This window comes from Actinomadura chokoriensis (assembly GCF_041463665.1).
GTDB classification, from domain to species: Bacteria; Actinomycetota; Actinomycetes; order Streptosporangiales; family Streptosporangiaceae; genus Spirillospora; species Spirillospora chokoriensis_A.
The window spans coordinates 114,383-172,053 of record NZ_JAXCEJ010000010.1 but is presented as its reverse complement, the minus strand read 5'-3'; the positions used below and the strand labels follow the sequence as shown (position 1 = coordinate 172,053).

Here is a 57,671-nt window from a genome sequence, read left to right as displayed (position 1 = left end):
GCGGCTCCGTGTGGCTCACCACCGAGGAGGCGGAGACGCCCCCGTCGGTCAAGGAGAAGATGCTCGCCGCGACGTCCCGCGACACCGTCCGCTCGCGCTCCCGCACGGGCAAGCCCGCCCGCCAGCTCCGCTCCGCCTGGACCGACGAGTGGGAGGGCCCCGCGAGCCCCGGCCCGCTCGGCATGCCGCTCCAGATGATCGTCGCCGAGGGCGCGATGCGGCAGATCACCAAGGTCGCCGAGTCCGGCAACCCCGGCGCCCGCGCCCTCGCCAACTACTTCGTCGGCCAGTGCGTCGGCCTCATGAACACCGTGAAACCGGCCCGCCAGGTCGTCTACGACATGGTCGAGGACTTCGCCAACGCCGTGGACCGCCTCAACACCATCACCGGTCAGGACTGAACGACCGAAACCGGACGTGACGCCATGGGGTGAATCGGTCAGCGACCCATGGCGTCACACCGGTCACGCCCTTACGCTTCCCACAAGATCTCCCGCGCGGGAAGGCCAGCCGTGGGAAACCCCCGACCCACCGAGTCCGGGCGCGGACTCCTCGCGCTGTTCGACTGGATGTCCGGGCGCCTGCCGTGGCGGCTGGACTCCCGCCCGTACCCGGTCATCGTCCTGGAACCGGCGGACGACCCGGACGCGCCCGGCCGCCACCTCGACGAACTGAAGCGGCTCGCCGCCGAGACGGGCCTGCCCGCGATCGCCCCCGACCTCGCCGGCGACGGCGCGGAGACCGCCGCGATCGAGCTGGTCGACACGATCTCCCAGCCGCTGACCTGGACGCACACCCGGTCGCCGTTCGGCCGGCTGCGCTTCCCCCGCTCCGACCTCGTCCGGACGATCCAGGCCGCCGCCGCCGAACCCGGCCCGGACGGCTCCCCCGCGCCGCCTCCGTACCGCCGCTCCCCCGTCGCCGCCGTCGACCGCTGGAACGAGCGCGCCCGGCTGTTCCGCTGGCAGGGCGGGCCGCTGCGCGCCCCCGGCTGGTGGACCACCGTCGGCGGGTCCCTCGTCGCCATGATCGCCGTGCTGGCCGGCGGCATCGCCGAGCAGACGCCCAGCCTCATCCTGCTCACCGCCGCGGGGTGCCTCGCCGCGGTCCTCCTGCTCGTCGCGGCGCTGTCGACCCGGCGGATCTGGCTGCCCGTCCTGTCCCGCCTCGGCTTCGGCGGCCGGTACCGCTGGTTCGCCCGGACGTCGTTCTTCGCCGTCCTCGGCGACGGCGACGAAGGCGGCGACGACCTCGGCTTCGAGGGCCGGCTGCACCGGGTGTACGAGCGGCTCACCAAGCCCGACGCGGCCCGGTTCCTGCTCCAGATCAAGACGTTCGCGCTGCTGGAGGACCTGCGCGACCAGCACCGGCGGCTCGCGCCGGACCTGCGCGGATTCAAGCGGCCGGCCCCGCCCGTGGTGTTCCTGGCCGGCCTCGGACGCCGCAACGGCGGCCTCGCGATGCTGTCGGCGATCAGCGACATCCGCGCCCGGCGCAGCGAGTTCCACCCGCTGATCGTCATCGCCTCCGTCGGCACCGCCACCCGCGACGAGTTCGGCGGCCCCGCGCCGGGCGGCGACCCGCGCGATCTGTACGAGCAGTGGCGGTCGTCGCTCGGCACCGCGCAGGGGCCGAGCGAATCGGTCCCGCTGCCCTACCTGCTGCGCATCCCCGTGACCGGGGAGCCCGCCAGCGAACGGCCCGACGACTTCGCGGTCCGGCGCCGTCCCCGCTGGACGTGGCTGTGGTCGTGGCGGAGCCTGGTCGCCGCCGCCCTGGTGTCCGCGCTCGCCCTGGCCTACGTGCAGACCGACCTGCGCTCCACGTACTGCAGCGTCGGGTTCCCCTTCGGCTGGAACGGCGACACCCGCCTGCAGGACAACGGCGACGGCAGCCGCGAATGCGTCGGCGTCTCCACGCACGGCGTCCGGTTCGAGCGCGGCCACGACAGCATCGGCCTGGACGGCGAGCGGCGCGCGCCGTCGCCCCGCAACACCGGTTCCCGCCTCACCCTCGCCGACCTCCAGCGCCGCATCGAGGACGAGAACCAGACCGTCCTCGCCTCGCGCAAGCCCTACGTCACCGTCGTCTACGCGGGCGTGTTCACCGCCAGCCCCGGGCAGAGCGACCTGACCGTCAGCAGCATCCGCGAACTCGCCGGGGCGTACCTCGCCCAGATGCGCAACAACCGCTCCGGCCAGCCCGGCGAGGTCGGCAACCCCCTCAAGCTGCGCCTGCTTCCCGCCAACACCGGGCAGAACATGCTGTTCTCCGCCGAGACCGCCGACCGCATCCTCGACATCGCCCGCAGCGACCCGACCCTCGTCGGGGTCGTCGGCTTCGGCCGCAACACCGAGAACTCCCAGGCGGCCATCGGGCGGCTGATCTCCGCCGGGCTGCCGGTCGTCAACACCGTCAACTCCTCCGACCGGCTCCCCGCGCTGCCGCACTACTACGGGCTCGCCTCCACCGACTACGACGAGGCCGCCGCGACCCGCGCCGCCGTCGCCGCCGAGCTGAACGGCCGGCCGATCTCCCGCGCGATGATCGTGCACCGCCGCCCCGGCCCGTCCAAGGACGCCTACAGCCGCGAGATCGCCGACGACGTCGCCCGCGCGCTCGCGCCCCGCGCCGTCGACCGCGTCGACTACGTCGGCACCGACGACGTCGCCGGCAGGGTGAAGACGGCCTGCGAATCCGCCCCGGCCCCGTTCGTGTACTTCGCCGGCCGCGCCGAGGACCTTCCGGGCCTGATGAACGGGCTCGTCCAGGGCGGCTGCACGCGGCGCCATCTCGTCCTCCTGACCGGCGACGACGTGACCAAGACCCGCTTCGGCACGAGCCCGCACGAGGTGCCGATCCCGGCGAACACCGTCATATACCACACGGCCTTCGTCCACCTGCCGTTCCTGATCGCCGGCGACGCCGACCAGACCAACGGCTTCTTCCTCCTCGCCCGCAACCTCCTCGGCATCGGCGCGCCCCGCGTCCGCCCCGACGAGCCGCTCCTCGTGGACGGGCAGATGGCCCTCACCTACGACGCCACCGTCGCGCTCGGCCAGGCCGCGCAGAACGCCTTCGCGGGCCTCGGCCTCACCTCCCCCGGGTCGGCCGTCGTCGCGGGCAGCCGCTCGGTGACGTCCGGCGCCGTCCTGCTGGAGTTGCGCCACCTGCACGTCCGCAACGCCGCGACGGGCGACATCGACTTCCGCGGCGACCAGCACAAGCTGAACGGCCCGGGCGACCGCAACCTGACCCTGATCAAGGTCACGCTGGAGCACGGCGAACCGATCTCCACGCCGATCTGCGGCCGCCTCAACGGCGGCGTCCCGGCCCCCAAACTGGACCCCTGCCCCCGCTGAGGTCACCGCAGCGGCGGCGGGCCGGGGAACCGCATCCACACGGCGCTCCGATCCCCGTCCGCCCTGACGCCCCACTCCAGGCTCAGCGCGTCGATGATCCGAAGCCCCCGCCCGCCCTCGGCCAGCGGATCGTCCCGCATCACCGGCCGCTCCCCGTACGCCCCGTCATCGACGACTTCCGCGACGATGTCCTGCCCCGCCAGGGAGAACATCACCGTTACCCGCCCGCCCCGGCCCGACGCGGTGTGCTCGACCCCGTTCGTGAACGCCTCGTCGACGCACACCTGGACGTCGTCGAGCGACGGGTGTCCCTCTCCGAGAACGTCGCGGGCGAACACCCGCGCATGCCTCGCCGACCGCTCCACGCCCGGCAGCGTGAGCGCCGCTATGATCTCGCTGATCGCCATAGGGTCCTCCCTTTCAGGCCCCAGACTCCAAGCGCTGCGCACCGGCCTCAACACAGTCCGCATCCCCCGAAACGACCCCTCACTAAATTTTCAGCGCCCATCGGTTCTCCGACGCGTGACTCCGGAACGTGACAGGCTGGTCACATGTCGGAAGCGACCCTCTCCACCACGCGTCGCCGCAAGATCGGTCGAGTGCTCCGCCAGCTCAGGGAGGAGTCCGGCTACACCCTCAAGACCGCAGGCAGCCGCCTGGAACGGTCACCGTCGTCCCTCAGCCAGATCGAGAACGGCGTCCAGTGGCTGCGCCTCCGCGACCTCGGTTTCATTCTCGACCGCTACAACGTCCCCACCGACCTCCGCGCCGCGCTCATGACGCTGGCCGAACAGGACCGCCAACCCGGCTGGTGGGACGCCTACAAGGACCTCGTCACGCCCGAGGCCCTCGACCGCGCCTCCCTCGAACACGACGCCTCGCGCATCATCTCCACGGAGACCACGTTCATCCCCGGCCTCCTCCAAACCGAAAGCTACGCCCGCGCCGTCAATTTCACGAGAGTCCCGGTCAGACCAGACGATGTCATCGATCGCTACGTAGCCTTTCGTCTTGCTCGTCAGAAGATCCTACGTCGCGACCGCCCGACATCACTCGAAGTCGTCCTCGATGAGGCCGTTCTCCGGCGCATACGTGGTGGTCGCCAAGTCATGCGTAGCCAACTCCGAAGGCTCCTCAACGAGTCTGAACAGGAACACGTCCTCTTGCAGGTTCTACCGCTTTCCGTGGACCCCGGTCCCGCATATGTCGGCCAGTTCCAACTTACGGAGCTCGGAAACCCTACAATCCTGAGTACGGTGCTGACTGACCATTTCACTGGTCAGTGGATCCTGGAGGACGACAAGGACATCTACCAGTACCACGAGAAGTTCACGGACTTGCGCACTTCGGCGCTTCCAGAATCTCCTTCCCGTGAACTGATCAACAGAATAATCTCAGAGACATGAGAGCTTCCGACTTTCCAGGCGCCGCCTGGCGCAAGAGTAGCCACAGCGGCTCACAAGCCGATGACTGCATTGAACTGGCGAGCACTGACCGGGCAGTGGCCGTGCGGGACTCGAAGGACCCGGACGGCCCCGTCCTCACTATTGCGCCCGACACCTGGAACGCGTTTGTCCGTACCCTCAAGGCGTGGGACGCCTGACACTGGCGGGGCGTCGGTGTAGCACAGCAGGATACAAGTGTGACGGCCCAGGTGGCGGCGGTCAGCGGAAGGGTCCCGCCTTCGTCCGGCTGGATTGCAGGGTGACGACGCGCCCGGGCCGGACTTTTCATCACACTGAGTTCTTCAATAAACACCGCTAGTAACCTAAGTTGCCTGATCTCGGCGCGGATGATTTAATAAATGTACGTTCATTTATTAATGGAGGTGCGATGGCGGGACGGCCGCGAGGGGTCGACGACGCGGTGATCCTGCGGGCGGCGGTCGAGGTGATCGGACGGGTCGGTCCGGCCGGGCTCACGCTCGCCGCCGTGGCCGGGGAGGTCGGGCTGGCGCCGGCCACGCTCGTCCAGCGGTTCGGGTCCAAGCGCGGGCTGCTGGTGGCGCTGGCCGCACGGTCCGTCCAGGATCCGGAGGCCCTGCACGAGAGGGCGAGGACGGGGCACGCGTCGGCGCTGGGCGCGCTCACGGCTTTCGCCGTCGGATCGATGTCCGATATGTCCACACCCGAGCGGTACGCCAACCACCTGGCGTTCCTGTGCCTGGACCTCACCGATCCGGAGCTTCACGAGCACGCCCTGGCCGTCCACCGGGCGACCGGGCGGGTGATCGAGACGCTGCTCGCCGAGGCCGTGTCGGCGAGCGAACTCCGGCCCGGCACCGACACCGGCGCACTGGCCCGGACGGTGGTGGCGATCATCGCGGGAGCCGGCCTGGCCTGGGCCCTCGACCGTGAGGGGACGCTGCCGGAACGGCTCCGGCGGGAGATCGACGCCGTCCTCGCACCGCACATCTCTGAGGGGGAACCGTGGGGAAACTGACCGATCAGGTCGCTCTGGTCGCCGGCGGCACGCGCGGCGGCGGGCGGGGCATCGCCGTCCAGCTCGGCGCCGCCGGGGCGACCGTCTACGTGACCGGGCGCAGCAGCGGCTCCAGGCGCTCCGACCTCGGCCGGCGGGAGACGATCGAGGAGACCGCCGAACAGGTCACGGCGGCCGGCGGCACCGGGATCGCGGTCCGCGTCGACCACGGCCGCCCGGACGAGGTGCGCGCGCTCGCCGACCGGATCGCCGCCGAGCAGGACGGCCGGCTGGACATCCTGGTCAACTCCGTGTGGGGCGGTGACCCGCTCACCGACTGGGAGCACCCGCTGTGGGAGCAGGACCTCGACACCGGCCTGCGGCTGCTGCGGCAGGCGGTGGAGACGCACGTGATCACCAGCAGGTTCGCGCTGCCGCTGCTGGTCGCGCGGAGGCGCGGCCTGGTGGTGGAGGTGACCGACGGCAACACCGCCCGGTATCGCGGCTCGTTCTTCTACGACCTGGCGAAGTCGGCGGTCATCCGGCTTGCGGTCGCGCAGGCCGCCGAGCTGAAGCCGTACGGGGTCGCGGCGGTCGCCGTCACGCCCGGCTTCCTGCGGTCCGAGGCCGTCCTCGACCATTTCGGCGTCACCGAGGACAACTGGCGGGACGGCGTCGCGCAGGACCCGCACTTCGCGCACTCGGAGTCCCCCGCCTATCTCGGCCGGGCGGTCGCGGCCCTCGCCGCCGACCCCGACATCATGGACCGGACGGGGCGGGCGCTGGCGACGTGGGGCCTGTACCGGGAGTACGGGTTCACCGACGCCGACGGCACCCGGCCGGACTTCGCCGCCCACTGGGCCGACGCGCTGGTCGACGAGTACGGGCCGCTCGGCGATCCGCTGTAGCGGCGCGATCCGCTATGGCGGCGCGTCGACGACCAGGCGGTCGCGCTCGACGGTGACGTCCGCCCCGAAGGGGCGGCAGGCCGCGACGAACCGCTCGATGATCCAGGCGCGGTCGGAGCCCTCGGCGCGCCGGGTGCGGGCGAAGTCGAGCCGGAGGGGGACCGCCTCGATCCGGGACGGGCCGCCGCCGTCCACGGTGACCAGGAACAGCAGGCCCAGGTCGTTGCGGAGCATCTCGTCCACGATGTAGTCGTCGATGAAGTCGCCCATGTCGAACATGACCGGCCAGTCCACGCCGTGGAACACGTGCGCGGAACTGCCCGCGACGAGCGACGCGCCGGCGTCCACGAGGGTCCTGGCCGCCCGCCGGACGTAGTGCGGCGGCTCCCGGGTCATGTTCGGGCCCCAGTGCGGCATGACGACGACGACGCTGGCCTCATCCCGCAGTTCGCGGATCTGCCGCACCAGGTCGTCCGGGACGCGCTCGTGCAGGTCGGCGTGGGCGACGCCGGGACGGCCGGGCCCGGCGGCGAAGTCGGACGGATGGTCGGTGACGCCCACCACCGCGACCCGGGTGTCCCCCGCCTCCAGGACGGCGGGTTCGCGCGCTTCCGTGAGCTCCGCCCCGGCGCCGACCGTGCGGATCCCCGCCCCCCGGAGGATGTCGAGGGTGTCCGCCAGCGCGTCCGGGCCGTAGTCGAGGGCGTGGTTGTTGGCGAGCGTGACGCAGTCGACGCCGAGATCGGCGAGTGCCTCGACAGCGGCCGGAGGCGCCCGGAAATGGAAGGGCTTGCCCAGCGGGTCCCAGGGCCGTCCGCGATCGGAGACGCAGCACTCCAGGTTCAGCAGCGCCAGATCGGCCTCCGCGAAGACGTCGGGCACGCCGCCGGAGAACAGGCCGTGCGGACCGGACGCGGCGATCTCCGCCGCCACGCCCCGGCCGAGCATGGTGTCCCCGGCGAGCGCCACCCTGATGGCCATTCCCTATCCGTACCCACAGGTCAGGCGACAAGCCGGTAGATCCGCCAGAAACCGGTATCGGTCACATCGAGGGACTCGACGCCCGCGTACCCGGCCGAGGACGCGAACGAGGCGAGCGTGTCCGGGCGCATGACGGTCCCGACGCCGGCCGAGTGCGGGTGGCTGAGCGAATCGGGCAGGCAGACGAGCAGGCTGAAGCCGTAAAGCAGCCGCTGGACCTCATCGCCCGGCGCGGTCAGCACGGGGTCGGCCGCCTCGTCGACGACGAGCGTGACGGCGCCGGGCTTCGCGACGCGCCGCATCGCCGACAGCACTTCGACGGGACGCGGCATGTCGTGCAGGCACTCGATCAGCATGAGCACGTCGTACGGGCCGCCGGCGAGGTCCGCCGCCGCGTCCGCGTGATGGAATCGCACCCGTTCGGCGACCCCGGCCTCGGCGGCGTTCTCGCGCGCGGCCTCCAGCGCGACCGGGTCGAGGTCGAAACCGTCCACCTCGATCTCCGGATACGCCGTGGCCAGGCCGATGCCGGACCAGCCCTGCCCGCAGCCGACGTCGGCCACGCGAGCGCCCTCCACCAGGCGTTCGTGGAGGTCCGGGATCTGCGGGACCCAGTCGCGGGCGAGGGCGTGCAACAGCATCGGGCGGTTGAGGTCGCCCTGGGCCTCCGACATCTCCGCGCCGTACGCGTGCCAGGGGACCCCCTGACCGGTCCGGTAGGCATCCGCGAGGGCGGGCAACTGGAGTACGGCCGAGACGATCTGGCGGATCAGCGGTTCCGTCCACGCCTGGCTGTCGCGGTCCAGCAGCGCTTCGGCGTGCCCGGCCGGAAGCTCGTACCGCTCCCCCTCCCCCCGGATGACGATCCCGGCGACGGCCTGCTGTTCCAGCCATTCGCGCGCGTACCTCGGCTGCGACCGCGTCCGCTCGGCGAGTTCCCGGGCGGTCGCCGGTCCGTCCTCGTGGAGCGAGGCGTACCAGCCGAGCCGCCGGCCGAGCCAGACGGACGCGGCCTCCATCGTCGCCACGGCCTGGTCGAACAACCGCTCCGACAGCACGCTCGCACCATGTTCGCTCATGAGCGGTTCCTCTCCTCCAGGACGCGGGGATAAGCTTCCGTCCCTGGTAGAGCTGGGTACCTGAATGAGCGGGGTACCTGGGAAGAGCGGGGCACCTAGGAGAGCGGGCGGCCGGGGCCCTTCTCGATCTGGGCGATGAACAGCTGGGCCAGGGCGTGCTGCCCGGCGATCGTCGGGTGGTAGCTGCGCGGCTCGGCCTGGAGCGCCGGCAGGTTCAGCGCCAGGCCGTTCATGTACGCGTTCCGGCTGCCCACCTCGTGCCCGGCGAACGCGCCGTAGGCGTCGACGAACTCGACGCTGCCGCGGCCGCGCGTCCCGGCCTTCCGGGCGTCCGCCTCCGCGACGGTCTGCCGGATCAGCCGCCCGAGGTCGTAGGCGCGGGCGTTCAGCCAGCGCTGGTCCGACACGGTGATGTTGTCCCCGTCGACGCCGCTGATCTCGGAGAACGCCTTCGGGTAACCCATCACGATCACCCGCGCGTAGGGCGCCCGCGCGGTGATGTCGGCGAGCAGGGCCGGGAGGCTCTGCCGCAGCTCGGCCATCTTCCCGGCGATCTCCTCGCCCTGCTCGGCGCAGCCCCTGCTCCACGGCAGCCTGACGACGCACCCGGCCAGCACCTTGGAGAACCCGACGTCGTTGCCGCCGATGCTGATCGTGACCAGGCTGGTGTCGCGCCCGATGCGTCCGATCTGCGGGGGTTCGCCGCCTCGTCCGTCCAGGACGTCGTCGGTCGTGGCGCCGGAGCAGGCCCAGAACGAGGTGCCCTTCGCGAAGCGGAACGCCTGGGCGACCTCGTGGTAGTACGCCTTGGACGTCCGGTGGCAGCGGGCGAGCGGGTTGTGATCGGCCGGGGTCGCCTCCGCGCCCACACCCGCCGAGTAGGAGTCCCCCAGCGCGACGTAGGACCCCCGCGTGGCCACGTCGAGCGGCGTCGGTGCCTTCTCCGCCGCGACCGGATCGGCGCGCTGCTCCGGGGCGGGCGTCCGGCATCCGCCGCCGAAGACCTCGCAGCGCGCCGCCGGCAGCGCCACCAGCGGGACGACGGCCAGCAGGAGCAGCGCCACCAGGAGGACGAGCGCGGCCCGTCGCTCGCCGAGACGGTCCCGCACCCATGACACCGGGCTGATCATCGTCCTCCTTAGCGTCCATGGGCCAGACGTCCGCGGACCGTCCCGGGTTCCCGCCTTTACATTGTAGATCTTCTGGTGGAACGCGGGCGGGAGACCGTGCGTCCAAGAGACCAACGATAAGTCAGCTGGGAGGGACGCATGCTCGCGGCACTGACCGGCCTCGGCCTCTCCGCGGCCGCCGGTCTCAACGCCTACATCCCGGTGCTGCTCGTCGGCCTGATCGCCCGGTACAGCGACCTGGTCCGGCTGCCCGCCGAGTTCGGCTGGCTCACCGACGGGCGGGTCCTCGCCGGGCTTGCCGTCCTGCTCGCCGCGGAGGTCGTCCTCGACAAGGTGCCCGTCGTGGACAGCGTCAACGACGCCGTGCAGACGTTCGTCCGCCCGGCCGCCGGAGGCGCCGTCTTCGCCGCCACCGACGCGGCCGGGAAGCTCGACTCCTCCACGTTCATGCACGACCACCCGTGGATCGGCTGGAGCCTCGGCATCGTGGTGGCGCTGATCGTCCACGCGACGAAGGCGTCCGTCCGGCCGGTGGCGAACGCCGGGACGATGGGTGCCGGGGCGCCGGTCCTGAGCACGGTCGAGGACGTCGCGTCCCTGGTCATGAGCGTGCTGGCGATCCTCGCCCCGATCGTCGGGCTCTTCGCCGTCCTGCTGCTCGGCTACGCGGGTCTCCGCCTCCACCGCCGCCGGCGACGGCGGCGGGCCGCTACCCGGTCGGCGCCCACATGACGAGGCGCGGCCCGAGCCCGTGCAGCCCGGCCTCGATCTCGGCGTCCCAGTAGGACCTGATCCCGCTCCCCCACCGCTCCTCGGGCAGTTCCGCGAACCCGTGCCGGGCGTACCAGGGGCCGTTCCACGGGACGTCCCGGAACGTCAGAAGGCTCACGCCGGGCGACCCGGCCGCCGCCGCCCGCGCCACGACCTCCGCCAGCAGCGCGCCGCCGATCCCCCGTCCCACCAGGTCGCCGCGCACCGAGATCTGCTCCAGATGCGTCGCCCCGTCGACCTCCCGGGCCGCCGCGAACCCCACCGCCGGATCACCGGCCACGACGATCTCCGCGCCCTTGCCGATCACCTGCTCGACCACGGTCGGACCGGGCGGGAACACGATCCCGATCTCCTTGAACATCTCCTCGCACGAGTTCTCGATCGCCGCCAGTCCCGCCAGATCCCCGGCCCGCGCAACCCGAACCTCATACTCCATCCCGCGATCGTAGGCCGCGCCCTCGCGCTCGCGCCTCCCCATAACGTCCGGGCGGCGGGCTAGTGTGCCGCCCATGACCGCCTCTGACGACCTGCTGCGCCGGATCGAGAACGAGCCCGAACTCGCCGGCCTGCTGACCTGGCCGGGCGACTTCGACATCGGGCGGCGCGACCCGGTGGAGGAGCTGCGGCTGCCGTCCGGCATGGCGCTGGCGCCCATCGCCGGGGACGGCGCCGGCGGGACGTACTTCCTCTGCGGCGACCCCGGCGGGACCCGCCCGGTCCTGTTCGCCGACTCGGAGGGGCAGGCCGTGCTGATGGCCGCCGACTTGGTCGAGGCCGTCACGCTCATCGCGTCCTGCCCGTTCTGGCGGGCCCTCGGGCTGGGCCATCCGCCGGACGAGCCGGCTGCGGAGATCGTCGACGACGACCCCGAGTACCCCGCCCGGCGGGACCGGCTTCTCGGCCTGCTCGGCCTCACCCCGTTCGGGACGGAGGAGGCCCTCCGAAGGCTGAAGGCGAGCGCCGCGCGGACCGTCCCCGACTTCGTGCCCCTCGCCCGGCACGAGGAGGGCGGGACGTCCTACGAGATCGCCTACGAGGTCATGCTGTGATCGGGCGTCAGGCGTAGAAGCGCATGTGCCAGTCCATGGGCGGCTCGCCGTAGGCGTCGGCGGGCGGCTCCGGGCCGAACTCGACGGCGGAGCCGTACGCCAGTTCCGCGATGACGGCCCCGGCCTCCACCCCGGCGCGCCAGTGCTCGGGAACGGCCCGTGAGCCGTACCGGGCGCCGAGGATGTTCCCGCAGACGGCGCCGGTGGAGTCGCTGTCGCCGGAGTGGTTGACGGCGAGCAGCAGCCCGCGCGGGACGATCTCCAGCGGATACCCGCCCGCGGCCTCGGCGGCGAGCGCGGCGTAGACGGCGATGGCGAGGGCCTCCGGGGCGGTGAAGCCGCGCCCGAGGCTCTCCAGCGCCTCCGGGGACGGCGACCGCCCCGCAGCCAGGTCCATCGCGCGTTCGAGCGCGGCCGTCGTCTCGTCGTGTCCAGGGTGCTTGCCCAGCTCCGCCAGGGCGTCCCGCAGTGCGTCGGGAAGGGCCGCGCCGTGGACGAGGGCGGAGACGACGACGGCGAGCGTTCCGGCGGGAAGGTGGCCGGACGGGTGGCCGTGGGTGAGCGCCGCCGTGCCCTGGCCGCGCGTGAAGACCGCCTCGCGGTCGGGGCGTCCGAACCCGGCCGGCGCCGCGCGGACCGTCCCGGCGCAGCCCTTGGAGTCGTTGACCGGCTCGTCCACCCTGCCGAGCGGCCATCCGGGTCTGCCGCGCGCGGCGGCCTCGCGGAGCGCGGCGAGCGTGGTGCGGCCGGCGCCGCGGCGGGCCGTCACCGCCGGGTCCCGCAGCGCCGGGCCGCCAACGGGCGTGCCCTGCGCGGGGATCGGCTCGCCCTGGGCGCGCAGCCACCCGAGCTAGTTGGACTGCACCAGGCCGAAGTACGCGCCGCCGATCCCCCGGGCGCGGGCCCGGATGGACGCCTGGACGCCCGCCTGCGCGGTGAGCAGGCCGAGCTGCGTGGCCTCGCCGATCTCACCGCGCCCCGCGTACCCGGTGACGCCCGCGGGCCCGTGCGCCGCGCGGATCTCGCGCAGCGGCATGCCCTCGACGGGCCGCCCGAGCGCGTCGCCGACGGCCCCGCCGAACAGGCATCCGAGCATCCGCTCGTCCATCATGTCCGCCATGCCGGTCACGCTATCGGCACGGCTCGCTCACGCCGCCGCGGCGATCCCCGCGTCCGCCGGGCCGGTGTTACGCGGCTCTCGACCGCCGCGGATTCAGTAGGCGGTGGCGTCGTGGAGGGTCGCTGCCAGGGAGCGCAGTTCACGGTCCTCGGTGAAGCTCCGCCAGCCGCCGGAGTACTGGTGCCGCCGGTCGGCATCCATGATCTTCCGCAGCTCCCGCCGGCGTCCGTGCGGAGCGGCGCCCAACTCCACGAGAAGGCGGACGGCCCCCCAGCTCGCGGGGTGGTAGTCGCCCTCGGCGAGACGGTCGAGTTCGCGCTTCAGCGTCAGGGACGCGGCGTCCGGCCTGCCGGTCATCCTGCCCAGCGCGTACGCGGCACTGAAGCGGACACGTTCGAGCTTGGAGTTGATGAAATCCCGCACCCATGGCTCATGGTCCGCGGCGTGGGGCCCCAGATCCGCGATGTACGGCAGGAGGTCGTCCGGCAGGCTGCGCGCTCCGACCTGGGCGCGCACCGCGTCGGCGAGGCGAGCCGGATCGCCCGTGATCTTCAAGTGCGCCCGCGCGAAGGCCAGCCGCCGGAGGTAGTCGGACCGGTCGCCCCCGTACGCGCCCCGCCGCAGCGCCTCCTCGATGATCGGTCCGGCGTCCGCGGCGGCCGGTCCCATCGCCGCGAGCGCCTCCACGGCCGGCACCCCCAGCCGGCCGCCGAGCAGGCCGATCAGCTCCGGGACGGCCGGGACGCCCGCCTCGCCCCACGCTCCGACCAGCCGGACCAGCCCCTTCTCCGCACGGGAGGGCCGCTCCCGCACGTGGGCGGCCGGCGGAGTCTCGGGGACGTCGCCGAGACGGTCGCGGATCACCGGCAGCAGCGCCGCGGCATGGTCGCCGAGCGGGGCCAGGACGTCCGCGACGCCCGGCAGCGCGGTCGAGTACCCGCGCGTGGAGGCGCCCAGGTCGCCGGGGCCGTAGACAAGCCCCTGGTCACCGAGCCGGGCGATCAGATGGGGCAGGCAGCGCGGGTCGCCGCGCCACGCCAGGCCCCATGCGGCGACGTCGGCCATCCGATCTCCGGTCCAGGAGCTCAAGCGCCGGTCGTCGTCCAGCCCGGCGACGAGCGCCTCGGTGTGATCACCGGCGTCCGGGCCCATGGCCGCGATCACGTGCATGGCGTGCAGGCGGTCCTTCACCGCCTCGTCCGACGCGTGCTCGGCCATGACGGGCAGCAGTTCGGCGCCCGCGGACCGCCAGCCCGCGGCGAGGTTCGCCGCGGTCCTGATCGCGGCGCCGCGCCGGTCGGCGTCCCGGTGACGTGCGAGCGCCGCGCTGAGGGCGGTGCGCGCGGCGACATCGTCGCCGAGCCGCTCGTCGACCCAGCCGAGGAGCCGCGACGCGGTCCCGGCAGGCGCCTCCCGATGCTCCGGCCTCGGGAGGTCGCGGACATGACGCCACGCCTCGACATCGGTTCCGCTCATCGCCCGCGTCACCACGTCGACGTCGGCGCGCTGCGCGTCGACCAGCCCGGCCAGGACGACCGACGCCGCCATCGCGACCTGCGGGCTCCCCTCGATGCAACGGTCCCGAAGCCAGGTCAGCGCCTCGGGCAGGACGGCGGCCGAGCAGCGCCCGGCGAGTCCGCCCACGGCCAGCACGGACTGGATCCGTACCGCCTCGTCGTCGTCCCCGCCCGCGCACAGCGCGTCCACCACGGGTTCCGCATCGGCGACCGCCGACGCCAGCACGCCCACCAGCGCCCGCCTTACCGCGACGTCCGGATCGGAGAGCATCGCCAGGAGCCGCGGCACGATGCCCCGGAACGCGGGCATCCACTCAGGGGAGCGGCAGTCGCCGGGGCACTCGTTCGCCTCGGTGCTCAGCCGCCCCAGCAGGCGCAGCGCGTCGACCCGGACGGCCCCATCGCCGGATTCGGCGAGTCCGGCCAGGAACGGCAGGGCCGGTATCGACTCCTCGTACAGCGACCCGGGCGAGAAGAACATGTCATCCCCGTCCCGCGGGTTCTCGGCCCGGTCCGCCTGCTCCGCCAACTGCCGCACCAGGCCGCGCAGGGGCTCATCCGCGGCGGAGGCGCGCTCCAGCCCGGCCCAGTCGATCCCGTCGGGGTCCCGCAACCTCATGCGCCTGCTCTCGTCCGCCATGCCGGGCACGGTCGCCTTGATGCTGACATGCCTCCCGCCGTTCCGTCGCGGGATTTCCGCCGTGAAAGGGGGCCCGGGAACCGGCGGACGTGCCGGCCGGGTGGAACGCGCAGGTCGGGCCGTCAAGGGCGCACCGCCGGCCGCGTCGGCGTCCGCGGACGCGTGGACGCCGCACCGGGGCACCGGGGCACCGGGGCACCGGGGCGCCGGGGCGCCGGGCCGTGCCTAGCTGACGCCGGCCTCCTTCATGTCGCGGAGTTCGCGCTTGAGTTCCTTGATCTCGTCGCGGAGGCGGGCGGCGAGTTCGAACTGCAGGTCGGTGGCGGCCTGGTGCATCTGGTCGGTCATCTGCTCGATCAGCGCCTCCAGTTCCTCGCGGGGGCGCTCGCCGACCAGGTCGGCGGCGTGGCGTCCGACCTCCTTGGTGCGGGACGCAAGGCCGGGGACGGGCGCCTTGCCGCGGCTCTGCTGGCGTCCGGCGCCGCCGATGAGGGTCTCGGTGTCGGCGTCCTCGCGGGCGAGGGAGTCGAGGATGTCGGCGATGCGCTTGCGGAGGGCCTGCGGCTCGATGCCGCGCTCGGCGTTGTAGGCCTGCTGCTTGGCGCGGCGCCGGTTGGTCTCGTCGATCGCCCGTTCCATCGACGGGGTGACGGTGTCGGCGTACATGTGGACCTGGCCGGACACGTTGCGGGCCGCGCGGCCGATCGTCTGGATGAGGGACGTCTCCGAGCGCAGGAAGCCCTCCTTGTCGGCGTCCAGGATCGCCACCAGGGACACCTCGGGCAGGTCGAGGCCCTCACGGAGCAGGTTGATGCCGACCAGGACGTCGAACTCGCCGGCGCGCAGCTCGCGGAGCAGCTCGATGCGCCGCAGCGTGTCGACCTCGCTGTGCAGGTAGCGGACCTGGATGCCGAGTTCGAGGAGGTAGTCGGTGAGATCCTCCGACATCTTCTTGGTGAGGGTGGTGACGAGGACGCGCTCGTCCCGCTCGGTGCGCTCGCGGATCTCGTGGATGAGGTCGTCGATCTGCCCCTTGGTCGGCTTCACGACGATCTCGGGGTCGATGAGGCCCGTCGGGCGGATGACCTGCTCGACGACGTCGCCCTTGACGCGGTTCATCTCGTAGGTGCCGGGCGTCGCCGAGAGGTAGACGGTCTGGCCGATGCGGTCGAGGAACTCCTCCCACTTCAGCGGCCGGTTGTCCATGGCGGACGGCAGCCGGAACCCGTGCTCGACCAGCATCCGCTTGCGGGACGCGTCGCCCTCGTACATGGCGCCGATCTGCGGCACGGTCTGGTGCGACTCGTCGATGACGAGGAGGAAGTCCTCCGGGAAGTAGTCGAGGAGGGTGTTCGGGGCGGTGCCGGGGCCGCGGCCGTCGATGTGGCGGGAGTAGTTCTCGATGCCGGAGCAGGTGCCGACCTGGCGCATCATCTCGATGTCGTAGGTGGTGCGCATGCGCAGGCGCTGCGCCTCCAGCATCTTGCCCTGCCGCTCCATCGCGGCGAGGGTCTCCTCCAGCTCGCTCTCGATGCCGCGGATGGCCCGTTCCATGCGCTCGGGGCCGGCGACGTAGTGCGAGGCGGGGAAGACGTACAGCTCGTCGTCCTCGGTGATGAGCTCGCCGGTGAGCGGGTGCAGGGTGGCGAGCTTCTCGATCTCGTCGCCGAACATCTCGATGCGGACGGCGAGCTCCTCGTACTGCGGGATGATCTCGATCGTGTCGCCGCGGACCCGGAACGTGCCGCGGGTGAACGCGAGGTCGTTGCGCGTGTACTGCATGCCGACGAGCTGCCGGAGCAGGTCGTCGCGGTCGATCTCCTGGCCGACGTGCAGCCGGACCATCCGGTCGACGTACTCCTGCGGGGTGCCGAGGCCGTAGATGCAGGACACCGACGCGACGACGACGGTGTCGCGGCGGGTGAGCAGCGAGTTGGTCGCCGAGTGCCGGAGCCGGTCGACCTCGTCGTTGATCGAGGAGTCCTTCTCGATGTAGGTGTCGGTCTGCGGGATGTACGCCTCGGGCTGGTAGTAGTCGTAGTACGAGACGAAGTACTCGACGGCGTTGTGCGGCATCATCTCGCGCAGCTCGTTGGCGAACTGGGCGGCGAGCGTCTTGTTCGGCTGCATGACGAGGACGGGCCGCTGCAGCTTCTCCACCAGCCACGCGATGGTGGCGGTCTTGCCGGTGCCGGTGGCGCCGAGCAGCACCGCGTCCTTGTCGCCGCCCTCGATGCGGGCGGTCAGCTCGGCGATCGCCTGCGGCTGGTCGCCCGACGGCGTCATCTCGGTGACGACCTCGAACGGCGCCACGCGGCGCCGCAGATCGGTGACTGGGCGCATCGGCACTCCCCTGCTCCGGCGTTCTCCCTGCTCCCCACAACTGTATGCACGGGGTCCGACATTCCGCGTCCGCGCCGGTCAGGACGCGGGCAGCGGCAGCCGGGCCTGGACGGCGTAGCCGCCCTCGCGCGGCCCGGCCTCGAAGCTGCCGCCGAGGGCGGTGACCCGCTCGCGCAGGCCGAGCAGGCCGTTCCCGCCGCTCGGCAGCCGGTGCTCGGGCCGGGCGGTCGGCGGGGCGTTGACGATCTCCACCTCGATCGCCTCGGGCAGCAGGCCGAGGGCGACGCGGGTGTCGGCGGCCCCGGCGTGCTTGTGGACGTTGGTGAGCGCCTCCTGGACGAGGCGGTAGACCGTCCGTCCCACGGCGATGGGCATCGGGCGCTCGTCGCCGCGGACCGACAGGTCGACGCGGAGGCCGGCCGCCCCGGACTGGCCGACGAGTTCGCGGACGTGGGCGAGCGTCACGCCCTCCTGGGGAAGGGCCTCCTCGCCCTGGCGCAGGACCCCGATGACGTGGCGCAGCTCCTCCAGCGCCTGGCGTCCCATGTCCCCGATGACCGTCGCGGTCTCGGCGGCGCGGTCGGGATCGCGGGCGGCGATCGCCTTGAGGGCGCCCGCGTGCACGACCATGACGCTGATCCGGTTGGCGACCACATCGTGCATCTCCCGCGCGATGCGGGTGCGTTCCTCGCCCCGCGCGCGCTCTGCGAGGAGGTGCTGTTCACGTTCAAGCCTCGCGGCCCGCTCCTGAAGCGATGCGAGGAGCTGCTTGCGCGCCCCCATGTAAAGGCCGAGCAGGACGGGGACGGCTATGAACGCGACGCCGAAGATGGCCTGCGCGGCGAAATTCTCGGTCGCCGTCGGGCCCGGGAAGGCCAGCCCCGCGATGTAGACGAGGACGGCGATCGTCAGCACCGTCCGGCGGGACGAGGCGTACGCGGCGAGCGAGTAGAGGACGACCAGCGCGGCGAAGACGCCCGCTCCTGTGATCGTCCCGAACACCAGCGCGAACATGGCGAGACCGACGGGATGGACGCGCCGCACGACCAGCGCCAGGCCGAGTACCACGCTGCACGCCGACACGACCGACGGCGGCAGCCAGAACCGCTGGTCGGCGAACCACAGGAACGTGCCGTCGGCGGCGGCCAGGGACACGGCGAGGAACACGTCGAGCGCACGCGAGCGCCGGCTCGGCCAAGCCCCCGTCCACGCCCTCGCCCACCGGCCCCGCACGCGCATGCGCCGAGTCTATGGCGAGCGGGAGGACACCCGGTCGCGCAAGGGACCGAAGCCCTTACCTGCGGGGCTTTTCCGCAGCCCAGGCACTCCGGTTACGATGACGGCGCCGACCGTGCCGTTCGATGGGGAGGACCCCGCACTCCCTTGGACGTCTCCGGCTCCGACTAGGGACGGGGTGCCAGCAGAACATGACCCGCTTCACCAACTGGCTCGGGAAGAACGCCGACGCGGTGATCGCGCTGGTGCTGGCGATCGTCGTCGCGGTGCTGGGGCTCGGGGTGAACCTGCCGAACGAGGACGAGATCACCAACAGCGGGATCCTCGCGGTGATCGGCCTGCTGGCGACGTCGGTGCTGCGGGACCGGGGGCGGCGCATCCCGGTCGAGGCGGAGGTCCGCGACACGCTACGGTCGTCGTCGGCCACGCTGAGCGAGCTGAGCGCCAAGCTGACCCGCATCGAGGGGTTCGAGCACGTCCTGTCCGACACCCAGCGCGCGCTGGACGAGACCACGGTCGTCCGGGTCATCGGCGGGGCGCAGGTCGCCCACGTCCTGGAGGAGGCCCGCCGTGACACCGACCGGTGGTTCTTCAAGGGCGGGACGGGCACCTACATCCGCGCGCGGACGCTGCCCGAGTGCGTGGCGGCGGCGCGCCGGGAGCGGCGCACGCTGCTGTTCCGGCTGGAGATCCTCGACCCCACGAACGTGGAGGTGTGCGAGGCGTACGCGCGCCACCGCCGTTCGGTGTCGGACGGCCCGGACGCGACGGGCGAGCCGTGGACGCTGGAGCGCACCCGCAAGGAGGCGTACGCGACGATCCTCGCGGCGTGCTGGCACAAGCAGCGGTTCGCGATGCTCGACATCGACATCGGCCTGGCGCGGACCATGACGACGCTGCGCTACGACCTCTCCGCGTCCCGCCTGGTGGTGACCCGCGACGATCCGCGCGGCGAAGCGCTGGTCATCGACAACTCGAAGTTCTACTACAGCTGGGTGAGCGCGGAGCTGCAGACCAGCCTCGACCAGGCGCGCCGCGTGCCGGTCGAGCAGGCGAGGCTGGCGCCGCTGGACGAGGAGCCCACGGTCGAGGAGGTCCGCAAGCTCTTCGAGGTGATCGGCATCGACCTCGCGCACGGCTACACCGACCGCGACGTCATCGAGATCATCCGTAAGGCGCTGCGGGCCAAGGACCCGTACGAGTGACGGCCGATGACGCGAGACATGGGGCCGCCACAGTGAAGTACGACGAGATCCGTGAGGAGATCCGCGCCGGGACCGCGGCGCGGACGCTGCCGGCGTGGGCGAGGGGCGTCCTCGGCGGGATCCTGGACGGCCTCGCGGCGGGCGCGCCGCCCGTCCCGGCGGTGCGCCACCCGCTGGGCTTCCTGTGCCTTCCGGTGGAGCGCAGCGGTGACCTCGGCGTGTGCCTGCACATCTGGACGCCGGAGGTACGGCCGGCCCCCTCCACCACGTCGCCGGTGCACTGCCACAGCTGGGAACTGCTCAGCTTCGTCCTGTACGGGACGGTGCGGAACGTGCGGATGGACGTCGACGAGGCCGCGGGAAAGGCGCCGCAGCAGGTTTTCGAGGTCGTCAGCCACGGCGACGTGGACGAGCTCAGGGCGACGGGGCGGGCCGTCCACTGCTCCCCTGGCCGTTCCACCGCGCACCGGACCGGCGAGTCGTACACTCTTCCCGCGGGTGTGTTCCACAGCACACTCATAGAGGACGGCAAAGACGCGGCCACGGTCGCCTTGGGGCGCCAGACGCCGGGCGGCGGCGACCTGTCCCTCGGCCCCCTGGACATGGCGACGCACAGCGTGCACCGGTTCCGTTCCGATCAAGCCGATACCGAGCGCGCCCTGCGGCGGTCCGCGCGAAGGATCGCCGCCGCCCACTGCTCGGCGCGCCGGTAGGCCCGCCGCCGGACCCGACTGGAGAGGCCCGATGAGATCCACGACCCCGTCAGCGGCCCTTCCGGTCGATCTCTCCGAGGCCCGCGGCGTGGCGGTGGCCGCCGCCGAGGCGGCGGGCGCCCTGCTGAGCGCCGGCATGGGCGGGCCCCTGGACGTCCGTCCGAAGGGCTCGGGCGGTGACGTCGTGACGGCGCTGGACACGGCCGCCGAGGAGCTGATCGTCGGACGGCTGCGGGGCGCGTATCCGGGGCATCGCATCATCGCGGAGGAGTCCGGTGTCCTCGACGGGGCGCCGGGCGAGGAGATGGTGTGGCTCGTCGACCCGCTGGACGGCACCAACAACGTGGCGATCGGCATGCCGGTGTACGCGGTGGGGTTGGCGCTGTGCGCGCGCGCCGAGCCGGTCTTGGGCGTCGTCCACGACCCGGTTTCGGGCCGGACGTGGTCGGCGGTGCGCGGTGAAGGCACGCTGGGCCCGAAGGGGGTTCCGCTGAGGCTGCCCGGCCGTCCGCGGCCGGGCAGGGAAGAGAACCCCGTCCTGGCGTGGACCCAAGGGCATCAGGTCAAGTCGAACGATCTCGTGGCGTTCACCCTGCGCACGGCCGTGGAGAAGCAGTGTGCGCGCATGCTGCAGCTGTGGGCGCCGCTGGTGGCCTGGACGATGCTCGCGCGCGGCGACATCGACGGCATCGTCGGCTATCTGCCCGAGATCGTGGACCTCCCCGCCGGAGCGCTCGTGGCCGCCGAGGCCGGTGCCGAGCTGCGCCGCCTGGACGGGGGCCCGTACGAGATGGGCATCGACCGTCCGGCGTCCGAACTGGGTTTCGTCGCCGCCCGCCCGGACCTCCTGGACCGCCTCCTTGAGACGACGACGCAGGTGGCGAGGCCCGACGGCCGCTTCCACGTCGCCTTCTAGCGCCCGCGTGGTTTCCAGCGTCGTCTGGTTTCCAGCGCCGGTTCCGGTCGGCTAACCGGTCGCCAGGAGCGCCCCGACGGAGGCCGCACAGCCCAGCACCGCCAGGACCGTCCCCGTCAGGACGAACTTGCGGATCGGTACACGCACGTCCCACCGGCGGCACCACTCGAACCACAGCAGAGTGGCCAGGGACCCCCACGGGGTGATGACGGGCCCCACGTTCGTCCCGACGAGCAGCGAGAGAAGCTGATCCTTGTTCGATGCGGGTACGGCCGACTCCCCCGCCACATACGCGGGGAGGTTGTTGAGGACGTTCGACAGGCCGGCCCCAGAGAACGCCGCCCGGAAAGCCCCCACGGCGTCGCCGTCAGGGCCGACGAAGGCGCGCATCACGTCGTCCAGCCCGAACCGCTCGAGCGTGGGGACGACCAGGAACAGCCCCGTGACGAACACCATGAGCTGCCACGGGATCAGGACGGGGCGCAGCACCGACCGGTCGCGCACGGCGAAGGCGACGACGGCCACGACGGCGGCAACGGTCGCGGCGACACCGAGCTGGATACCGGTGTGCACGCCGGCGAGGATCGCGCCGATGAATAGCAGGCACGCGATCCCGGTCGCGGAGAACAGCATCCGGTCGCGGACGGGCACGGGATCGGGCGGGTCATAGGAATCTTCGCCGCGCATGCTCCGCCGCCAGTAGAACATCCACAGCAGCGCCATGGTGACGGCGAGGGCGGCCAGTTGCGGCAGCCACATGCGGCCCGCGAACGCGCGGGTCTGCAGGGCCACCCGCTCGGCGGCGAGGAGGTTGGTCAGGTTGGACACCGGCAGCAGGAGGCTCGCGGTGTTGGCCAGCCACACCGTCGTCATGGCGAGCGGCAGGGTCGCGATTCGCGCGCGCGCCGCCAGCGCCAGCATGACGGGGGTCAGCAGTACAGCGGTCGTGTCCAGATTGAGGAAGACCGTGGTGAGCGACGCGAACGCCACGCACAGCAGGAACAGCGCGACGTAGTTCCCCCGGCCGGCCCGCGCCATCCGCTGCGCGATCGCGTCGAAGACCCCGGCCTCCTTGGTCAGCTCGGCCAGGATGATGACGCTGAACAGAAAGAGCAGCAGGGGCGCGATCCGCCCGATGCTGGCGCGCGCCGTGTCGGCGGGCAGCAGGCCGGTGGCGACGAACACGAGCCCCAGCACGAGGACGCCGATGCGGATCCAGTCGAGAACGCCCAGGGAGCAGGCGGCGCGGCGCAGGGTCTCCATCAAGGGCTGCACGGCCGCCATGATCCCATAGGCGGACAGGCCATGAATTCCTCCGGCCGCCGCGCGATACTGGCGGCATGACTCTCCCCGGCGGCGGCCTCATCGGGCAGGAGCGTCCGACCGACTTCTTCATCAGCTACTCCCCAGCGGACGAGCGGTGGGCGTCCTGGATCGCCTGGCAGCTGGAGGCCGCCGGGCACCGGACGATGATGCAGGCATGGGACTTCGTCCCCGGGACCAACTTCATCGACTTCATGGACCGCGGCCTGTCGGAGGCCAAGGCCGTGGTGGCGGTGCTGTCGCGCAACTACCTGCGCTCCCGGTACGGGCGGCTGGAGTGGATGGCGGCGCTGCGGGCCGACCCCGACGACCCGGCCCGCAAGCTCGTCACCGTCCGGATCGAGGACTGTCCGATCGACGGCCTGCTCTCCACGATCACCTACGTGGACCTGGTGGGGATCGACGACCCCGACGAGGCGCGCGGGCTGCTGATGCGGCGCATCCAGGAGGCCCTGGCCGGCCACGCGCGTCCGCTGAACGGCCCCGGATTCCCCGGAGGCGGCCCTCCCCCGCCAGAGGGCGGCGGCGTGCTGCCCGGCCGTCTGGAGCCGCCTGACGGCCCGCCGGAGCCGGACGAGGAGCGTCCCGTCCGGCGGGCGCCCGTCGCCCCGCCCGCGTTCCCGGCGGGGGGCGGCGGCCACGAGCCCCGCGAGCGGCTCAGCGTCCTGCACGTCTCGGGCCCCCGGTTCGGCCGGACGCTCGCCGAGCCCGGCGAGCCGACCACCGCGACCGAGCTCCAGGACCGCATCTGGAGCGATGTGACCCGGCTGGCCGACTCCGGCGTGCCGCGCCCCGACCTGCTGATCGTCACCGGCAACCTCACCCACTCGGGCAGCCGCAAGGAGTTCGCCGAGGCGCTGTCGTTCCTGACCAGCCTGCGGGCGCTGCTCGGGCTGGAGGCGCAGCGCGTCGTGGTCGTGCCGGGCACCCACGACGTCACCCGCGCGGCGTGCCAGGCGTACTTCTCCAGCTGCGAGGCCGACGACATCGAGCCGCAGCCGCCGTACTGGCCGAAATGGCGGCACTACGCCAGCCTGTTCAAGGAGTTCTACCAGGGCATCGACGCACTGATCTTCGACAGCGCGCAGCCGTGGACGCTGTACCCCGTCCCCGACCTCCGGGTCGTGGTGGCCGGCCTCAACTCGACCCTGCCGCAGACCCACCGCGAGGAGGACCGGTACGGCCGCGTCGGCCAGGCCCAGGCCGCCTGGTTCAACGAGCGGCTGCGGCATTTCGAGGGCGAGGGATGGCTCCGCCTGGGCGCGGTCGAGCACACGCCCGTCGCCGGTGAGCCCGGGGCGCTGCGCGACCCCGAGACCGTGGAGACGCTGCTCGGCGGCCACGTCAACCTGTTCTTCCAGGGGACCGAGTCGGAGTTCGGCGCCGTCCCGCTGCTCCGCGGCGGGGCCCCGGCCGTCCCGGCGCTCGGCCCCGGCCGCCACCAGATCGTCGTGCTGGGGCGGGACGGCCTGGAGCGGTGGATCCCGGAGGACGCCGACCGGCGCGGCCCGGAACGTCTCGAACGGTCCTGGTCGGGCGCCGGCGGAACGTTCCCGGCGCCGCGCGCGGAGACGCCGCCCGCCCCGCCCGTCCCGGAGCTCGGCCCGGCGGCGGACGGCGCCGCCGACCCCGTGCCCGACCCCACGGCGCGGCTGCTCGACCGGCTGACGGAGGCGTGCGAGACGCGGTTCGAGCGCGCGACCATCCGGCGGATCGTCCCGCCCACGCGCGAGGAGGGGCGGTCCGATCCGCCGCACCTGCTGCTCACCCACCTGGAGGACGGGTTCGTCCGCCAGTACCGCATCGGCGCCCACGTCGGGCAGGCCACCGAGGCGGACGTGGACGCGTTCGCCCGGCACGTGCACGCCGACGGCACCGACCACGGGTCGGAACTGGTGTACCTGGGGCCGGCGCCGTCCCGGTCACTGCGCGACGACGCGCTGCGGCGCGGCATCCGGGTGCGCAGCCTCACCGAGTTCCAGGGGCTCCTCGACCTGTCGGAGTACGTGACGGCGCAGACGGGACGGCTGTCCGCCGACGGGCTGTATCCGCCGTCCCTGTACGTCCCGCAGCGGTTCCGGGAACTCGACCGCTTCCAGACGCCGCAGGACGGGACGCGCCTCGCCGGGGACGTCCGCGAGGACGTCGTCGGCGAGATGCTGCGGCTGCTGGCCGCCGACCACGGGCGGTTCCTGCTGCTCCTCGGCGACTTCGGGCGCGGCAAGACGTTCGCGCTGCGCGAGCTGGCCCGCCGCATCCCCGAGCAGCTGCCGCACGTCATCCCGATCCTCATCGAGCTGCGGGCGCTCGACAAGGCGCACTCGGTGGACGGCCTGGTCGCCGCGCACCTCGCCAACCACGGCGAGGAGCTGATCGACCTCAAGGCGTTCCACTACATGCTCCGCCAGGGCCGCATCGTCCTGCTCTTCGACGGGTTCGACGAGCTGGTGACGCGGATGACCTACGACCAGGCCGCCGACCACCTCGACACGCTGCTCCAGGCCGCCCAGGACAAGGCCAAGATCGTGGTGGCCAGCCGGACGCAGCACTTCAAGTCGCAGGCGCAGGTGCTGACCGCCCTCGGCGAGAAGGTCGGCGTGCTGCCGCACCGCCGCGTCCTCGGCCTGGAGGAGTTCGCGCCGCCGCAGGTCCGCTCCTACCTGGTGAACCGGTACGGGGACGAGGACGCCGCCGAGGCGCGGCTGATCCTGCTCGCGGGCATCGAGGAACTGCTCGCGCTGACCTCCAACCCGCGGATGCTGTCGTTCATCGCCGACCTGCCCGAGGACCGGCTGCGCGCGGTCGCGCAGGCCCGCCGCGCCGTGTCCCCCGCCGACCTCTACCACGAGATCCTGTCGTCGTGGCTGGCGTACGAGGCGGTCCGGGTCGGCGGCTCCGGCGGGCCGTCCGGGCTGAGGGCCGAGGACATGTGGCGGGCCGTCGGCACGCTCGCGCTGCGGCTGTGGGAGGGCAACGAGCAGTTCCTGAGCCTCAACGAGATGGGCGACATCGCCGAGACCCTCACCGGCCTCGCCGACGGCCGCATGTCGCCGCACCAGGTGACGCACGCCGTCGGGGCGGGCAGCCTGCTCGTCCGCACCGACGAAGGGCTGTTCGGGTTCATCCACGCGTCGGTGATGGAGTGGCTCGTCGCGCGGCACATCGCCGACGAGTTCGCCCGGGGCGCGGCGCCCGCGGCGCTCGCCCTGCGCGCTCTGACGCAGCTCACCGTCGACTTCCTGTGCGACCTCGCCGACACGCGCGCCTGCCAGGACTGGGCCGCCGGCGTCCTCGCCGATCCGGGCGCCGACGACCTGGCCCGCGCCAACGCGATCCGCATCACGACGCGGCTGCGGACCCCGGCGCGCACCGACCTGCGCGGCGCGCGCCTCCAGGGCGAGGACCTGTCCTACCGCGACCTGCAGGAGGTCGACCTGACCGGCGCCGACCTCACCGACGCGCAGCTCGTCGGCGCGAACCTGTCGCGGGCCGTCCTGCGGGACGCGTCGCTCGCCGGGGCCCGGCTGGACGAGGCGCGCCTCACCGGGGCCGACCTGCGCGGCGCCGACCTGTCGCGGACCCGCCTCGCCCGCGCCGACCTGCGCGACGTCGCCGTCGACGGCAGCCGCTGGACGCGCGCCGCGCTCGTCGACGCCGTCCTCCCCGACCGGATCGCCGCGGCGCCCGAACTGCGGGAGGCCGCGATCGCCCCCGGGCGTCCCATCGACATCCAGATCGCGCCGCCCGCCGTGGGCGTCCCGTACGGCTTCCACTTCCAGACCAGCCGGCTGCCCCAGCCGCTCGCCTACAGCCCCGGCGGTTCCGTGCTGGCCGTCGGCAGCGAGGACGGCGGCGTCCTCGTGTGCGACGCCGTCACCGGCACTCCGCTGCGCACACTCCAGGGCCACACCGACCGCGCCTACGCGGTCGCGTTCGACAGCGGCGGCAACCTCCTGGCGAGCGGTTCGGCGGACGGGACCGTCCGGCTGTGGGACCTCGCGACCGGGCACTCGGCGCACACCCTCACCGTCCACCCCGAAGGCGTGTGGCCCGTCGTCGTCGGCGGGCGGGCCCCCTCGGGCGGCGATCTCGTCGCGGCGGGCGCCGCGGACGGGACCGTCCGCATCTGGGACACCGCCACCGGCGCCCTGCTCCACGAGCTCTCCGGGCACACCGCGCCCGTCTACACCGCCGTGTTCGATCCCGCCGGCTCCCTCATGGTCACCGGCGACGCGGGCGGCACCCTGCGCGTCTGGGACCTCGCGACCGGCGCGCTCATGCGGGAACTGACCGGCCACCGGGGCGCGGTGTTCCGCGCCGTGTTCCACCCCGACGGCTCCCACCTCGCCGCCGGGGACGAGGCCGGCGTCGTCCGGCTCTGGGACATCCGCACCGGCGAGATCGGCCAGGAACTCCTCGGCCACACCGGACGCGTGTACGCCATCGCCTTCCACCCCGGCGGGGGCCTCCTCGTCAGCGGCGACACCGACGGGTCCGTCCGCCTCTGGGAGAACGGCCGGCACCGCAGCACCCTGTCCGGCCACGAGGGCGGCATCTACCAGGCGACGTTCAGCCCGGACGGCGGGCGCCTCGCCACCGCCGACAGCGCCGGGTCCGTCCGCCTGTGGGACCCCGGGACCGGGCGGCAGCGCCTCGAACTCGCCGGGCACCGCGGCGCCGTGTGGCCGTTCGCGTTCCGCCCCGACGGCGCCCAGCTCGCCACCAGCAGCAACGACGGCACCGCCCGGCTGTGGGACGCCGAGACCGGGCAGTGCCGCGTCGTGCTGCGCGGCCACGGCCGCCGCGTCACCGGCGTCGCGTTCAGCCCGGACGGCGGCATGCTCGCCGCCAGCGGCAACGACGGCCTCGTCCGGCTCTGGGACCCGCGCTCCGGCCGGATGATCCGCGAGCTGCGCGGCGTCGCCGACAACCTCACCTCCGCCGCGTTCAACACCCGCGACTCCCAGCTCGCCACCGCCACCAACGACGGCGGCGTCCACCTGTGGCAGGCCGGGACAGGGACCTTCGAACGCGAGCTGAACGTCGAGACCGACCACGTGTGGGCGCAGGCGTTCGCACCCGCCGGGGACGTCCTCGCCACCGCCAACGACGACGACTCCGTCCGCCTCTGGTACTGGACGACGGGCCGCGAGACCGTCAACCTCGCCGACCACCGGGGCCGCGTCCGCTCCATCGACTTCCACCCCGCCGGCGGCCTCCTCGCCACCGGCTGCGACGACGGCCTCGTCCGCCTCTGGCACCCCCGCACGGGCGAGCTCGCCGCCGCCCTGCGGGGCCACGCCGACCGCGTCTACCGGGTGGTGTTCTCGCCGTCCGGCGACACCCTCGCCAGCGCGAGCAACGACGGCACCGTCCGGCTCTGGGACCCGTCCACCGGCGAGGCGCTCCACATCCTCACCGGCCACACCGGCCGCCTGTGGACGACCGCGTTCCATCCGTCGGGGGCCATGCTCGCCAGCGCGGGCGACGACATGGTGGTGCGCCTCTGGGACCCCTCCAGTGGACGACTCCTGCACACCCTCACCGGTCACACCCGCCGGATCTGGTCGGCCGCCTTCAGCCCGGACGGCTCCCTCCTCGCCACCGCCGGCGACGACGGCGCCGTCATCCTCTGGGACGTCACCGACCGCGAGGCCCCCGCGCGCCGGGTGACACTCCTCGGCCTGGCCGAAGGCTGGGCCGCCCTGGCCCCCGACGGCCGCTACAAATGGGAGGGCAACGCCACCGCCGAGTTCTGGTACGCCGTCGGCATGTGCCGCTTCGAACCCGGCGAGCTGGACCCCTACCTGCCGGAGGTCCACCGCCTCCCCCTCGACGCCCCGTTCTAGGGGGCGGCGCGGCGGGTGAGGGACTCCCAGAGGGCGTCGACCTGGGCCTTCAGGTCGTCCAGGGTGCCGGAGTTCTCGATGACGTGGGTGGCGACGGCGCGGCGCTCGGCGCGGGACGCCTGGTTCGCCATGCGGGCGCGGGCGTCCTCCTCGGTCATGCCGCGGCGGGCGACCAGCCGGTCGACCTGGGTCTTCTCGGGGGCGTCCACGACGACGACCTCGTCGTACATGGGGGCCAGGCCGTTCTCCGCGAGGAGGGGGACGTCGTAGACGACGACCGCGCCGGCGGGGGCGGCGTCCATCAGCTCCTGCATGCGCTCCCCGACGAGGGGATGGACGATCGCGTTCAGCGCGGCGAGCCGGTCGGGGTCGGCGAACACGATGCGGCCGACCTTCTCGCGGTCGAGCGCGCCGGACGGCAGCAGCACGTCGTCGCCGAACTCCGCCACGACGGCGGCGAGACCGGGGGTGCCCGGCTCCACGACCTCACGGGCGATCTTGTCGGCGTCGATGACCACCGCGCCGCGCTCGCTCAGCCGCGCGGACACCTCGCTCTTGCCCGACCCGATACCGCCGGTGAGTCCCACTTTCAGCACGGGCTCACCCTAACGGCTACCCGGTTCCGGCCGGGACGAGGGGTTTGCGCATGTGCACGAGGGTGAGGTGCGCGGCGACCCGCTCGCGGTGGGTCTCGCTGTAGCCGAGGCGGCGGTACAGGCGCAGGTTCGACTCGCTGAGATGCCCGGTGAACAGCACGCAGGCGTCCACCCGCCCGGCGACCTCGGCCTCCAGCTCCGCCAGCAGGCGCCGCCCGATGCCGCGGCCCTGCAGGTCGGGGACGACGACGAGCCGCCCCACCAGGCAGGTGTGGTCGCTGAACTGGGCGCGGACCGCGCCGACGAGGCGGCCGTCCAGCACCGCCTTCAGCACCACCGCGTCCGTGTCCAGCACCTTGCGCAGCTGCTCGACCGACTCGACCAGCGGCGGGAGGAACGGGTCGCCGTACAGCTGCGCCTCCGCCACGTAGGCGGCGCGCTGGACGGTCATCAGCTCCCCGGCGTCACCGGGGCCCGCCCGCTCGATCACGACCGACGGCTCGCTCATGTGCAGACCCTAGCGGCGGCCGGCCCGCGGGGAGGGCTCACCGCCCGATCCGGACGGTCACCGCGACCGGGTAGTGGTCGGACGCCGCCGACTTCGGCACCTCGTAGTCGGTGACGAGGACGCCGTCCGACCCGAAGATCCAGTCGTGCACGGAGCCGTCCGGCCGGGTCGGGTACGGCTCGCCGCCGAGGGCGGCGCTGCGCAGGTCGGTGCCCTCGGTCATCGCGGCCAGCTCGGGGCTGCCCGCGTCGGTGTTGAAGTCGCCGCCGATGATCGTGCGGGGCGCGCCGCCCCAGGCCCGCAGCAGCGTCGCGATCTCCCGGGACCGCTCGGCGGCCCGGCCGTCGCCGCCCTCCAGATGCGTCGACCACACGTCCATCGTGGTCCTCCCGACGGCGAGCCTCGCCCACACGTACCCGCGGATCTGCGACCAGTCGCCGCGCGACATCCGGCCCGTCCCGGAGCTGCGCACGGGCAGCGACGTCAGGATCGCGTTGCCGAACTGGCCGTCGGCGGCCGGCCCCCAGATCAGTTTCATGCCGAGCCGCCGCGACAGCCACACGCCGACGTCGGTGGTGCCGGACATCAGCGACCCGCGGCCGGCCTCCTGCAGCAGGACGACCTGGGCCCGCTGCCCCTCGATGACGCGGGCGATCCCCTCCGGGTCGAGCTGGCCGGACTGGTCGACAGCGTCGTGGATGTTGTAGCTGAGCACCCGCACGTGGCCGGACGCGGCCGCCGGCTGCGCCTTGCCGTCCGGGGCCGCGACGGTGAACACCAGCGTCCCGGCGAGCAGCACGAGGGCGGCGGCGCCGGCGGTGAGGGCGCGCAGCGGGGCGCGGGCGGGCAGCGGGCCGCCGCGCGCGGCCGCGAACGCCGCGAGCGCGCCGAGCAGGATCCCGGCGAGGCCGGGCAGCAGGTTGTTCGGGAACGGCAGCCGCGACACCGCGCTGACCTGGTACGGGATCAGGATCGCGGCGATCAGCAGGCCGCCGAGCGCGGCGCCGGCGTCGATCCGCCAGACCGGCCCGCCGGTCCCGGCGCGGCGCAGCGGCGCGCGGACCGCCACGGCCAGCAGCCAGGCCGCCAGCACCTGCCCGACGAGCACGATGGGGACGACCTCGATGCCGGAGACCGCGTACGTCCCGGCGACGGCGCCGGCGGCGACCCCGAGGACGGTCCCGCCGAGCACGCACACGCCGCCCGGCACCGCCCGCACGGCGAGGCCGGAGGCGAGGAAGGCGAGCGCGAGGCCCTGCCCGATGACGATGGTGACGTGCGCGCCGGTCAGCGACTGCCAGCCGGACGACGCCACGAACGCGGGGCTGGCGAGGACGAGGACCTGCAGCGCGAGGAACGGCCCGAGCGCGGCGGCGCCGAGCGCGTCCCGCCAGGACACCCCGGGCGCGCTGACCGGCCCGGACGCCAGCTCCCGGTAGAGGGCGGCGGCGCCGACGCCGACGAACGCCAGGCACGCCAGCCACGGGCCGGCGCCGTCCCGCCATACCGGGTCCCAGGTGGCGAAGCACATCCGCACGGCGCCGTCGATGGACAGGCCCGCGACGGTCGCGGTGGCGAACCCGACGCCGGACAGGCCGCGGGCGCCCTCGAAAAGCGCCGCGACGGCGATCATGCCGATCGCGGTGCCGGCGAACGCCAGCCAGGTCTGCGGGTCGATGGCCTGCGCGAGCAGCCGGACGGCGAACAGCCCGCCGACGCCGGCGAGCAGCAGCCCGCGCGGCCCGGCGGCGCGGCGGATCAGCGGGGCCGTGAACCCGGCGAGGTAGATGACCAGCACGCCCACCGCGGCGAGCGCGGTGCCGGTCTCGTCGGCGAAGTGGTCGAGCTGCGGCAGCGAGAACCGCAGGGTCTGCGCGAGGACCGCGACCGTGACCGCGATCAGCGCGAGCCGGGCGGGGCCCTGCGGGACGATCGAGGGGCCGGCCGCGGCGGGGCCGCCGGGCCTGGTGCCGACGTCGGTGCCGGTGTCTGTCCTGGCCAATTGAACGAGTGCTCCCGGGGACGAGCGGACCTTCGGGGGTGGGGTGAAGCGTCGGGGACGCGGGCCCCCCGCCATCGTGACGCAACCGAAGCACGGCCGGAGGCCGATCCTGAAGATCGTTCTCCGGCCGTGTTCGTGTTGTCCACCCGGCCGCACGGGGACCGCCGAGGCGGTCCGGTGCGGCGGCGCGGGCGAGCGGTCAGCGCGCCGTCACCGAGCTCCGCTCCTCCGGCGGCCGGGCGGACCGCCCGCCGGAGGAGGGACGCGGCTCACTGACCGCCGGAGAGCTTCTCCCGCAGCGCGGCGAGCGCCTCGTCGGTGGCGAGGGCGCCACCGCCGGACTCGCTCTCGCCGCCGCCGGAGTAGGAGGTCTCGCCGCCGCCGCCGCCGGTGCTCGCGGGGGCGCTGTCGGCCTCCGCCTCGGCCTTGCGGGCCTCCTCGATCTGCTTGCGGTGGGCGTCGAAGCGGGTGCGGGCCTCGGCGTACTGCCGCTCCCAGGTCTCCCGCTGCTCGTCGAAGCCCTCCAGCCACTCGCCGGTGTCGGCGTCGAAGCCCTCGGGGTACTTGTAGTTCCCCTGGTCGTCGTACTCGGCGGGCATGCCGTACAGCGTGGGGTCGAAGTCCTCTTCCTCCATGCTGGCCGCGCCCTCGTTGGCCTGCTTGAGGGAGAGGCTGATGCGGCGCCGGTCGAGGTCGATGTCGATGATCTTCACGAAGATCTCGTCGCCGACCTGGACGACCTGCTCGGGGATCTCCACGTGGCGCTCGGCCAGCTCGGAGATGTGCACCAGGCCCTCGATGCCCTCCTCGACCCGGACGAACGCGCCGAACGGCACCAGCTTGGTGACGCGGCCCGGCACGACCTGGCCGATCTGGTGGGTGCGGGCGAACTGCTGCCACGGGTCTTCCTGGGTGGCCTTGAGCGACAGGGAGACGCGCTCGCGCTCCATGTCGACGTCCAGGACCTCGACCGTGACCTCCTGGCCGACCTCGACGACCTCGGACGGGTGGTCGATGTGCTTCCAGGACAGCTCGGAGACGTGCACCAGGCCGTCGACGCCGCCGAGGTCGACGAACGCGCCGAAGTTGACGATCGAGGACACGACGCCCTTGCGGACCTGGCCCTTCTGCAGGGTGTTGAGGAAGGTCTGGCGGACCTCGCTCTGCGTCTGCTCGAGCCAGGCGCGGCGGGACAGGACCACGTTGTTGCGGTTCTTGTCCAGCTCGATGATCTTGGCCTCGAGCTCGCGGCCGACGTACGGCTGCAGGTCGCGCACCCGGCGCATCTCGACCAGCGAGGCGGGCAGGAAGCCGCGCAGGCCGATGTCGAGGATGAGACCGCCCTTGACGACCTCGATGACCGTGCCGGTGACGATGCCGTCCTCGTCCTTGATCTTCTCGATCGTGCCCCAGGCGCGCTCGTACTGGGCGCGCTTCTTGGACAGGATCAGCCGACCCTCCTTGTCCTCCTTCTGGAGGACGAGGGCCTCGACGTGGTCGCCGACGGTGACGACCTCGTTGGGGTCGACGTCGTGCTTGATGGACAGCTCACGCGAGGGGATGACGCCCTCGGTCTTGTAGCCGATGTCGAGGAGGACCTCGTCACGATCGACCTTGACGACAGTGCCCTCGACAATGTCGCCGTCGTTGAAGTACTTGATGGTCTCATCGATCGCCGCGAGGAAGGCTTCCTCGGACCCGATGTCGTTGACCGCTACCTGCGGGGTGGTCGAGGTGGCCTCGGTGCTGCTCGTCATGTGTCGGCTGGCTCCGGTACGGACATGGAAGTCGTATGGGTTGTGCGCGGAGGGCCGTTATCCGCCCTGCCGAAGACCGGAATGGAACGCGGGCCGTGCCGCGTCAGTGAACCGAACCGATGTCGCCGACCTGACCGAGCGCGAGCCTGCTCCGTCCGAAGCGCGCGCAGGCCCACAGCGCAGCGATCAGGATATGGGACCAATCTCGCGTGGTCAATCCGTGCGGGGCGGCGGTGATCAGTACGTCCGCGCACGAGCCCTGTGCTCCTTGGCGATCCGGTCCTCGGCGGCCTTCGGAAACGTCACGGTGTTCGGGTCACCGTCAGAGGTGTACCGCTCATCGGGGTTCTTGTCCAGATAGTCGAGCCACGCGGTCGAGCAGTACCGCTTGCAGTCGTTCTCCTTGATCTTTCCCTCGGAGCGGACGCGGTCGATCTTCCACCGGTCGAAGTCCTCGTCGAACGGCGAGATCGACGGCCGCCATCCGGCGAGGAACATGCCCTGGAAGGAGTAGGCGTCGTCCTGCCTCTCGGCCCACGCCTCCTTCTTCGGCACGGATCCGAACGGGTACGCGAACGTGGTGGTGTGCGTCCCGGTGAGCCTGGCGATCCGGTCCTCCATGCCGCTGATCTCCTTGCGCACCGCTTTTTCGGACATGCTGGACAGGTTCGGGTGCGTCACGGTGTGGTTGCCGATCTCGAAACCGTGCTGCTGGAGCCACTTCAGCCCGGCGGCCGCCTGCACGTCGTCCATCCCGAACAACTCCTTGTTCAGGTAGAACGTCGCCGTCGGCCGGAACCCCGGGTTCTCCCGCGCGACCTGCTCGATGACCGCGACCGCCGTGTCGGGCTTCGGGTTGCCCTGGGCGTCCAGCCCGAAATGGCCCGGCGTGCTGTCGTCGAACGTCAACACCACCGGATGCCTGCCCGCCGGCACGGCGAACCGGCCGCCGACGAACTCCGCCGCCGTGATCGGCTGGTAGCCGCCCTTGGCCAGCCGCGTCAGCTCGTCGTACAGCTCCTTGGTCGAGCGGTCCAGCGACAGCTCGGGCTTCTTCAGGATCCGGTGGTACATCAGCACCGGCACCTGTCCCAGCTCGTTCGCCTTGGCCGCCACGGCGGCGGGCGCCGCCGCCGGGATCGGCGCGGGCGGCGCCGCGGACGGCGACCCGGTCTTCGCCGTCCCGGACGCCCCGGCCGAGGGCGCCACGCCCGCCTTCGCGGCCTGCGCGGTCGGCGGCACGCTGGACGCCGCCCCGGCCCGCTCGGCCGCCTTCCCCTCGTCCCGCCCCCGCCGCTCCCCCGGCAGCGTCAGCCCGAGGACAACGGCGCAGACGACCACAACTCCAGCGATCTTGTGAAGGAGAGGCACGATACCCCCGCCGGTCGACCCGAACAGGACCAGGGGGACAGCGTACGACCCCCCGGACATCTACGACACCCACCGGCCTACCCGCATGATCCCCGAGGATCCCCGCCCCCGGCTCCGCATCCACCAAAATGTGCATTGCCGTTTCCCAAGGCGTCGAGGAGACGCCCGCACATCGGCCCCGCGCCCGCCCCACCCCCGCCGCGGTAGCCGACCGCGGCGGTTACGAGCGAAGCAAGCGCACGGCCAGCCACCACAGGACGGACAGCAGGACGAGCCGCCTGACAGGCACACCCACATCAACCCGGCAGCCCAGCCACGCGACCGCCCCAACCGTCGCGATCGCGACCGAAGGCAGTTTCGAGCGAAGCGAGAAACTGATCGCGCAGCGAGCCCCTGGGCGAGCCGGAGCGATGCAGCGATCGCACGCATTGCCCGTTGAAGGAAGGGCCCCCAGGGGCCGACCGCCGAGGGCAATGCCAATCAATGCGCCGCGTCTTGCCAGGTTCGTCCGGTGCCCATGGAGACGCTCAGGGGGGCGCGTAGTTCGTAGGCGCCGGCCATCTGGGCGCTGACGAGGGTCTTCAGCTCGTCCAGTTCCCCGGGAGCCACTTCGAGGACGAGTTCGTCGTGGACTTGGAGGAGCATCCGGGAGGTGAGGCCGGCGTTGCGGAGGGCGCGGTCGACGTTGAGGCTCGCGACCTTGATGATGTCGGCGGCGGAGCCCTGGATGGGAGCGTTGAGGGCCATGCGTTCCGCCATCTCGCGGCGCTGGCGGTTGTCGGAGTTGAGGTCGGGCAGGTAGCGGCGGCGGCCGAGGATCGTCTCGGTGTAGCCGTCCTGGCGGGCCTTGGCGACGATGTCGCGCAGGTAGTCGCGGACGCCCCCGAACTGCTCGAAGTACTCCTCCATGAGGCCGCGCGCCTCGTCGGGGGAGATCCGCAGCTGCTGGGAGAGGCCGTAGGCGGACAGGCCGTAGGCGAGGCCGTAGTTCATGGCCTTGATGCGGGCGCGGAGTTCGGAGTCGATCTGCTCGGGTGGGAGGCCGAAGACGCGGGACGCGGTGATGGTGTGGAAGTCGGCGCCGGAGCCGAACGCCTCCAGGAGGGCGTCGTCCTCGGAGAGGTGCGCCATGATGCGCAGTTCGATCTGGGAGTAGTCGGCGGTGAGGAGGGACTCGTAGGGCTCGCCGACGACGAAGGCCTCGCGGATCTGGCGGCCTTCGGCGGTGCGGATCGGGATGTTCTGCAGGTTCGGGTCGGTGGAGGAGAGCCGGCCGGTGGCGGCGATCATCTGGTTGAACGTGGTGTGGATGCGTCCCGCGTCGTCGAGCATCGGGATGAGGGAGTCGACGATGCTCTTGAGCTTGGCGACCTCGCGCCAGCGCAGGATGTGCTCCAGGACGGGGTGGCCGTCCTTCTCCAGGAGGGTGGTGAGGGCCTCGGAGTCGGTGGTGTAGCCGGTCTTGGTGCGCTTGGTCTTGGGGAGGTTCAGCTCGTCGAACAGGACCTGCTGGACCTGCTTGGGCGACCCGAGGTTGAAGTCGTGGCCGACGGCGTCGTGGGCCTGCTGCTCCTGCTCCTTGACCTGGCCGCCGAGGGACGCCGACAGGTGCGCGAGGTGGTCGGCGTCCACGGCGATGCCCGCGCGTTCCATGCCGGCCAGGACGCCGACGAGCGGCAGTTCCACTTCGTGCAACAGCCGGGTGGCGCCGCGCTTCTCGAGGTCCTTGTCGAGGATGTCGGCGAGTTCGGTGACGGCGCGCGCGCGGACCGCGAGGGCTTCGGCCGCCTCCTCCTCGCCGGAGCCGTCGAGGGTCAGCTGGCCCGAGTCCTCGGTCTCGCTGCGCAGCTCGCGGTGCAGGTAGCGCAGGACGAGGTCGGCGAGGTCGAACGTCCGCTGCCCGGGGAGCGCGAGGTAGGCGGCGAGCGCGGTGTCGCTGGTGACGCCGTCCAGCCGCATACCGCGCGCGGCGAGGGCCAGCATCGGGCCCTTGGCCTCGTGGATCGCCTTGGGACGCGCCGGGTCGGCGAGGTAGGCGGCCAGGGCGCGCTCGTCGTCCTCGATCAGCTCGGCCGGGTCGAGGTGGACGGCCGGGCCCTTCTTGGACGCCAGGGCCAGCGCGGTGATCTCGCCGGTGCCGCGCCCCCAGGTGCCGGTGACGGCGACGCCGAGCCGCTCGCCGGCGTTGGCCTGGATCCAGGTGCCGAGCGCGCCGGGCTCGAGCGCGTCGAGGTCGACCTCGAAGCCCTCCTCGGCCTCGGGCTCGGCCGCCGAGAGCGACGCGTACAGGCGCTCGCGCAGGACGCGGAACTGCAGCGAGTCGAACAGGGTGTGGATCTCCTCGCGGTCCCACTGGCCCATCGCGAGCTGGGGCGGCGTCAGCTCCAGGCCGACCTCGGTGTCGAGCTTGTTGATCTGCTGGTTGCGCAGCACGCCGGCGAGGTGCTCGCGCAGGTTGTCGCCGGCCTTGCCCTTGATCTCGTCGACGCGGGCGACGAGGGTGTCGAGGTCGCCGTACTTGGTCAGCCACTTCGCGGCGGTCTTCGGGCCGACGCCGGGCACGCCGGGCAGGTTGTCGCTGGTCTCCCCCACCAGCGCGGCCAGTTCCCGGTAGCGCTCGGGCGGGACGCCGTACTTGGCCTCGACGGCGGCCGGGTCCATCCGGGCGAGCTCGGACACGCCGCGGACCGGGTACAGGATGGTGACGTGCTCGTTGACGAGCTGGAACGCGTCGCGGTCGCCGGTGACGACCAGGGTGTCCAGCCCGGCCTCGGTGGCCTGGACCGACAGCGTGGCGATGATGTCGTCGGCCTCGAAGCCGGCGACCGACAGCCGCGGGACGCGCAGCGCGTCCAGCACCTCGAAGATCAGGCTGATCTGGCTGCGGAACTCGTCGGGGGTCTTCTGGCGCCCCGCCTTGTACTCGACGTACTGCTCGTGCCGGAACGTCGGCTCCGACCGGTCGAACGCGACCGCGATGTGGGACGGCTGCTCGTCGCGCAGCACGTTGATGAGCATCGAGGTGAAGCCGTACACGGCGTTGGTCGGCTGCCCGTCGGTGGTGGAGAAGTTCTCCACCGGCAACGCGAAGAACGCCCGGTAGGCCAGGGAATGCCCGTCGAGCAGGAGAAGCCGGTCACGCTTGTCAGGGGTCGCTGGTGTCGTCGCCACACGAGGACTCTAGTCTGCGCGTACGACAGTTGTGTGGAGGCGTAAGTGACTGACACCGGCGGGATGTCCCCGCAGGAAGTGGCCGCGAAGATCAGGTCCAGCGAGGAGCTGGACGGGTACGGCGATCTGGCCAAGACCATGGGCGTGGAGTATCTGGAGGTGTCGGCCGAACGCGTCGTGGGCCGCATGCCGGTCAAGGGCAACACGCAGCCGTACAGGTTGCTGCACGGCGGCGCGTCCTGCGTGCTCGCCGAGACCCTCGGCTCCGCCGGGGCGGCGGTGCACGCCGGTCCGGGGCGCATCGCCGTCGGCATCGAGATCAACGCCACCCACCACCGGTCCGCGACCGAGGGGTACGTGACGGGCGTGGCGACCCGGACGCACGGCGGGCGCACCCTCGCGACGTACGACATCGTGATCACCGACGACCAGGACCGGCGGGTCTGCACCGCCCGGCTCACCTGCATGCTGCGGGACGCTCCCCCGGGCGCCTGACCGGCGCTGGGCCCCCGCCCCGCCTCCGCGCCCGGCCTCCTCGCCGGCCCCGACGCCCGACCCGGCGTGATCCGCGCTTTCTTTGCGATGCGCGGCCCGGGGTCTGTAGCGTGGATGGGAACGGCCCGGGATCACCGAGTAGACAACGTACGCGCCCGGGGAAGGTTCGTACGGCCCCAAAGGTGATCCCGGGTTGACCATTACGGGCTACAGTGCCGGGATGCGGGCCCTCCCTGCCGCCCTACTGGCGGCCCTCGCGCTGTCCGGCTGCTCCGGCGGCGGGCCGCAGACCTATCGTCTCCCCGACCGGCCGGTGCGCGACCACGAGCGGTCCCTCCCCTACCGCGAGGTCGCCGACGGGCAGGTCGCGTTCGCGGCCCTGGGCATCAGCACCGGGCTCACCACGATCACCGGCAGCCACGCCGACCTGCCCTCCGAGCGCGGCGCGTTCGTCCGGGTCCGGATGGTCACCGAGAACCGGTACGCGACCTTCCACAAGATCGACCTGGACAGGCAGCTCCTCGTCGCGACCGACGGCCGCACCTTCGCGCCGGACGTCAACGCCATGCGGGTCAAGCGCCAGCCCACCGAGATCGAGCTCGGCTCCCGCAACCGGATCGAGTACGACCTGATGTACGACGTACCCAAGGACGCCCGCCCCAAGGCGCTGCGGCTCTACTCAGCGCCCACCGACGGGCTCGGCGTGGAACTGCCCCACGACCCCGGGGTGGAACTGCCGCTCGGCTGAACCACCCCGGGGAAACGCTCAGTCCTCCGCGGGGGTGTCGGCCTGCGCCGGGGCGTCGGCCACACCGAGGTCGCCGCCGAGGTAGGCGGCCCTGACCTCGGGGTCGTCCAGCAGGTCCGACGCGGGCGCCGACTTGACGATCCGGCCCGTCTCCAGCACGTACGCGCGGTGCGCGAGCTGGAGCGCCTGCTGCGCGTTCTGCTCCACCAGCAGGATCGTGGTGCCGCGCCGGTTGATCTCCTCGATGATCGAGAAGATCTGCTGCACCAGCATCGGCGCCAGGCCCATGGACGGCTCGTCCAGCAGCAGCACCTTCGGCTTGGCCAGCAGCGCCCGGCCGATCGCCAGCATCTGCTGCTCGCCGCCCGACATGGTGCCGGCGGCCTGGGTGCGGCGCTCGGCCAGCCGCGGGAACAGCTCGTACGCCTCGGCCAGCTCCTTGGCATGGTCGTCCTTGCGGGCGTACGCGCCCATCAGCAGGTTCTCGTGCACCGACATGCCCGGGAAGATCCCGCGGCCCTCCGGCGCCTGCCCGATCCCCAGCCGCACCCGGCGGTGCCCCGCCATGGAACCGATGTCGGCGCCCTCGAACAGCACCGCTCCCGACGTCAGCGGGCGCAGCCCGGAGATCGTCTTGAGCGTGGTCGTCTTGCCCGCGCCGTTCCCGCCGATCAGGGAGACGATCTCGCCTTCCTCGACCGCCAGCGAGACGCCGCGCAGGGCCTCGATCTTGCCGTAGTGGACGCGGACGTCCTTCAGCTCAAGAAGCATCGGCCGGAGCCCCCAGATACGCCTCGATCACCTTCGGGTCGCTCTGCACGTCGGCGGGCAGCCCCTCGGCGATCTTCTGCCCGAAGTCGAGCACCGCGACCCGGTCGCTGATGCCCATCACCAGGCCCATGTCGTGCTCGATCAGCAGCACCGTGCGGCCGCTGTCGCGGATCTTGCGGATCAGCTCCTGCAGCGAGACCTTCTCCGCCGGGTTCATTCCGGCCGCGGGCTCGTCCAGCAGCAGCAGCTTGGGGCCGGTCGCCAGCGCCCGTGCGATCTCCAGCCGCCGCTGGTCACCGTACGGCAGGTTCTTCGCCAGGTCGTGCAGCCGGTGCCCGATCCCGACGAACTCCAGCAGCTCGCGCGCCAGCGCCTTGCCCGCGCGCTCCTCGTTGCGGTGCCACGGCAGCCCGAACGTGACGCTGAGCAGCCCGGCCCTGTGGTGCGCGTCCGCGCCCACCTGGACGTTCTCCTCCGCCGTCATGTTCGGGAACAGCCGGATGTTCTGGAACGTGCGGGCGACGCCCAGCTTGGTCACCTGGTAGCGCTTCATGCTGCCCAGCAGCCGGTCGCCGAACCAGATCCCGCCCGACGTCGGCTTGTAGACGCCGGTGATGGTGTTGAACACCGTCGTCTTCCCGGCGCCGTTCGGGCCGATCAGCGCGAAGATCTCGCCCTCGTTGATCGAGAGGTCGACCTCGTTGAGCGCGGTGACGCCACCGAACTTCATGGTCACCCGCGCCAGCCGCAGCAGCGGGGGCGGCGGTTCCCCGGCGGCGCCCTTGGCCAGGTCCGGCGGACCGCCGGTCTGCGCGTCGCTCATTGCCCCGCCACCTCCGCTCCGGCCGACTGTCCGGGCCCGGCGACCTCGGCGCCCATGCTGCCGAGACCGCCCGAGCCCTCCTTCATCTCCGCCTTGCGCTGCCGCGACGGGATCAGGCCCTCGGGCCGCAGGATCATCATCACCACCAGGATCGCGCCGAACGCCAGGTCCCGGTACTCGGCGACGTCGCGGAACCGCTCCGGCAGCCACGCCACCAGGAACGCCCCCACGATCACGCCCGGGATGTTCCCGGCCCCGCCGAGCACCACCGCGGCCAGGATCGTCGCCGACAGCAGGAACGGGAAGTTCGGCGGCGACACGAAGATCACCTTGGACGCGAACAGCACGCCCGCCGCGCCGCCGATCGCCGCGCCGATCGCGAACGACAGCAGCTTGAACTTGAACGTCGGCACGCCCATGATCTCGGCGGCGTCCTCGTCCTCGCGGATCGCCGACCAGGCGCGGCCGATCCGGCTGATCTCCAGCCGCTTGGAGAAGATGATCACCAGCACGATCAGGGCGACGACCAGCACGTAGTACGGCCGGGCGTCACGGATCTTGTAGGTGAAGATCTCCACGCCCGCGAACCAGACGTCCTCCTTGGACGGCGGGTGCGGGATGTGGTCGATGCCGCGGGTGCCGCCCAGCCACTCGCTGTTCTCCGCGACCTTGCGGACGATCTCGCCGAACCCCAGCGTCACGATCGCCAGATAGTCGCCGCGCAGCCGCAGCGTGGGCGCCCCCAGGATCACCCCGGAGATCGCCGCCATGATGATGCCGAGCGGCAGCAGCTCCCAGAAGCCCCAGCCGTACTTGGTCGACATCGTCGCCATCGTGTACGCGCCGATCGCCCAGAACGCCACGTACCCGAGGTCGAGCATGCCCGCGTAGCCGATCACCACGTTCAGGCCGAGGGCCAGCAGCACGTAGATCCCGATCGGGTAGAACAGGATCGACGTCCACTTGGACTCCGGCGACATGATCGGCGCCAGGCCCTCCCAGGGCAGGAACAGCGCGCCGACGATCAGCAGCGCGTAGACGATCCAGCGCTGCCAGCCGGACGCGTGGTCCCAGTTCCGGCGCAGCGCGTCGGGGGCGGAGCGGACCGCGCCCGCCGTCCGCCCGAGCGCGCCCGCCGTGCCCTTGCCGCCCGGTGCCGGGCCGTCGCTCACCGGCTTGTCTCCCTCAGTCATCCGTTCACTCCCCCCGCTCATGCGCGGGCCTTCTGCAGGGACTCGCCGAGGATGCCGGTGGGACGGAACAGCAGGATCACCACGAGCAGCGTGAAGGCGATGACGTCCTTCCACTCCCCGCCGAAGACCGAGCCGCCGTAGTTCTCCACCAGGCCCAGCGTGAACCCGCCCAGCAGCGCGCCGCGCAGGTTGCCGATCCCGCCGAGCACCGCCGCGGTGAACGCCTTGATCCCCAGCACGAACCCGATGTTGAACATCGTCTGCTGGTACAGCAGCGTGAAGAAGAACCCCGCCGCGCCCGCCATCAGGCCGCCCACCAGGAAGGTCACCACGACCACCCGGTCGATGTTCACACCCAGCAGCACCGCCGTCTCCGGGTCCTGCGCCGTCGCGCGGATCCCGCGCCCGAGCTTCGACCCGTTCACGAACTGGTTGAGGATCACCATCATCAGGATCGCCGCGACGAAGATCAGCAGCTTGTCGTTGCGGACGTCGCCGGACCCGATGCTGAACAGCACCTTCTTCTCCAGCAGGTCCGGCACCGAGATCGGGTCACGGCCCCGGCCGTCGCCGTAGAACCGCGGAATGATCACGGTCGCGAACAGCTCCTGCAGGAACAGCGAGGCGCCGATCGCCGAGATCAGCGCCGCCAGCCGGGACGCGCCCTTCTTGCGCAGCGGCCGGTAGGCCACCCGTTCCAGCACGACCGCCCCGCCGCCGGCCGCCAGCATCGACGTCCCCAGGCACAGCAGCAGCACCCCGACCAGCGCGAAGCCGGTGTAGGGGCCGCCGGTGAAGCCGAAGACCTGGATCAGCGTCAGGCCGCCGAACGTGCCGATCATGAAGATCTCGGAGTGGGCGAAGTTGATCAGCCGCAGCACGCCGTAGACCATCGTGTAGCCGAGCGCGACCAGCGCGTAGATCGAACCCACGGTCAGGCCGTCGACCGTGTTCGCCCAGAACTGGGATGTGAAGTCGTGAAGCACTAAGTGTTCCCCAAGGAAAAGAGGGGGCGGGAGCGCTGTGGCGCTCCCGCCCCGCGCCGTCTGCCGGCGTGTCTCCGGCGAAGAGGCCGGACCTACTCGGGCTTGACCTTGGCGGCGTCGCCCAGGAACTTCAGCTTGCCGTCGACGACCTGGAACATGTAGATCGTCTTGACGGCGATCTCACCGTTGGCCTCGAACTTGATCGGCTTGGAGACGCCCTGGAAGTTCACGGTCTTGACGTACTCGTTCAGCTCGGCCGGGGAGGTCTTGCCGGCCTTGAAGGCGTTCAGGAACACCGTGGCGGCGTCGTAGCCCTCCGCCGAGTAGGTGCCCTGGTCCTTGCTGAACGCGGCCTTGTAGTCGGCGATGAACTTGGCGACCGCCGGGTTCTCCGCCGTCGGGTTGATCGACTGGCAGGCGCAGGACAGCAGCGCGCCCTCGGCCTGCTTCTTGCCCGCGCCGTCGATCAGCTTGGCGTCCAGCGCGCCGTCGTCGGACAGGAACTTGGCCGTGACGCCGCCGTCGCGCAGCTGCTTGAGCAGCTTGTCGCCGCCGTTGTAGTAGCCGCCGAAGAAGATCACGTCCGGCTTGGCGGACTTGACCTTGTTGACGGTGCTGGAGTAGTCGGTCGCCTTCGGGTCGATCTTGTCCCGCTCCGGCGTGACGCCGAGCGCGGTGGCCGAGGCGATGAACTTGTCGGCCAGGCCGACGCTGTACTCCTGGTTGTCGTCGATCACGAAGATCTTCTTGGCGCCCAGGGTCTTGATGGAGAATTCGGCGTCCACCTGGCCCTGCGCGTCGTCGTTGGAGATGACGCGGTGCCAGTACTTCCAGCCGTTCTTACCGAGCGCCGAGGCCGTCGCCGACGGGGAGATGTTCGGGATCTCCGCCTCTTCCAGGCTCGGCACCGTGGCCTTGGACTCGCCCGAGAACACCGGGCCGACGACCGCGGTCACCTCGTCGTCGATGGCCTTCTGCACCTGGCCCGGGGCCACCGCGGGGTCGCCCTTGGTGTCGTAGGCCTTGAACGCGACCTTCTTGGCCGGGTTCGTCGCGTTGTACTGGTCGACGGCCAGCTTCACCGCGTTGGAGATGTTGACGCCGAGTTCGGGTGAGTTGTCGCCGGTCTGGACACCCACATAGGCGATCGTCAGCTCGTCGCTGCCGCCGCCACCGTCGTCGCCCTCACCGCAGGCGGCGGCGCCGAGCGCCAGCACCGTACCCAGCGCCAGCGCGCTGGTGAACCTCATCTTGTTGCGCCGCAAGGTGCCAAACCTTTCAGTCCTGATCCGAGGTCGTGGATCGGCTAGACGTCACACCCCGGGACCGAACCTCACGGACGGAGATAACAGTCACCCGGGGACTTGCTATGTCGTACACCGACAACCCCGGCCAGAACAGCTCCCCCGGACAGAAGGGTTACTCGTTCGTTACGGCTCCGTGCTCATCCGATCCCCCGCATCGCCTGCGATGATCACGCAGCGTGACCGTCCCGGGCGGCGGCTCCGGTCAGCCCGCGGCGGCCGGGTTCTCCCCCGTCGCGCCCGCGACCACGGCCTCGGCGACGGCGCGCATCGTCAGCCGCCGGTCCATCGAGGTCTTCTGGATCCACCGGAACGCCTCCGGCTCGGACCAGCCGTGCGCCTCCTGGAGCAGCCCCTTGGCGCGATCGACCACCTTGCGGGTCTCCAGCCGCTCCTGGAGCCCGGCGACCTCGGCCTCCAGCGCCCGCATCTCGGCGTACCGGCTGACCGCCATCTCGATCGCCGGCGCCAGGTCCGTCGCGGTGAACGGCTTGACGAGGTAGGCCATCGCGCCCGCCTCCGTCGCCCGCTGCACCAGCTCGCGCTGTGAGAACGCGGTGAGGATCACGACCGGCGCGATCCGGTCCGCGGAGATCCGCTCGGCCGCCGAGATCCCGTCCAGGACGGGCATCTTCACGTCCAGGATCACCAGATCGGGCTTGAGTTCGACGGCCAGCCGCACCGCAGTCTCGCCGTCGCCGGCCTCGCCCACGACGTCGTACCCGTCCTCCTGGAGCATCTCCTTCAGGTCCAGGCGGATCAGGGCCTCATCTTCTGCGATCACAACTCGCCGAGCGCTCTCCGTCACGCGCACGAGACTACCGGGACCCGCTACTCTGGTCCCAGGTGCCCCGCCCCAGCGAGGCACTAAACCGGACATAAGCGAGATGTCCGGATAACGCCGGGATGGTGGAACGGTAGACACGAATCCCTCAAAAGGATTTGTCCGCGAGGGCGTGCGGGTTCGAATCCCGCTCCCGGTACCCTCACAGCGATCACGCCTGCACTGTCAGTGTGGCGTGAAATCTTCTCGGTCACGCGCGCGAGTTCGTCCGCGGCCTCGTCCACTCGGACGGCTGCCGAGGCGTACGCCGCGTCCGAAGGCCGCTCAGGAACGGTGATCCCGAGACACTGAGAGTGAGCCGGGCGCGGGGACGCAGGATGACAGGCCGGGACGAGATGCGCTGGGGTCATGTCCAGAGCGAGGCGGAAAAGAGACCGGCTGGTGATCGCCCGGGGACGGCGACGCGGCCCGGCGAGCCGCCCCGGCGGGCCGCCCCGGCGGGCCGTGGCGTGCAGCCGGGGCGGTCGTTCCTGGTCGGTCAGTGGGAGATGGCGATGGCTTCGCCGATGGCGTGGACGCGCAGGGCGTTGGTCGAGCCGGGGGTACCGGGAGGCGAGCCGGCGACGACGACGACCTTGTCGCCCTTCTGGCAGCGGCCGAGTTCGAGGAGGGCCTGCTCGACCTGGCCGAACATCGCGTCGGTGTGGTCGACCTGCGGGACGATGAAGGTCTCGACGCCCCAGACGTGCGCGAGGCGCCCCCGGACGGCCGGCACGGAGGTGAACGCGAGCAGCGGGATCGGGGAGCGGTAGCGGGAGAGCCTGCGGGCGGTCTCGCCGGACATCGTGAACGCGGCGAGGGCCTCGGCGCCGACGATGGCGCCGACCTCGGCGGCGGCGCGGGCGATGGCGCCGCCGACCGTCTCCGGCATGCGTTCGAGCGTGTGGGTGGCGTGCAGGACGGCCTGCTCGGCGGTCTGCACGATGCGGCTCATCGTCAGGACGGACTCGATCGGGTACTGGCCGACGCTCGTCTCGCCGGAGAGCATGACGGCGTCGGCGCCCTCGAAGACGGCGTTGGCGACGTCGGAGGTCTCGGCGCGGGTCGGCCGGGGCGCGGAGATCATGGATTCGAGCATCTGGGTGGCGACGATGACCGGGCGGGCCTTCTCCCGGCAGAGCTCGATGGCGCGCTTCTGGACGATCGGCACCTGTTCGAGGGGGAGTTCCACGCCGAGGTCGCCGCGGGCGACCATGATGCCGTCGAAGGCGGCGACGATCTCGGGGAGGCGCTCGACGGCCTGCGGCTTCTCGATCTTGCCGATGAGGGGGACGCGGACGCCCTCCTCCTCCATGATCTGGTAGCAGATGTCGGCGTCGGCGGGGGTCCGCACGAAGGAGAGGGCGACGAGGTCGACGCCGAGGCGCAGGGCCCAGCGCAGGTCGCGCTCGTCCTTTTCGGTGAGGGCGGGGACGCTGACCGGGACGCCGGGGAGGTTCAGGCCCTTGTTGTCGGAGACCATGCCGCCGACGGTGACGGTGGTGCGGACGCGGGGGCCGTCGACGTCGACGACCTTGAGGGCGACGCGGCCGTCGTCGATGAGGACGGCGTCGCCGGGGCCGACGTCCCCCGGCAGGCCCTGGTAGGTGGTGGACACCTCCCGGCGGGTGCCGGGGACGTCGTCGGTGGTGATGGTGAACTCGTCGCCGAGCGTGAGCCGTACGGGCCCGTCGGGGAAGCGGCCGATGCGGATCTTCGGGCCCTGCAGGTCCGCCAGGATGCCGACGCCGCGGCCGGTGGCCTCGGCGGCGGCCCTGAGCCGGTGGTAGACCTCCTCGTGGACGGCGTGGTCGCCGTGGCTCATGTTGAGCCGGGCGACGTCGATGCCGGCCTCGACGAGGGCGTTGATCTGCTCGGTGCTGGAGCAGGCGGGACCGATGGTGCTGACAATCTTCGCTCGACGGGTCACGTCCACAACCGTACTTAGTTACTTGCCGGTACGGATATTCGTGCAGGATATGGTCGCCCCCGGTTCACCGATTGGTCTAGGTCAGAGGTCTAGACCATGTCCGCTCCCGGTCAGCGCTTGAACGCCTCGACGACGGCCTGGCAGAACGCCTTGAGGTCGTCCGGCTTGCGGCTGCTGACGAGGACGTTCGGCCCGTCCTCGCAGATCTGTACCTCCTCGTCCACCCATGTGGCGCCCGCATTGCGCAGATCGGTCTGGAGGCTGGGCCAGGACGTCATGGTGCGGCCCCGGACGACGTCGGCCTCCACGAGCGTCCACGGCCCGTGGCAGATGACGGCGACGGGCTTGCCCGCCTCGAAGAACGACCGGGCGAACGCGACCGCGACCGGGTCGGTGCGCAGGAAGTCGGGGTTGGCGACGCCGCCCGGCAGGACGAGGCCGTCGAACTCGGTGTGGTCGGAGACGTCGACCGTGGTGTCGATGGGGAAGGTGTCGGCCCGGTCCAGGTGGTCGAACGCCTGGAGGCGGCCGGACTGGGTGGAGACCAGGCGCGGGCGCCCGCCCGCCTGCTCGACGGCCGTCCACGGTTCGGTGAGCTCGACCTGCTCGGTGCCCTCGGGGGCGCAGAGGAAGGCGATGGTCTTGTCATGCAGATCGTTCGACATGAGTTCTCCTGTTTTGGTCGGCTTTAAGATGCCTTGCCCGGATGGCCGGGTGGTATGCAGGAGGGATGAGTCCGACCGGCTATCGCGAGTACCGGGCGCCGGGGCTGGCGTGCGCGTGGACGGCGGCGCTGCCGCCGGGCGCCGGGCCGTTCGTCCAGCGCGTCGTGCCGGACGGCTGCGTGGACCTGATCTGGTCGGACGCCGGCGTCCTCGTCGCGGGGCCCGACACCGGGCCGGTTCCGGCGACGATGCGGCCGGGCGAGGCGATGGTGGCGGTCCGGTTCCGGCCGGGGACGGCGCCGCCGGCGCTGGGCGTCCCGGCGGACGCGATCCGGGACGGGCGCGTCCCCCTGCGGGACCTGTGGGGCGCGGAGGCGGACCGGCTGGCGGAGACCGTGGCGGCGGCGGGCGACCGGCGCGCGGCCCTGGTCGCGGCGGTGCGGGAGCGGATGGGCCCGCCGGATCCGCTGGTCCCGGCGGTGGTGCCGGCGCTGGCGCGCGGTTCGGTCCGGGACGCGGCGGACGAGCTCGGCATCGGCGAGCGCCAGTTGCGGCGGCGTTCGCTGGCGGCGTTCGGGTACGGGCCGAAGACCCTGCAGCGGGTCCTGCGCTTCCAGCGGGCACTGGCGCTGGTGCGGGCCGGGGCATCGCAGGCGGAGGCCGCGTACGCGGCGGGCTACGCCGACCAGGCCCATTTCGCGCACGAGGTGCGGGACCTGGCGGGCGAGCCCGTCCGGAACCTGCTGTGAGTCAGGGCTTGAGCCTGCCGTAGGCGCGGAGCGTCAGCAGCCGTCCGACGGTGACGAGACCGCGCCACTCCGGCCGGGTGACCGGGGTCCAGCTGGGGAACGCGATGTCCCAGCCGCCGTCGTCGTCCTGCGCGTCGGCGAGCGCGTCGAGCCCGGCCTCGATGAGGTCGTCGCCGAAGAGGCGGCGCCCGTATCCGTCCGGGGCCGGGGCGAAGTCGAGCGGTCCCTGGTGGTCGCTGCCGGCCGCGGCCGCGAGGGTGTCCCGGACGCGGTTGAACGCGGCCTCTGCACGGTCGCGATCGGGGACGTGGTCGAGGAACGTCAGCACGGAGAGGACGTCGTACGCGCCGGGCTCCGCGGCGGGGCCGTCCAGGTAGCGCCAGCAGAAGGCGGTGGCGGGGCCGAGCCATGGGTGGCCGGAGCCGGCCCGGTGGAGCATTCCGGCGAGGGTGCCGGTGGGGTTGATGCTCCCGGGCGGGTCGTCGGTCGTCTGCCACCACGGGCCGTGCGGGGTGTCCCGGACGTTCGGCAGCACGAACGGAACTCCCCCGTCGTCCCCGGCGATGGACGCCAGGTAGCCGCCCACGCGGTCGACGGCGGGATCGTCGTCCGCGCCCGCCTCGTGCAGGAACTGCAGGGCGTGCTGGGCCGGAACGGGTTGGCTGCCTTCCCCGCGCAGGTCGGGTTCGAGGGCGTGGCCGTAGCCGCCGTCGGGGTTCTCGTAGGCCCCGAGCGCGGCGACGACGGGTGCGGCGGTTCCACCGCGGAAGTGGAGCGCGAACCGCCGCCGGTCGATGATGCGGGCGTTGAGCCGCATGAACTGCTCGGCGCGGGCCAGGTCGGTGGCGTGCAGGACTCTCATGCGGCCCACGCTAGGCGGGCCGCGTCCCGCCGGTCTTGTAGGAAACGGTCGTCCCGGCCGGACGCCGGGACGACCGACAAATTTTTTTGTCTTGACAACTCTGCTTGTCTGAGCACAGGATGGTGGGCATCCCCCCGGGCTCCCGGCCCGGGCGAACCGAAGGAGCACTGCGATGACCACGACGACGATCCGGAGCACCGTTCCCGCCGCGAAGACCTGGAGCGTCCGGCGCGTGCGCGCGGCGGCGGTGGGCGCGGCGGTCGCCGCCAACGTCGCCCTCTACCTCGCGGCCTCCGCCGCCGGCACCGACTTCCTGCTCACCGACCCCGGCAAGACCGAGTCGCACCACCTGATCGTTGCGGAGATCGCCGTGTTCACCCTGGTGTTCGGGCTGCTCGGCTGGGGGGCGATGGCGCTGCTGGAGCGCCTCACCCGGCACGCGCGGGTCGTCTGGAGCGTGCTCGCCGCCGCCGTGCTGGTGCTGTCGTTCGTGCCGATCGGCCTGGAGCAGGCCTCGACCGCCACCCGCGCCATGCTGACGCTGATCCACATCGTGGTCGCGGTGGCGCTGCTCCCCCTGCTCCGCCGCCCGGCCGACCGATGACCGAAAAGGACGGCGGAACAGCGAAAGGCCCCGGAGGAGCAATCCTCCGGGGCCTTCGCCGTGCGCTGGTCGGGCCGCCGTACGCTGGACGGACGGTCGCGCGCTCAGGCGAGCGGCCGCGCCGTCGGCGGGATCGGGTACGGCAGGTCGGTGCGGCCGGTGAGGTGGGCGTCGACGCCGTGCGCGGCGGCGCGTCCCTCGGCGATCGCCCACACGATCAGGGACTGGCCGCGGCCCATGTCACCCGCGGCGTACACGCCGTCCACGGACGTCTTGTAGTCGCCGTCGCGGACCACGTTGCCGCGCTGGTCCAGCTCGACGCCGAGCTGCTCCAGCAGGCCCTGGCGCTCCGGGCCGAGGAAGCCCATGGCCAGGGTGACCAGCTCGGCCGGGATCTCCCGCTCGGTGCCCTCGACGGGCGCGAACCCGGTCTGCGGGCCGCCGACCTCCACGAGCTTCAGCGCGCGGACGTTGCCGTCCTCGTCGCCGGCGAACTCGGTGGTGGACACGGCGTAGACGCGGTCGCCGCCCAGGCCGGCGAGCTCCTCATGGGCGCTCTCCACCTTGAACAGCATCGGGTAGGTCGGCCACGGCTGGGAGTCCGGCCGGGCCTCCGGCGGGCGCGGCATGATCTCCAGCTGGGTGACGGACGCGGCGCCCTGCCGGATCGCGGTGCCGATGCAGTCGGCGCCCGTGTCGCCGCCGCCGATGACGACGACGTGCTTGCCCTTCGCCGAGATCGGCGACTCCTCGTAGTCGCCCTCCTGCGTCTTGTTGGACGGCGGCAGGTACTCCATCGCCTGGTAGACGCCCTTGAGCTCCCGGCCCGGGACGGGCAGGTCGCGCCAGGCGGTCGCGCCGCCCGCGAGGACGACGGCGTCGTAGCGGCCGCGCAGCTCGTCGGCGGTGACGTCGACTCCGACGTTCACCGAGGTCTTGAAGGCGGTGCCCTCGGCGCGCATCTGGGCGAGGCGCCGGTCGAGGTGCCGCTTCTCCATCTTGAACTCGGGGATGCCGTAGCGCAGCAGGCCGCCGATCCGGTCGGCGCGCTCGTACACCGTGACGTCGTGGCCGGCGCGGGTGAGCTGCTGCGCCGCGGCCAGGCCGGCGGGGCCGGAGCCGACGACCGCGACCGTCCTGCCGGTCTTGACGGCGGGCGGCTGCGGGCGCACCCAGCCCTCCGCGAACGCCCGGTCGATGATCTCGACCTCGACCCGCTTGATCGTCACCGGGTCCTGGTTGATGCCGAGGACGCAGGCGCTCTCGCACGGCGCCGGGCACAGCCGCCCGGTGAACTCCGGGAAGTTGTTGGTGGCGTGCAGCCGCTCGACGGCCTCGTGCCAGTCCTTGCGGTAGACGAGGTCGTTCCACTCGGGGATGAGGTTGCCGAGCGGGCAGCCCTGGTGGCAGAACGGGATGCCGCAGTCCATGCAGCGGCTCGCCTGCTTCTCCAGCCGGTCGTTGCCGAAGTTCTCGTAGACCTCGGACCAGCTCTTGATCCGCACGTCCACCGGGCGGCGCTTCGGGAGCTCCCGCCGGACGGTCAGGAAACCCTTCGGGTCAGCCATGAAGGTATCCCCCTCTCTCTCAGCTCTGCGCGGCGGCCATGACGGCCTCGTCGACGTCGCGTCCCTCGGCCTCGGCCTTGGCCATGGCGTCCAGGACCCGCCGGTAGTCACGCGGCATGATCTTGGTGAAGCGGACCGCGGCCGCGTCCCAGCCGTCCAGCAGCTGCCGGGCGACCTGCGAGCCGGTCTCGGCCAGATGCCGCTCGACCAGCGTCCGGACGAGGTCCGCGTCGGTCGCGCCGAGCGGTTCGAGGTCGACCATCTCGCCGTTGACGCGCTCGGGCACCAGGTCCAGGACGTAGGCGATGCCGCCGGACATGCCGGCCGCGAGGTTGCGGCCCGTCCGGCCGAGGATCACGGCGCGGCCGCCGGTCATGTACTCGCAGGCGTGGTCGCCGACGCCCTCGACGACGGCGGTGGCGCCGGAGTTGCGGACGCAGAACCGCTCGCCGACGATCCCGCGGGCGAACAGCTCGCCGGAGGTGGCGCCGTACAGGATGACGTTGCCGCCGATGATCTGCTCCTCGGCCGCGAACCCGGCGTCGGCCGGGGGACGCAGCGTCAGCCGCCCGCCCGACAGGCCCTTGCCGACGTAGTCGTTGGCGTCGCCGGTGAGCCGCAGCGTGACCCCGCGCGGCACGAACGCGCCGAACGAGTTGCCCGCCGACCCGGTGAAGGCGATGTCGATCGTGTCGTCGGGCAGGCCCGCGCCGCCCCACTTCTTCGTCACCTCGTGGCCGAGCATGGTGCCGACCGTCCGGTTGACGTTGCGGATCGGCAGCTCCAGCTTCACCGCGTCGCCGAACGCGATCGCGCCCTCGGCGAGCTGGATCAGCGTGTTGTCGAGGGCCTTCTCCAGCCCGTGGTCCTGCTCGGATGTGCGGCGCAGCGACGCGCCGTCCGCCACCTCCGGGGTGTGCAGGATCGGGGTCAGGTCCAGGCCGGCCGCCTTCCAGTGCTCGACGGCCTCGCGGGTGTCGATCATCTCGACGTGCCCGATCGCCTCCTCCAGCGAGCGGAACCCGAGGGCCGCCAGGTACTCGCGGACCTCCTCGGCGACGAACTCGAAGAAGTTCACGACGAACTCGGGCTTGCCGGAGAACCGCCGCCGCAGGACGGGGTTCTGCGTGGCGACGCCGACCGGGCAGGTGTCCAGGTGGCAGACCCGCATCATGACGCAGCCCGACACCACCAGCGGAGCGGTCGCGAAGCCGTACTCCTCCGCGCCGAGGAGCGCGGCGATGACGACGTCCCGGCCGGTCTTCATCTGCCCGTCGGTCTGCACGACGATCCGGTCGCGGAGCCCGTTCAGCAGCAGCGTCTGCTGGGTCTCGGCGAGGCCCAGCTCCCACGGCGCGCCGGCGTGCTTCAGCGACGTCAGCGGGGACGCGCCGGTGCCGCCGTCGTGCCCGGAGATGAGGACCACGTCGGCGTGCGCCTTGGACACCCCCGCCGCGACCGTGCCGACCCCGACCTCCGCGACGAGCTTGACGTGCACGCGCGCCGCCGGGTTGGCGTTCTTCAGGTCGTGGATGAGCTGCGCCAGGTCCTCGATCGAGTAGATGTCGTGGTGCGGCGGCGGCGAGATGAGGCCGACGCCGGGCGTGGAGTGCCGGGTCTTGGCGATCCACGGGTAGACCTTGTGGCCGGGCAGCTGGCCGCCCTCGCCGGGCTTGGCGCCCTGCGCCATCTTGATCTGGATGTCGTCGGAGTTGGTGAGGTACTCCGAGGTCACGCCGAACCGTCCGGACGCGACCTGCTTGATGGCGCTGCGCCGCAGGTCGCCGTTCTCGTCCGGGGTGAAGCGGGACGGGTCCTCCCCGCCCTCGCCGGTGTTGGACTTGCCGCCGAGTCGGTTCATCGCGATCGCGAGGGTCTCGTGCGCCTCGGCCGAGATGGAGCCGTAGGACATGGCGCCGGTGGAGAACCGCTTCACGATCTCCGAGACCGGCTCGACCTCGTCGATCGGCACCGGCTGCCGGTCGCCCTCCCTGAGCCGGAACAGCCCGCGGAGGGTCATCAGCCTCTCGGCCTGCGAGTCGACCTGGGCGGTGTAGTCCTTGAAGATCTCGTAACGGCGGGTGCGGGTGGCGTGCTGGAGCCTGAACACCGTGTCGGGGTCGAACAGGTGCGGCTCGCCCTCGCGGCGCCACTGGTACTCGCCGCCGACCTCCAGGGTCCGGTGCGCGAGGTCGTTGCCGCCCGGCGGGTACGCGCGGGCGTGCCGCTGCGCGACCTCGCGGGCCAGCACGTCGAAGCCGACGCCGCCGAGCCGGGAGGTGGTGCCGGTGAAGCAGCGGGACACGACGTCCTCGCCGAGGCCGATCGCCTCGAAGATCTGCGCGCCGGTGTAGGAGGCGACCGTGGACACGCCCATCTTCGACATGACCTTCAGGACGCCCTTGCCGTAGGCCTTCACGAGGTTCCGGACGCCCTCCCCCGGCGTCAGGCCCTCGATCACGCCGGCGCGGACGAGGTCCTCGACGGTCTCGATCGCCAGGTAGGGGTTGATCGCGGACGCGCCGTACCCGATGAGCAGCGCCATGTGGTGGCACTCGCGGGCCTCGCCGGTCTCGATCACCAGGCCGACCCGCGTGCGGGTCTTCTCCCGGATCAGGTGGTGGTGGACGGCGCCGGTCAGCAGCAGCGACGGGATCGCGGCGAGGGCGGAGTCGGCGCCCCGGTCCGACAGCACGATGATGCGGGCGCCGGCGCCGATGGCCCGGCTGACCTCGGAGTTGATCTCCTCCAGCCGGTTCTCGAGGGCCTCCCCCCCGCCGGCGACCTCGTACAGGCCCTGCACGACGTAGGCCTGCAGGTGCGGCAGCGCCCCCTCGTCGTCAATGTGAATGATCTTGGAAAGCTCGTCGTTGTCCAGGATCGGGGTGGGCAGGACGAGGCGGCGGCACGAGTCCGGGCCGGGCTCGAGGAGGTTGCCCTCCGGGCCGAGCGTGGACTGCAGCGAGGTGACGAGCTCCTCGCGGATCGCGTCCAGCGGCGGGTTCGTGACCTGCGCGAACAGCTGCTTGAAGTAGTCGAACAGCAGCCGCGGCCGCTCCGACAGCACCGCGATCGGGGTGTCGGTGCCCATCGACCCGATCGGCTCGGCGCCGTTCCTCGCCATAGGCGTCAGGATGATCCGCTGCTCTTCGAGCGTGTAGCCGAACGTCTGCTGCCGCTTGACCAGCGTCTCGTGCGTCGGGATCTCCCGCTCGCGCTGCGGCAGCTCCTCGAACCGGACGAGGCCCTCGTGCAGCCACTCCCCGTACGGGTGCTCGGCGGCCAGTTCGGCCTTCACCTCGTCGTCCTCGACGATCCGCCCGGCGGCGGTGTCCACGAGGAAGATCTTGCCGGGCTGCAGCCGGCCCTTGCGGACCACCCTGCTCGCCGGGATGTCGAGCACGCCGGCCTCGCTGGCCAGCACGACCAGGCCGTCGTCGGTCACCCAGTACCGGCCGGGGCGCAGCCCGTTGCGGTCCAGGACCGCGCCGACCACGGTGCCGTCGGTGAAGCTGACGCTGGCGGGGCCGTCCCACGCCTCCATCAGGGTGGAGTGGAACTCGTAGAACGCGCGGCGGCCGGCGTCCATCTCGGCGTGGTTCTCCCACGCCTCCGGGATCATCATCAGCACCGCGTGCGGCAGCGACCGGCCGCCGAGGTGCAGCAGCTCCAGGCACTCGTCGAACGAGGCGGTGTCGGACGCCACGATGTCGATCACCGGGTAGATCCGGGAGAGGTCGCCCGGGATCAGGTCGGACTTCAGCAGCGCCTCGCGGGCCCGCATCCAGTTCCGGTTGCCCTTCACCGTGTTGATCTCGCCGTTGTGGGCGATGAACCGGTACGGGTGGGCCAGCTCCCAGGCGGGGAACGTGTTGGTCGAGAACCGCGAGTGCACCAGGGCGATCGCGCTGGTGAAGCGGCGGTCCGACAGGTCGGGGAAGAACGGCTCCAGCTGCGGGGTCGTCAGCATGCCCTTGTAGACGATCGTCCGGCTGGACAGGCTCGGGAAGTAGACCCGTACGTCCTGCTCGGCGCGCTCGCGCATGCAGAACACGACGCGGTCGAGCTCCAGGCCGGTCTTGCCCGCGTGCGGGCCGCCGGCGGCGGGGGCGATGAAAAGCTGCGTGAAGTGCGGCATGACGCGGCGCGCGGCGGGGCCGGTGAAGTCCGGGTCGTGGGGAAGCTCGCGCCATCCGAGGACCGTCAGGCCCTCCTGCACGCAGAGCGTCTCCACGTGCGCGACCGCGGCGGCGCGCTCGGCGCCGTCCGCGGGCAGGAAGCCGATGCCGGCGGCGTAGGCGCCCGCCTCGGGGAGCCGGAAGTCGCAGACCGCACGGAAGAACGCGTCCGGGATCTGGACGAGGATGCCGACGCCGTCTCCGTCGTCCGGCTCCGCGCCCACAGCTCCGCGGTGGTCGAGGTTCTTCAGGACGGTCAGGGCTTTCTCGACGATGTCGTGGCTCTTGCGGCCGTGCATGTCGGCGACCATGCCGACGCCGCAGGCGTCGTGCTCGTTGGCCGGGTCGTACAGCCCCTGTGAATCGGGGCGGCCCTGTACGCGGGCAGCAGGTGTGAAGGCAGCCGAGGCCATCAACCCTCCCGTCGTCTCGTGTCACTGCTTCGATGTCAGTGCAGTCGTGGGACGACGTTGGCCCTGCTGCGGTGAGATGACATTACATCACTGCCGGGATCATGCCCGACTGCACCAGATCGCGAAACTTCTCCGCGCGATCCGCCGATGCGCCATCCCCCATTGGTTTAGACCAAGGTTAGCGGTTCACCTGGGCCCGACATCGCATCGGCCCCGGTGAGCATCATCACCGAAACGCGATGTTTACTGTGAGAAGTCGGTGACCTACCGAAATATTCCCGTAACAGGATGCTGACCGGAGGACGACCGCACACCGGCCGTACGTTGACCCGGCGGCGACCCGCCGCTGACCCCGGGCCCTGGTCAGGCGGGCCCGTAGTCGGACGCGCGGGCGGCGCGGCCGAGCACCGCCGGGGACTTGCCGCCCTCGATCAGCAGCGACAGCAGCGTCTCGTCGGTCTCGTCGCCCTTGCCGTCCAGCCGCTGCGCCCACGAGACCACGGCGAAATGGCCCATGGCGAGCCCCCGCGCCATGCCGAAGCCGCGGCCGAAGTCGTCCAGGGGTCCGGGCGCCTCCAGCGGCAGCACGAAGCCCGCGCCGATCGTGTGCTCCAGCCCGTCGACGAACCGGTCCGCGTCCGCCGAGGCGTTCAGGTTGAACACGGCGACGGCCAGCGCGTACCCGCGCCGGGTGTCGGAGTAGATGCCCCGCGCCGCCTGCGTGCAGCCGCCCCTGCCCAGCTCGGCGCCCACGGAACGGCCCCACACGGCGGCCGCGCAGTCGCCGTCCAGCCGCTTGGCGCGCAGCTTCAGCCTGGTCTTCCCGCCGGGGACGGCCAGCGACGCCGCCTCCGGCGGGAACGCCTCCCCGATCGTCAGCGGCCGGGGGTCCGCGCGGCGGGAGGTGATCCCGGCGTACGCCGACGCCGAGGGAGAACTGGAGTAGGAGACCGGCGAGGGACCGTTGCCCGCCGGCGTCCCGATCCTCGCGTTGGCCGCTTGCCCCTCGTCGGGACCGTTCCAGTCGCGGATCACGACGACGGCGGCGGCGCCGAGCAGCACGAACATGGCCAGGACGGCCGCCGCGCCGAAGTAGAGCTTCGGCCCGGGCCCCCCGGTTTCGGCCCTCTTCTTCGCCTTGCCCGCCTTCTTGGGTCCGCGCGCCTTCTTCGGCTTCTTGCCGCGCGGCCCCCCGGGCAAGGCGGCGTCGTAGGCGTCCTCGTACCGGGCGCCCTCGTAGGGGTCGTCCTCGTACTGGACGTTCCGGTACTGGGCGTCCTCGTACTGCACATCTCCGTAAGAGGCGTCTCCGTAAGGCTCGCCCCCGTACGGAGCTTCGTCGTACGGCGACGGTGCTGGAGGCGGCGGGGCCGGGCGTTCCCGGCGCGGTTCGGGACGGCGGGGCGGCGCGCCGCGGTAGGGGCCGCCCGTACCGCCGGAAGCCGTCCCGCGGGGTCCTGGCCTGCCGCGGCCCTGCCGGCTCACCGGCGTCCGGCCGCGGCCGCCGCGACGGCGGGGGTCATCGGGGTCCACGGGCGCGCAGACTACTGCCCGCCGGCCGGTGACACGCCCGCGTCCGGCCCGCTCACTG

44 protein-coding genes, 1 tRNA gene and 1 pseudogene (2 of these 46 running past the window's edge) are annotated in these 57,671 nt (G+C 72.1%); 17 read left to right on the top strand and 29 right to left on the bottom strand.

Features of this window, described 5'->3' with window-relative positions:
• Together SM418_RS17970 and SM418_RS17965 are read left to right on the top strand one after the other, a co-directional pair.
• On the top strand, positions 1–401 hold the 3' end of the coding sequence (locus SM418_RS17970) for an NAD(P)H-dependent flavin oxidoreductase (RefSeq protein WP_371941988.1). It extends 736 nt beyond the left edge of the window; only the last 401 of its 1,137 coding nucleotides appear in the window; its start codon lies off the left edge, out of view; the stop codon is at positions 399–401.
• A 111-nt stretch (positions 402–512) separates the two neighbouring features.
• Positions 513–3,362, top strand: a complete 2,850-nt coding sequence (locus SM418_RS17965; protein ID WP_371941987.1) for a type 1 periplasmic-binding domain-containing protein — start codon at positions 513–515, stop codon at positions 3,360–3,362.
• A gap of 2 nt (positions 3,363–3,364) precedes the next feature.
• Here the strand turns inward: SM418_RS17965 and SM418_RS17960 are convergent, their stop codons facing one another.
• Entirely contained in the window at positions 3,365–3,769 is a 405-nt protein-coding gene (locus SM418_RS17960) for an ATP-binding protein (RefSeq protein WP_371941986.1), read from the bottom strand.
• Positions 3,770–3,913: 144 nt separating this feature from the next.
• Here SM418_RS17960 and SM418_RS17955 point away from each other — a divergent pair, with 144 nt between their 5' ends.
• From SM418_RS17955 to SM418_RS17940, 4 genes are all read left to right on the top strand, one after another.
• Positions 3,914–4,768 (top strand): helix-turn-helix domain-containing protein, encoded by an 855-nt coding sequence (locus tag SM418_RS17955; protein ID WP_371941985.1) that lies wholly within the window; start codon positions 3,914–3,916, stop codon positions 4,766–4,768.
• Positions 4,765–4,965, top strand: coding sequence for a DUF397 domain-containing protein (locus SM418_RS17950; RefSeq protein WP_371941984.1), 201 nt, complete (start codon positions 4,765–4,767; stop codon positions 4,963–4,965). The genes SM418_RS17955 and SM418_RS17950 overlap by 4 nt, the downstream gene beginning before the upstream one ends.
• Before the next feature lie 230 nt (positions 4,966–5,195).
• Positions 5,196–5,804: a TetR/AcrR family transcriptional regulator gene (locus tag SM418_RS17945; RefSeq protein ID WP_371941983.1), complete on the top strand. Its 609-nt coding sequence runs from the start codon at positions 5,196–5,198 to the stop codon at positions 5,802–5,804.
• Positions 5,792–6,691 (top strand): SDR family oxidoreductase, encoded by a 900-nt coding sequence (locus tag SM418_RS17940; protein WP_371941982.1) that lies wholly within the window; start codon positions 5,792–5,794, stop codon positions 6,689–6,691. The genes SM418_RS17945 and SM418_RS17940 overlap by 13 nt, the downstream gene beginning before the upstream one ends.
• Positions 6,692–6,703: 12 nt before the next feature.
• Here SM418_RS17940 and SM418_RS17935 read toward each other — a convergent pair whose 3' ends face one another.
• The 3 genes from SM418_RS17935 to SM418_RS17925 all read right to left on the bottom strand — a co-directional run bounded on the left by SM418_RS17935 (position 6,704) and on the right by SM418_RS17925 (position 9,881).
• Positions 6,704–7,672 (bottom strand): CapA family protein, encoded by a 969-nt coding sequence (locus tag SM418_RS17935; RefSeq protein WP_371941981.1) that lies wholly within the window; start codon positions 7,670–7,672, stop codon positions 6,704–6,706.
• Positions 7,673–7,692: 20 nt separating this feature from the next.
• Positions 7,693–8,751, bottom strand: coding sequence for a class I SAM-dependent methyltransferase (locus tag SM418_RS17930; RefSeq protein ID WP_371941980.1), 1,059 nt, complete (start codon positions 8,749–8,751; stop codon positions 7,693–7,695).
• Between the two features lie 95 nt (positions 8,752–8,846).
• A complete protein-coding gene (locus SM418_RS17925) occupies positions 8,847–9,881 on the bottom strand; it encodes an SGNH/GDSL hydrolase family protein (RefSeq protein WP_371941979.1) in 1,035 nt (344 codons plus the stop codon).
• A gap of 138 nt (positions 9,882–10,019) precedes the next feature.
• Between SM418_RS17925 and SM418_RS17920 the strand changes: the two genes are divergently transcribed.
• On the top strand, positions 10,020–10,613 hold the full coding sequence (locus tag SM418_RS17920; RefSeq protein WP_371941978.1) for a DUF4126 domain-containing protein: 594 nt from the start codon (positions 10,020–10,022) through the stop codon (positions 10,611–10,613).
• Here SM418_RS17920 and SM418_RS17915 read toward each other — a convergent pair.
• On the bottom strand, positions 10,591–11,088 hold the full coding sequence (locus SM418_RS17915; protein WP_371941977.1) for a GNAT family N-acetyltransferase: 498 nt from the start codon (positions 11,086–11,088) through the stop codon (positions 10,591–10,593). The two genes, SM418_RS17920 and SM418_RS17915, sit on opposite strands and share 23 nt — an antisense overlap.
• A gap of 73 nt (positions 11,089–11,161) precedes the next feature.
• On the opposite strand from SM418_RS17915, the gene SM418_RS17910 reads away from it, so the two are divergent.
• On the top strand, positions 11,162–11,701 hold the full coding sequence (locus SM418_RS17910; protein ID WP_371941976.1) for a hypothetical protein: 540 nt from the start codon (positions 11,162–11,164) through the stop codon (positions 11,699–11,701).
• Positions 11,702–11,708: 7 nt separating this feature from the next.
• Here the strand turns inward: SM418_RS17910 and SM418_RS17905 are convergent.
• The 4 genes and pseudogenes from SM418_RS17905 to SM418_RS17890 all read right to left on the bottom strand — a co-directional run bounded on the left by SM418_RS17905 (position 11,709) and on the right by SM418_RS17890 (position 18,560).
• A pseudogene (locus tag SM418_RS17905) lies at positions 11,709–12,797 on the bottom strand (ADP-ribosylglycohydrolase family protein).
• A gap of 117 nt (positions 12,798–12,914) precedes the next feature.
• Entirely contained in the window at positions 12,915–14,978 is a 2,064-nt protein-coding gene (locus SM418_RS17900) for a hypothetical protein (protein ID WP_371941975.1), read from the bottom strand.
• A 225-nt stretch (positions 14,979–15,203) separates the two neighbouring features.
• The gene (uvrB, locus tag SM418_RS17895) at positions 15,204–17,321 is read right to left on the bottom strand and encodes an excinuclease ABC subunit UvrB (protein WP_371941974.1); all 2,118 of its coding nucleotides are present in this window, start codon (positions 17,319–17,321) and stop codon (positions 15,204–15,206) included.
• 78 nt (positions 17,322–17,399) lie between these two features.
• Positions 17,400–18,560, bottom strand: coding sequence for a sensor histidine kinase (locus tag SM418_RS17890; RefSeq protein ID WP_371941973.1), 1,161 nt, complete (start codon positions 18,558–18,560; stop codon positions 17,400–17,402).
• A 188-nt stretch (positions 18,561–18,748) separates the two neighbouring features.
• Between SM418_RS17890 and SM418_RS17885 the strand changes: the two genes are divergently transcribed.
• From SM418_RS17885 to SM418_RS17875, 3 genes are read left to right on the top strand one after another with little or no spacing between them, the layout of a single operon-like run.
• Complete coding sequence (locus SM418_RS17885; RefSeq protein WP_371941972.1) at positions 18,749–19,762, top strand: hypothetical protein; 1,014 nt, start codon at positions 18,749–18,751, stop codon at positions 19,760–19,762.
• Positions 19,759–20,475, top strand: a complete 717-nt coding sequence (locus tag SM418_RS17880; RefSeq protein WP_371941971.1) for a hypothetical protein — start codon at positions 19,759–19,761, stop codon at positions 20,473–20,475. The genes SM418_RS17885 and SM418_RS17880 overlap by 4 nt, the downstream gene beginning before the upstream one ends.
• Before the next feature lie 31 nt (positions 20,476–20,506).
• Entirely contained in the window at positions 20,507–21,391 is an 885-nt protein-coding gene (locus tag SM418_RS17875; RefSeq protein ID WP_371941970.1) for an inositol monophosphatase family protein, read from the top strand.
• Positions 21,392–21,442: 51 nt separating this feature from the next.
• Here the strand turns inward: SM418_RS17875 and SM418_RS17870 are convergent, their stop codons facing one another.
• Entirely contained in the window at positions 21,443–22,666 is a 1,224-nt protein-coding gene (locus tag SM418_RS17870; protein WP_371941969.1) for an ArsB/NhaD family transporter, read from the bottom strand.
• 65 nt (positions 22,667–22,731) lie between these two features.
• Between SM418_RS17870 and SM418_RS17865 the strand changes: the two genes are divergently transcribed.
• On the top strand, positions 22,732–28,563 hold the full coding sequence (locus tag SM418_RS17865) for a WD40 domain-containing protein (RefSeq protein ID WP_371941968.1): 5,832 nt from the start codon (positions 22,732–22,734) through the stop codon (positions 28,561–28,563).
• On the opposite strand, the gene coaE is transcribed toward SM418_RS17865, so the two are convergent.
• From coaE to polA, 6 genes are all read right to left on the bottom strand, one after another.
• Complete coding sequence (gene coaE, locus SM418_RS17860) at positions 28,560–29,159, bottom strand: dephospho-CoA kinase (protein WP_371941967.1); 600 nt, start codon at positions 29,157–29,159, stop codon at positions 28,560–28,562. The two genes, SM418_RS17865 and coaE, sit on opposite strands and share 4 nt — an antisense overlap.
• A 16-nt stretch (positions 29,160–29,175) precedes the next feature.
• On the bottom strand, positions 29,176–29,667 hold the full coding sequence (locus tag SM418_RS17855; RefSeq protein ID WP_371941966.1) for a GNAT family N-acetyltransferase: 492 nt from the start codon (positions 29,665–29,667) through the stop codon (positions 29,176–29,178).
• 37 nt (positions 29,668–29,704) lie between these two features.
• The gene (locus SM418_RS17850) at positions 29,705–31,669 is read right to left on the bottom strand and encodes an endonuclease/exonuclease/phosphatase family protein (RefSeq protein ID WP_371941965.1); all 1,965 of its coding nucleotides are present in this window, start codon (positions 31,667–31,669) and stop codon (positions 29,705–29,707) included.
• Positions 31,670–31,938: 269 nt separating this feature from the next.
• Positions 31,939–33,426 carry a 30S ribosomal protein S1 gene (gene rpsA / locus SM418_RS17845; protein WP_371941964.1) on the bottom strand — a complete coding sequence of 496 codons (1,488 nt, stop codon included), beginning with the start codon at positions 33,424–33,426 and terminating at the stop codon, positions 31,939–31,941.
• 237 nt (positions 33,427–33,663) lie between these two features.
• A complete protein-coding gene (locus SM418_RS17840) occupies positions 33,664–34,797 on the bottom strand; it encodes a polysaccharide deacetylase family protein (protein WP_371941963.1) in 1,134 nt (377 codons plus the stop codon).
• A gap of 480 nt (positions 34,798–35,277) precedes the next feature.
• Entirely contained in the window at positions 35,278–37,968 is a 2,691-nt protein-coding gene (polA, locus tag SM418_RS17835) for a DNA polymerase I (RefSeq protein WP_371941962.1), read from the bottom strand.
• 63 nt (positions 37,969–38,031) lie between these two features.
• On the opposite strand from polA, the gene SM418_RS17830 reads away from it, so the two are divergent.
• Entirely contained in the window at positions 38,032–38,463 is a 432-nt protein-coding gene (locus tag SM418_RS17830) for a PaaI family thioesterase (RefSeq protein WP_371942055.1), read from the top strand.
• 220 nt (positions 38,464–38,683) lie between these two features.
• The gene (locus SM418_RS17825; protein WP_371941961.1) at positions 38,684–39,211 is read left to right on the top strand and encodes a DUF4352 domain-containing protein; all 528 of its coding nucleotides are present in this window, start codon (positions 38,684–38,686) and stop codon (positions 39,209–39,211) included.
• 18 nt (positions 39,212–39,229) lie between these two features.
• Here SM418_RS17825 and SM418_RS17820 read toward each other — a convergent pair whose 3' ends face one another.
• The 6 genes from SM418_RS17820 to SM418_RS17795 all read right to left on the bottom strand — a co-directional run bounded on the left by SM418_RS17820 (position 39,230) and on the right by SM418_RS17795 (position 45,072).
• Entirely contained in the window at positions 39,230–39,982 is a 753-nt protein-coding gene (locus tag SM418_RS17820; protein ID WP_371941960.1) for an ABC transporter ATP-binding protein, read from the bottom strand.
• Complete coding sequence (locus SM418_RS17815; RefSeq protein WP_443098374.1) at positions 39,972–40,805, bottom strand: ABC transporter ATP-binding protein; 834 nt, start codon at positions 40,803–40,805, stop codon at positions 39,972–39,974. Before SM418_RS17815 ends, SM418_RS17820 begins: the two co-directional genes overlap by 11 nt.
• Positions 40,802–41,998 (bottom strand): branched-chain amino acid ABC transporter permease, encoded by a 1,197-nt coding sequence (locus SM418_RS17810; RefSeq protein WP_371941959.1) that lies wholly within the window; start codon positions 41,996–41,998, stop codon positions 40,802–40,804. Before SM418_RS17810 ends, SM418_RS17815 begins: the two co-directional genes overlap by 4 nt.
• Positions 41,999–42,015: 17 nt before the next feature.
• Positions 42,016–42,984, bottom strand: coding sequence for a branched-chain amino acid ABC transporter permease (locus SM418_RS17805; protein WP_371941958.1), 969 nt, complete (start codon positions 42,982–42,984; stop codon positions 42,016–42,018).
• Positions 42,985–43,076: 92 nt separating this feature from the next.
• Positions 43,077–44,249: a branched-chain amino acid ABC transporter substrate-binding protein gene (locus tag SM418_RS17800; RefSeq protein ID WP_371941957.1), complete on the bottom strand. Its 1,173-nt coding sequence runs from the start codon at positions 44,247–44,249 to the stop codon at positions 43,077–43,079.
• A gap of 244 nt (positions 44,250–44,493) precedes the next feature.
• Entirely contained in the window at positions 44,494–45,072 is a 579-nt protein-coding gene (locus SM418_RS17795; protein ID WP_371942053.1) for an ANTAR domain-containing response regulator, read from the bottom strand.
• A gap of 116 nt (positions 45,073–45,188) precedes the next feature.
• Between SM418_RS17795 and SM418_RS17790 the strand changes: the two genes are divergently transcribed.
• A tRNA-Leu gene (locus SM418_RS17790) sits at positions 45,189–45,271 on the top strand.
• A gap of 339 nt (positions 45,272–45,610) precedes the next feature.
• Here SM418_RS17790 and pyk read toward each other — a convergent pair.
• Positions 45,611–47,041, bottom strand: coding sequence for a pyruvate kinase (gene pyk, locus SM418_RS17785; RefSeq protein ID WP_371941956.1), 1,431 nt, complete (start codon positions 47,039–47,041; stop codon positions 45,611–45,613).
• A gap of 110 nt (positions 47,042–47,151) precedes the next feature.
• Positions 47,152–47,706: a type 1 glutamine amidotransferase domain-containing protein gene (locus SM418_RS17780; RefSeq protein ID WP_371941955.1), complete on the bottom strand. Its 555-nt coding sequence runs from the start codon at positions 47,704–47,706 to the stop codon at positions 47,152–47,154.
• A gap of 65 nt (positions 47,707–47,771) precedes the next feature.
• Between SM418_RS17780 and SM418_RS17775 the strand changes: the two genes are divergently transcribed.
• Positions 47,772–48,455: a DUF6597 domain-containing transcriptional factor gene (locus tag SM418_RS17775; RefSeq protein WP_371941954.1), complete on the top strand. Its 684-nt coding sequence runs from the start codon at positions 47,772–47,774 to the stop codon at positions 48,453–48,455.
• Between the two features lies 1 nt (position 48,456).
• Here the strand turns inward: SM418_RS17775 and SM418_RS17770 are convergent, their stop codons facing one another.
• On the bottom strand, positions 48,457–49,317 hold the full coding sequence (locus tag SM418_RS17770; protein WP_371941953.1) for a hypothetical protein: 861 nt from the start codon (positions 49,315–49,317) through the stop codon (positions 48,457–48,459).
• A gap of 172 nt (positions 49,318–49,489) precedes the next feature.
• On the opposite strand from SM418_RS17770, the gene SM418_RS17765 reads away from it, so the two are divergent.
• Complete coding sequence (locus tag SM418_RS17765; RefSeq protein ID WP_371941952.1) at positions 49,490–49,921, top strand: DUF6069 family protein; 432 nt, start codon at positions 49,490–49,492, stop codon at positions 49,919–49,921.
• 104 nt (positions 49,922–50,025) lie between these two features.
• Here SM418_RS17765 and SM418_RS17760 read toward each other — a convergent pair whose 3' ends face one another.
• The 4 genes from SM418_RS17760 to SM418_RS17745 all read right to left on the bottom strand — a co-directional run.
• On the bottom strand, positions 50,026–51,489 hold the full coding sequence (locus tag SM418_RS17760; protein WP_371941951.1) for a glutamate synthase subunit beta: 1,464 nt from the start codon (positions 51,487–51,489) through the stop codon (positions 50,026–50,028).
• Between the two features lie 19 nt (positions 51,490–51,508).
• Positions 51,509–56,080 (bottom strand): glutamate synthase large subunit, encoded by a 4,572-nt coding sequence (gltB, locus tag SM418_RS17755; protein ID WP_371941950.1) that lies wholly within the window; start codon positions 56,078–56,080, stop codon positions 51,509–51,511.
• 363 nt (positions 56,081–56,443) lie between these two features.
• Positions 56,444–57,370 carry a hypothetical protein gene (locus SM418_RS17750; protein WP_371941949.1) on the bottom strand — a complete coding sequence of 309 codons (927 nt, stop codon included), beginning with the start codon at positions 57,368–57,370 and terminating at the stop codon, positions 56,444–56,446.
• Positions 57,371–57,665: 295 nt separating this feature from the next.
• Positions 57,666–57,671 carry the 3' end of a hypothetical protein gene (locus tag SM418_RS17745; RefSeq protein ID WP_371941948.1) on the bottom strand. The gene runs 792 nt beyond the window's last position, so 6 of the gene's 798 nt are visible here — the last part of the coding sequence; its start codon lies beyond the right edge, outside the window; its stop codon occupies positions 57,666–57,668.

What these genes read in the sequence shown, in the direction of transcription:
- SM418_RS17925 (WP_371941979.1), bottom strand. Translation starts at nt 9,881, where the DNA reads ATGATCAGCCCGGTGTCATGGGTGCGGGACCGTCTCGGCGAGCGACGG.
- SM418_RS17890 (WP_371941973.1), bottom strand. Translation starts at nt 18,560, where the DNA reads ATGCGCGTGCGGGGCCGGTGGGCGAGGGCGTGGACGGGGGCTTGGCCG.
- SM418_RS17765 (WP_371941952.1), top strand. Translation starts at nt 49,490, where the DNA reads ATGACCACGACGACGATCCGGAGCACCGTTCCCGCCGCGAAGACCTGG.
- gltB (WP_371941950.1), bottom strand. Translation starts at nt 56,080, where the DNA reads ATGGCCTCGGCTGCCTTCACACCTGCTGCCCGCGTACAGGGCCGCCCC.
- SM418_RS17910 (WP_371941976.1), top strand. Translation starts at nt 11,162, where the DNA reads ATGACCGCCTCTGACGACCTGCTGCGCCGGATCGAGAACGAGCCCGAA.
- SM418_RS17935 (WP_371941981.1), bottom strand. Translation starts at nt 7,672, where the DNA reads ATGGCCATCAGGGTGGCGCTCGCCGGGGACACCATGCTCGGCCGGGGC.
- SM418_RS17920 (WP_371941978.1), top strand. Translation starts at nt 10,020, where the DNA reads ATGCTCGCGGCACTGACCGGCCTCGGCCTCTCCGCGGCCGCCGGTCTC.
- SM418_RS17810 (WP_371941959.1), bottom strand. Translation starts at nt 41,998, where the DNA reads ATGACTGAGGGAGACAAGCCGGTGAGCGACGGCCCGGCACCGGGCGGC.
- SM418_RS17930 (WP_371941980.1), bottom strand. Translation starts at nt 8,751, where the DNA reads ATGAGCGAACATGGTGCGAGCGTGCTGTCGGAGCGGTTGTTCGACCAG.
- SM418_RS17915 (WP_371941977.1), bottom strand. Translation starts at nt 11,088, where the DNA reads ATGGAGTATGAGGTTCGGGTTGCGCGGGCCGGGGATCTGGCGGGACTG.
- SM418_RS17780 (WP_371941955.1), bottom strand. Translation starts at nt 47,706, where the DNA reads ATGTCGAACGATCTGCATGACAAGACCATCGCCTTCCTCTGCGCCCCC.
- SM418_RS17825 (WP_371941961.1), top strand. Translation starts at nt 38,684, where the DNA reads ATGCGGGCCCTCCCTGCCGCCCTACTGGCGGCCCTCGCGCTGTCCGGC.
- SM418_RS17900 (WP_371941975.1), bottom strand. Translation starts at nt 14,978, where the DNA reads ATGGCGGACGAGAGCAGGCGCATGAGGTTGCGGGACCCCGACGGGATC.
- SM418_RS17885 (WP_371941972.1), top strand. Translation starts at nt 18,749, where the DNA reads ATGACCCGCTTCACCAACTGGCTCGGGAAGAACGCCGACGCGGTGATC.
- SM418_RS17775 (WP_371941954.1), top strand. Translation starts at nt 47,772, where the DNA reads ATGAGTCCGACCGGCTATCGCGAGTACCGGGCGCCGGGGCTGGCGTGC.
- rpsA (WP_371941964.1), bottom strand. Translation starts at nt 33,426, where the DNA reads ATGACGAGCAGCACCGAGGCCACCTCGACCACCCCGCAGGTAGCGGTC.
- SM418_RS17875 (WP_371941970.1), top strand. Translation starts at nt 20,507, where the DNA reads ATGAGATCCACGACCCCGTCAGCGGCCCTTCCGGTCGATCTCTCCGAG.
- SM418_RS17820 (WP_371941960.1), bottom strand. Translation starts at nt 39,982, where the DNA reads ATGCTTCTTGAGCTGAAGGACGTCCGCGTCCACTACGGCAAGATCGAG.
- SM418_RS17760 (WP_371941951.1), bottom strand. Translation starts at nt 51,489, where the DNA reads ATGGCTGACCCGAAGGGTTTCCTGACCGTCCGGCGGGAGCTCCCGAAG.
- SM418_RS17865 (WP_371941968.1), top strand. Translation starts at nt 22,732, where the DNA reads ATGACTCTCCCCGGCGGCGGCCTCATCGGGCAGGAGCGTCCGACCGAC.
- SM418_RS17950 (WP_371941984.1), top strand. Translation starts at nt 4,765, where the DNA reads ATGAGAGCTTCCGACTTTCCAGGCGCCGCCTGGCGCAAGAGTAGCCAC.
- SM418_RS17830 (WP_371942055.1), top strand. Translation starts at nt 38,032, where the DNA reads ATGTCCCCGCAGGAAGTGGCCGCGAAGATCAGGTCCAGCGAGGAGCTG.
- SM418_RS17815 (WP_443098374.1), bottom strand. Translation starts at nt 40,805, where the DNA reads ATGAGCGACGCGCAGACCGGCGGTCCGCCGGACCTGGCCAAGGGCGCC.
- SM418_RS17855 (WP_371941966.1), bottom strand. Translation starts at nt 29,667, where the DNA reads ATGAGCGAGCCGTCGGTCGTGATCGAGCGGGCGGGCCCCGGTGACGCC.
- SM418_RS17945 (WP_371941983.1), top strand. Translation starts at nt 5,196, where the DNA reads ATGGCGGGACGGCCGCGAGGGGTCGACGACGCGGTGATCCTGCGGGCG.
- SM418_RS17960 (WP_371941986.1), bottom strand. Translation starts at nt 3,769, where the DNA reads ATGGCGATCAGCGAGATCATAGCGGCGCTCACGCTGCCGGGCGTGGAG.
- SM418_RS17955 (WP_371941985.1), top strand. Translation starts at nt 3,914, where the DNA reads ATGTCGGAAGCGACCCTCTCCACCACGCGTCGCCGCAAGATCGGTCGA.
- uvrB (WP_371941974.1), bottom strand. Translation starts at nt 17,321, where the DNA reads ATGCGCCCAGTCACCGATCTGCGGCGCCGCGTGGCGCCGTTCGAGGTC.
- SM418_RS17770 (WP_371941953.1), bottom strand. Translation starts at nt 49,317, where the DNA reads ATGAGAGTCCTGCACGCCACCGACCTGGCCCGCGCCGAGCAGTTCATG.